Origin of the sequence: Psychrobium sp. 1_MG-2023, from assembly GCF_030689115.1 — a bacterium.
Taxonomy (GTDB): domain Bacteria; phylum Pseudomonadota; class Gammaproteobacteria; order Enterobacterales; family Psychrobiaceae; genus Psychrobium.
Genome location: NZ_JAUYVJ010000020.1, coordinates 1 through 57,671, shown reverse-complemented (window position 1 = coordinate 57,671; position 57,671 = coordinate 1). Strand labels below are relative to the sequence as shown.

The following is a 57,671-nucleotide window of genomic DNA, read 5'->3' as shown; positions in this document are numbered from 1 at the left end:
TGTGGAACGTGCGCTCGAGGCGGGAGCAAGAGGGTATGTTAGTAAAAATAGTGCCGCTGAGGTTTTAGCAACTGCGGTAGCTGAAATTGCCAGTGGTAAGCGTTATATTGAGCAAGGTTTATTACCTGAACAAGAAGGGATGGCTGGCGCAGATGAGCAGCAGTCAACACACAACCTTAGCTCACTTTCTCCCCGCGAGTTTGATGTGTTTTGTCTTCTCTCTAAAGGCTTAACTGCCCATGACATTGCAAGTGAGCTGAGCCTGAGTTATAAAACCATTTGTAATTACAATACGCAAGTGAAGAGTAAGCTTAAAGCGAGTACCGCAGCTGATTTAGCGAATATAGCAACGGCACATAATATTCGCTAACTGGATTTTTTGCTGCTAAACCAGTGAAAAGTGATCTAGTGCATTAATAACAACGTCATGATATCAATGACACTTTATCTGTGGTAAGTCAGTCCAGCGCGAGGTGTAGCTCGGTGACAAATATTGACGCTTCATTGTCCACGGTTGTTGGAAGCCTTGGGCAACATGCTTTACCGTATCCCGACCAAAGCGCTGATTAATCGTATCTATACACTGCATTAGCGCAGGGTTATCCTTACTTGGTTGAAATAAATCCCCTTGGTTATATTGCTCGTCGATAAGTTCAAGGCAGCCAACCCCTACCTTATAAAAAGGCACACCAGGGCAGAACAGCTTAGGCAGTGCATGTTTGACCACCTGTAATAACACACTGGTATCATTTGTGGGTACGGTCATTTGGTGTAGCACCTTTTGATGGACTGGATGTTTGTCATAAGGGGAACTTGCGGCAAAGAGCATCACTCGGCTTGCTAAGCTGTGTTGTTGGCGTAACTTTCTGGCGACAGTTGCGGCATGTTGGCTTAAGGCTTCGCCTAAATGATGAATATCGGAAATACGTTGACCAAAGCTTCGAGTCGAATATATTTGTTGCTTAGGCTGGCGTATTTTATCCCAATGAATACAAGGCTCACCATTTAACTCTCTTATGGTTCGCTCTACCTCAATATTAAAACTATGCTGCGCGAGTTTAATCGGCATATTGGCTAAATCTAATGCACTATTAATCCGCTGATGACGCAAACGCTTACTGAGTTTTCTTCCGATCCCCCAAACATCTTCTATCGCGACTTGCTTGAGTACATCCTGCACTTGTCGATGACTTTCTAAAGCGCAAACACCGCGAAACTGAGGCAGCGTCTTCGCTGCATGGTTCGCGAGTTTGGCAAGTGTTGGAGTTGAAGCAATTCCCACAGAGACGGGCAGGCGAGTTTCACGATAGATGGCGCGACGTATTTTCCGGCCATGGTGGGTGAAATCACCAATTGCGTTTTGATAGCCTTTAAATTGTAAAAAACTTTCATCGATACTGTAAATGTGTTGTTCGCAAGCATAACGAGCTAGTATCTGCATCATTTTACTGGATAAGTCAGCATAGAGCTCGTAATTTGAACTTCTCACGATGACATTATGGCGTTGACATAAGTGCTTAACTTTAAAATAAGCAGCGAATTTAGGGATCCCTAAGGCTTTTGCTCGTTTATTTAATGCGCAGATACAACCATCATTATTGGTTAATACGACAATAGGCTTGTCACGAATACTCGGGTCAAAAACAGCTTCACAGCTGGCATAAAATGAGTTCGCATCAACGAGTGCATACATGGCTAAATTGACTCGTACGATGACAACGAATAGAACGTGAAACCACTCCTTCGATCAAAAAACTATCGAGTCGCTCAATGGCAATAGGTGGGTATTGCTCTGAAGCTGAGAGTAATAAGCGACGGTGTTGATCAAATAACTTACAACTGAAATTACCATTGTATGTTGTCACTACTACATCCATATGCCGTGGTGTCAGCGCGCGATCAACAATGAGGATATCACCATCATAAATGCCGACCTGGTTCATCGAGTCACCATTAGCAAGACCTAAAAATGTTGCCTGAGGGTGCTCAATAAGCAATTGATCTAAACTTAAACTTAGTTGAGTGTATTCTGCCGCGGGAGACTCAAATCCTGTGATGCCCGCCTCTATCAATATCGGTGTAATAACCATACTAAACATCTTTTACTGTATTTATATACAGTTGATTATAGGCTGGTAGCTTAAAAAGACAAGTTTAATCTTGCCGTCGTAGAAGGGGGAGTCATCTGGTTTGAATTGTTGTCAGGTTATTTTACAAAATGAATTAGAGAGATAATTATATAGCATCCCAATAACTCTAAATGATTGATATTTATTGTTATTGATTTTATGGCTTGCTTTGTGCTTATACAGTGTAGGGGTTTGTTATTGTGGTAGGCAAATCACTGTCACAACAAGATAGAATAGAAACTTTTTACCAATGCTAATGAGTGGCTCTAGTTTCTATTTGTAACTAGGCCAAGGTTTAGGTTGCACTAGGCTTGCATATAGATCAAACGTAAGGATTGTGTTATGAAAACTAATTTGATTAAAAAGTTAAGCATCGCAAGCGGTATGCTTGCCGCTTCAATGTTCTCTGTTAATACACTAGCAGGGGAAATGATTACACTGGATTTTGACTCAGGTTTTTTGAAAAGTGATGTAGTTGTAGGGCCTGATACATTTTTAGGCGTAGACAGTAACCCTATTTTTGGCAATACAACAGCAGGCAATACCATTGCTGGGCACGATACGTATACTTTCTTTGATTGGGATCGAAGTTTAACCCCAACACCTAGTGCATTTAGCTCACTGAAAGTCGAAAATTTTTCTGGCTTAATGCTTGATACCGATATCATCAATACACCAGTGACTTTACAGTTATTTACGCAAGTGAATAACGTTATTCCGCGCGCACTAGAATGGGATGTGGGCATTATTAACCAACTCAAGATTAACACTGTGATTGCAGATACTGCATTTAACAATATTCACTTTAAAGAGACGATCAATTCATCTCCTTGTGCAGATGGCAGTCCAAGTGGTTTAGTGTGTGATGATATTTATACGGTCAATGATATTTCTGCTGTGATCCCTGTTTATGTCAATGGTACTCACGCTAAAATTCGCATTTGGGTAGATCCTGTAGACCCTGTGGTATGTAATGATAATGGAGCAACACTCGACTGTTTCACTCCTGAGGAAGTGCCAGGAACAACACAAATAGCAGTAAAAGCAGAGTTAATTGCGATTCCAGAGCCTGGTGTGTTAGCACTGATTGGTTTAGGTCTTGTTGGCTTAGGCTTTGGCCGACGTAAACGCAGCTAAGCTGACATCTATCTAAGCCCCGATAAAAATTGCGCATTATTTAATGCGCAATTTTTTATTATCTAATCAAAGATTAATAATCATCAACTAATTAATAATTCTCTCGATAAATCAATAGTTACTGTTACAATTAGCTTTTTATGATGTTGAGAAAGAAAATGGCCGTTTTAGAAATATTAACAGCACCCAATGAAAAACTAAAAGTGAAAGCAAAGCGTGTGACCGATGTCAGCATCGTACAATCGTTGATTGATGACATGCTAGAGACGATGTACAGCACTGATGATGGTATTGGCTTAGCGGCCACACAGGTGGGCAGTGATCAGGCGGTGATTATTATTGATATTTCTGACAACCGTGATGACCCTTTGATCCTAATTAATCCTAAAGTTGTCGCGGGAGAAAATAGAGCGAAAGGGCAAGAAGGTTGTCTATCAGTACCGGGTTATTATGCTAATGTTGAACGTTTTACCAAGGTGACGGTGACTGGGCTTGATCGTGAAGGCCAAGAACAAGTTATCGAAAGTGATGACTTTTTAGCGATTGTATTACAGCATGAGATTGATCATTTAGCAGGTCAGCTGTTTATCGACTACCTCTCACCATTAAAGAAAGGCATGGCAATGCGCAAGGTGAAGAAAACATTACAAGCAGCCAATTAACAATGATAGCGCCTTGCCTCAACATGTTACTCTATACTCAATAAGTAACAGCCAATAGCAAATCACCGATAAATAATAGTCGAGGTTAGTATGAATCTTTTGATAACTGGTGGAACGGGGTTTATTGGTAGTGCGTTAATTAGTTCACTGATGAAAGATAATCACCGTGTTGTTGTGCTAACACGTACTGCACCTGTTTCAACAGCATTTGTCAGCCTTGAAGATTTGGGTTTAATCGAAATTCATTCGTTATCACAGCTATCTGCGTTAGAGCGTTTTGACGCGGTGATCAACCTTGCTGGTGAACCCATCGCTAACAAGCGCTGGAGTAGAGCCCAACGCGATAAAATAGTTGCGAGTCGGATTAACACCACACAACAACTCATCGATTTTTTTTCAACATTAGAGCATAAGCCTTTAACTTTTATTAGTGGCTCGGCGGTAGGTGTTTATGGACTAGGGGTTGAGAGTAACCCGATCAATGAACAATGTGCTGGTGATGACAGCTTCGCCAGCCAATTATGCCAGCAGTGGGAGCAGACAGCTTTACAAGCGAAAGCGTTATCTATTCGTACCTGCTTGTTGAGAACGGGTATCGTATTAGGACAGCAAGGAGCGCTAGCTAAAATGTTGTTGCCGTTTAAGTTAGGCCTGGGTGGTGTTATTGGCCACGGAGCGCAATGGATGCCTTGGGTGCATATTGACGATATGGTCGGCATCATTAGATGCCTTATCGAGCATCAGGAAATTGAAGGGGCGGTTAATGCGACTGCGCCAACGCCAGCGACGAATCGAGAGTTTACTCAATCTTTGGGCCGTGCTGTCAATAGACCAACGTGGTTTACCATGCCAGCGTTTATGATTAAGTTGCTTATGGGACAAATGGGGGAAGAGTTATTATTATCAGGAAAACGAGTTATTCCAGAAAAGTTAATCAATGCGGGTTATCAGTTTAAGTATCAACAACTCGATAATGCTTTAGGTAGCATCATTGAGCGATGACAGTCTAAGTACTTTGCTTTAAAGCGCAGATTCGAAGAAAAGCTAACTAGAGAAACAGGTGATCCTCTAGTTAGCGACCCCGAAGAGGTTTATTCGGGGCCCCAGTTTTGCCACAACATGGAAAAATATGACAAAAGATAGTCTAAGACGCGTTAGGCTTAACTTGTTTATTGGATCCGACCACCATCATTTCACACTTAACACAGTCAAATACTAATTTAAGTGTATCACTGCCAATTTCAATCAACATTGGATCGGCTTTAATCCCCGGAACTTCTTTTGGACATAGATTAAAGTTAAAGCGAAGACAATGACGAGTGACCATCAGCGGGGCATCATCAACCACTTTATTGTGTTCATAAGCATCTTCAATATGGATCACACCGTGTTGCTGATAAAACTCTTTAGCTTTGTCATTGGCAACATTATCAAGAAAACTAAGACTATTATTAGGGTAAACGGCATCATCATTACGTTGCCACGGTTTAGGGCGTTGATAACCTTCAATACGGGCGATATCTAATGCCGCAATCGCGTCTCGGCGCAATCCGTTAAGAGCCGATGCAGGTAAAAATAGTTGCTCAACACCATTAGTCACTAAAGAGTCTAGCTTATAGTCGGTACTACCGAGCTTAGCGAGTTGCTTATTCAATGTTTTTAATGAGCGCTCTGAATCTTGCGCAGCTTGCTTTTCAGCATCGATTGTAACAGTTGCTTGGTGACCAAATTTATCACTAACCGTTAAAGAAAAACCGCTGCTAGTTTGGGTAATGTTCATATCAACATCGAGTACTCGTTTCGACGACTCTTTCGCTAAAGTCGTTTCAAAAGCTTGATCGTGGTTACGATATAATTCCATCCCCACTTTTAGGTTTTTTGGTATTTGCGTGACATAGAGACGGTTACCGTCGGCGCGATTGACACGCAAACCGACAGTTTTATGGTCAGACATAATGGCTTTTGTATGGTTTGAGGTAAAGTAACCTAAGCCATCCCCATTGTTAAAGGTGTGTTGTGAGTTAACTTCGAAAAAGTCTTTGCCGATGCGACTGACTGTTCCTACTTCTTCACCGAGATATTTCGGAGTACGGAAATCACTGACGCCATCGGTACGGTCGTTAACAAAATAGTCGGTACTACCGCGATTGAAACTTTTTTCTGGATCCGGTGTAAAGTTATGCTCGCAGCGACCTTGGGACGCACTAACCAAATCAGGGCGTTTCGCTAGGATAGCATCGAGCTGTTGACGATAGTGTGCTGTAACATTTTTAACGTAACTTAAATCCTTGAGACGTCCTTCAATTTTAAATGAACGAACACCAGCATTAATGAGGGCGTCAAGGTTATCCGTTTGGTTATTATCTTTGAGGGATAATAAATGCTCGTTCTCTACAACAGTTTCACCTTGACGGGTCTTAAGATTACAAGGCAGGCGACACATTTGAGAACATTCACCGCGATTAGCACTACGTCCAGAGTATGAATGGCTTAAATTACATAAACCGCTGTAGCTCACACACAACGCGCCATGAATGAAAAACTCTAATTGCATCTTAGTGCTTTTAGCAACATCGCGAATTTGTGGTAAGGTTAATTCACGAGCAAGTACTACTTGAGTGAAGCCTACTTGTTCTAAAAAAGCGGTCTTTTCTGGCGTACGGTTATCCATCTGAGTGCTGGCATGTAATGCAATGGGTGGTAGGTCAAGCTGTAATACCCCCATATCTTGAATAATTAATGCGTCTGCACCAGCTTCATAAATTTGCCAAATGAGCTTTTCTGCTTGCTTAAGCTCATCGTTGGTCATCGTGGTATTTAACGCAACAAAGACTTGCGCGTGGTACTGATGCGCAAATTCCGCTAATTCTTTAATATCTTCAATGCTATTACCCGCAGATGCGCGAGCACCAAAGGCCGGACCACCGATATAAACGGCGTCAGCACCATGTAAAATCGCTTGTTTACCGTATTCCGCATTTTTTGCTGGGGCAAGTAATTCTAGGCGATTAGACTCAACGTCAATAGGGGTTAAGACTCGAGCATCATCGGCTACAGGCAGAGCTTGCGGCGCTTTAGGGTCGAATATCATTGGCTGATTCATGTTATTGCTACACTTTAATTATGGATACTTTTTTTATGGTGCGAATTATAGCCTGTAATGAGTGAAAGAACAGTTTTTGATAGTACAATTGAGCGAACATCATAAAAATAATGTAGAGAACGAAAACGCTGATGTGATTACTGTCTAAATCGAGCCTTAACTGTTTACTTATTAAGGTAGGGTGTTTAGACTGCGCCGCTGTGATAATCAAGAGTGCTCAACCATGACTTCATTTGCTTCTTTGCCACTGTCAACGTCAATTGTTGACGCATTACCAACGGAATTTGTCACCCCCACAGTTATTCAACAGCAAGCAATTCCACCGATCATATTAGGTCAGGATGTTATTGCGCTAGCGCAAACCGGAACAGGTAAAACTTTAGCTTATGGCCTGCCTGTGTTGGATAAAATAGAGCCTAAAAATAGTGCTATTCAGGCGCTGATAGTGGTGCCTACTCGAGAGCTGGCCAGTCAAATCACTGCGGTATTAAACGCGATTGCTAAACCATTGGCGATCAACGTGGTTAAGTTGTGTGGCGGTGTAGCGCAAGTAAAACAAATCGCATCCCTATCGGAGCATCCACAGCTTGTTATTGCAACACCCGGACGACTGATAGACTTATTAGATCAAGGTGAACTTGATTTAAGTACTGTCAATCAGTTAGTTTTTGATGAAGCGGATCGCTTACTTGAAATGGGCTTTCTCCCTGCAATAAAAACATTACTGACCTACCTACCTAAGAAACGTCAATCATTGCTGTTTTCTGCAACTTTTCCGATGGCTTTAGAAGATGAGGCAAAGACTTTATTAATAAACCCGCTTAAGGTGGAAGCGCAAATAGCAAACAGTGTCGCGGGGAATATTAATGAGCAGTTATATCTGGTGAATAAAGGTAGTAAAGCGCAGGCCTTGATTGCTCTGATTAAAGATAATGAAGCAAGCCAAGTGTTAGTTTTTGCTGGTGCACGCGATAATGTTAACTCCCTGAGCAAAAAAATTGCCAAAGCGGGGATCAGTGTTGCGGCATTGCATGGTGAGCGACAACAGCATCAACGTGAACAAAGTTTAAATGAATTTAAACACAAAGCAGTGAGAGTCTTGGTGGCAACAGATGTATTGGCAAGAGGTATACATATTGATGCATTACCATTAGTGATCAATGTTGATTTGCCAGAAAATGCGCCTATTTATGTGCATCGTGTTGGACGAACCGCGCGAGCAGAGCTTAGCGGCCGTGCAATTTCGTTAGTGTGTCACGGAGAAATCAAAGCGCTGAAAGCGATACGTCAATTAACTGGACGTGAACTGCCATTATTGAGTTTGGCTGGCTTTCCAGTAACAGATAAGCCCGCGTCAGGTGAAAGCAAACGGCCGCCGAAAGATAAAAAAGCTAATCGCCGCACCAATCAAAAACGCACTATTAAACAGTTTAGAAAAGGTCATACACAATAAGCCTTCTGTTGTTTCGGCACGTTTCTAGCCGGAATCTCGCGCTTGACTAACAACGAGCTTGAGAATAAAACAATGCCAGTACGGCGGTCCTTCTGTCATCCCGGCAGTGTGTTAGCCGGGATCTTTGTTTACTACGTGTACTATGATTGTGACTTTTGGTACTCAAGGTCAGCAGCAATGAGATCGCTAATTGCTGTACCGACAGATTAGAATAAGGTAGCTTCGTGCCCATCAATGCTAGGTGGGCGTGGTTAGTTATAACTCAATAAGTGTTTTTGGCGCTTTTGTTAATACTTTTAAGCCCTTATCAGTAAGGACTACATCATCTTCAATACGTACACCGCCCCAGTTAGGAATATAAATACCTGGTTCAATGGTGATAACAGCTCCTTTTTCAATAGTTGATTGGCAGCCCGGCCCAATGAATGGAGGTTCATGTAATTCAAGCCCAATACCATGGCCTAAACCTTCTCCGGCAAAGTCTTTATATTCACTGTTAGATAACACATAAGCGGACTGTTGATATAAATAATCGCCAGTGACGCCTTCGGTGACGGCATCAAGGGCTTGTTGCTGCGCTTGACTGACTAGTTGGTAAACGCGTTTTTGCTGCTGTGTCGCTTTACCAAAAACAAAAGTACGTGTCATGTCAGAGCGGTAACCATTAACTACAGCACCGAAATCTATTAGGATAAAATCCCCTTCGGTTAACCGCCTATCGCTTGGTATACCATGGGGTAGGGCACTGCGCTCGCCAAATAATAAAATGGTTGGAAAGGATAATCCCTCAGAGCCGAGTTTGGCCATGTGATATTCCAGTTCATTACATAGTTCGCGCTCAGTGATACCCGCTTGAACGAGTGGGAGTATATTCGCTAGCGCTGTGTCAGCAATATGCGCTGCGCGTTCAATCGATTGGATTTGTTGCGCACTTTTTATGTAGCGTAGCTCTTCAATGGCACCGCATAATGGTGAATACATTTCAGCCGATAAAGAGATATCAGCACTGATCTTATGCCATTGCCCAACACTGATGTGCTCTGCTTCAAAAGCTAAGGTGGAGCAATTATCCTGTCGCAATAATTGCTCCAAAAGTGACCCAAGGCTTTGCTGATCACGGTCGCGACAAATAACGTTGTATTGCGTTGCTTGTTCCTTAGCTTGTTCAAAATAACGATAATCAGTTAATAGATAATTGGTTGTTCCTGTCAGTAATACCGTAGCTGCATGCCCAGTGAATCCAGAAATATGATTAATATTAATATCGCTAAAAATGACTAACGCGTGATTTTCACCATGAGGACTAAGGTGTTGTTGACGTAATCGCGTCAGTATCGATTGAGTGGTCATGGAGCTTCCTGATATTTTAAAAGTAGTACGAAATAATCTGTATACAATATATCTTTTTGTGTGGTGGGATCAAGAGAAAAACCTCTGTAGAAGCAACTTGAAGGAGTCGAACGATAAATCAGGATTTAAATCTAGCTTGTGTTTAAGATGCTCAAAAGATTAATGAGTATATTTTTGATTTTACCGCCGTTCATGGCATCATACCTTCACATGATTTGATCAATATTTAGAGTAACAATGAAAAAAATTGCAATTGTCACTGGTGGCTCCAAAGGCATCGGTTTAGCTATCGTCAATAAGTTTATTAGCCAAGGCTATGAAGTGTTTAACCTTGATCTGATTGCAGGGGATAAAGGACACTTTATTCAGTGTGATGTTAGTAAAGTGGCAGAGGTAGAGGTCGCCATACATGATATTGCAAAAATCCATGGGCGTATTGATAGTTTGATCTGTAATGCCGGAGTACATTTGTCAGCTAATATTGAGCAAACCTCAGAGCAAGAACTTGATCGGATCTTTGCCATTAATGTTAAAGGCGCTTATGCGGCGATTAAAGCGTCATTACCGACGATGAAAAGCCAACAATGCGGTAGCATAGTGATCATTGCCTCAGATCAGGCCATCGTGGCTAAAACAGGTTCGTTTGCTTATAACTTAAGTAAACATGCATTGGCATCGTTGGCTAAGACTACAGCGTTGGACTACGCCCAGTATAATATTCGCGCTAACGCGGTATGTCCGGGTACAATTGAGACTCCTCTCTATCACAATGCCATCGATAGCTATTGTGCAAAGTCTGGCAGTGATAAAGCAATCATTCATCAGGAAGAAGCAGCATTACAACCGCTAGGTCGCTTAGGCCAACCCCATGAGGTCGCTGAATATGCTTATTTCCTGGCAAGTGATAATGCAGCATTTGTCACAGGCAGCTTGCAAGTGATTGATGGTGGCTACACAACGGGTTAGCTGATGGACATTATTGACCCACATATACATCTATTTGACTTAACTCAAGGCCACTATGATTGGTTAAAGCCATCACACCCTCCATTTTGGTCAGATAAAGCACTCATTAACCGATCGTTCGATTGCTCCGAATTAACGTTAAAAGACGACTTCAATCTTACTGGTTTTGTTCATATTGAAGCTGGTTTTGATAACGAACAACCCTGGCGTGAAATAGAATGGTTAGCGCAAAATGCGACTTTACCCTTTAAAGGTATTGCGGCAATTGATATTACTCAGCCGCCGCACCTCTTTAAACAAGCTATCGATAAGCTCATGAGCTATTCGTCAGTCGTTGGTGGACGTCATATCTTAGATGAACAGGCATATGAGCTATTATCAATGCAATCTGTCAGGGAGAATTTAACGTACTTAGCGCAATATCAATTTATTTTTGAAACACAACTTAATGGTACTGATAGTGCAGGAGTTGAAGCCTTGGTTAACCATTTAGCTGAGCTTGATGACTTAGTGGTTGTTTTAAATCATGCCGGGTTTTGTCCAGAAGAGGATAAACGAGTATGGCAGCAGAGTATGGTCGCCTTAGCTCAATATTCTAATGTGTTTATTAAGGCGTCAGGATGGGAAATGGTTAATCGCCACTATGATACAGACTATGTATCGCAGGTCGTCTTAGCGTTAATTACACTCTTTGGCGAACAAAGGGTGATGTTAGCGAGTAATTTTCCACTGTGTTTGTTTAGTAAACAATACAATCAATTGTGGCATCAATATTTATCGCTTGGGCTGACTGAGCAACAACAGCAATGGCTGTTACACGATAATGCGGCGAGGGTATACCAATTACAGTGCAATTGAAGCAGTTGTCATGTCAACAACGAGATCCTGAATAAAGCGTTTCAAGCCGACAAATTTCTTGTCGTTCCGGCATGTTGTTAGCTGGAATCTCGCTTTTAATAGCAGCGTCGTCCACAACCAAACACTTTCAGGACGACGCTAATTGGAACCATGGTTATTTTATGACTAAGCGCGGTGAACGCATAACAATGTCATCGTTTAACTCAATACCTAACCCCGGCTCTTCAGAGACCTTGAACTTTCCATTGACCGGTTGTGGATCTTGTAAACACAGTTCACGATTCCACGATTTTATTGCATAGGTATGATGCTCATGAATCAAAAAGTTTGGAATAGCTGTTTCTAAGTGTAAAGAGGCTGCGGTTGCAACCGGGCCACCACAAACGTGCGCTTGAATGCGTACATCGAAAATATCAGCATAATCACACACTTTCTTTGTTTCAGTAAAACCACCGCATAAACCAATATCTGGTTGTAACACATCGACACTCTGATCTTCAAAGTATGGACGCACAGCCCATCGGTTATATAAACGTTCGCCACCAGCAATAGGGACACTGACTTTATCAGCGACTTTGGCATGTAAAGAGTGATTTAAGTAATTCACTGGCTCTTCATAATACATACAGTCGAACTCTTGTGCGATTTCGCCAAGCTGAATTGCAGTGGTTGCACCGGGCAAACTATGACACTCAAAAATAATGTCTACTTCATCACCAACAGCTTCTCGAATGGCTTGCATCCGAGCACGGTAAAGTTTCATTTCAGCGCGAGAAATAATCTTAGTGCGTTCATAGTAGGTATTACCATCTTTATCGTACATGATAGGATCAACTTTGACCGCATCATAACCCTCAGCTATTGCTTTGTGTGCAGCTTCTGCATATTGTTCTGGTTGTGAAAGCGCTTTAAACTCACTATCCCAGTCAAACTGAAGCTGTGATGCGTAAGTGCGTAATTCACTGTTTACTTTGCCGCCTAGCAATTGATAAACAGGTACATTTAGGGCTTTGCCCTTAATATCCCACAATGCAGTGTCGATTGCGCTCATTGCTGAATAGATAACAGGACCGCCGCCTAAGCCCCAAAAGCTTTCACGTAACATGCGTGCCCACAACATCTCTGTTTGAAATGGGTCATGGCCAATGAGAAAAGCCTCAGCCATCTCTTTAATCATATGTGCCGCTGCACTGTGACCTAAATCATAAGCAAGGCCCGCTTCACCGACACCACTGATGCCTTCATCGGTGTGAATACGAACAAATACAGGATTCCAGCCTTGGCGATCAGGGCAGTGGATATCAAAAACTTCTACCGATGTAACTTTCATCGAAAACTCTCCATATTTCTCTGGTTGAGAAACTGTTTTAATTTATAAAATTAGGATTAATGCGATACGCCTTACGTAACATTGCTGGCCAGCTTATTTGACCACCTGTTGAACCACTATGGACTACATTTGCTTGGGCAAAAATATTGTCAAGAATAGGTTGGGGGACCAACTGATTTTCTTGACCGGATGACTGCATCAGTAGCTGAATTTCACAAGCACGTTGTAGATCATACATTCGCATAAAAGCATCACCAACTGTCGGGCCAACTGTTAATCCACCGTGATTAACTAATAATAAATGGTTTTTATCACCTAAGTCTTGTTGTAAGCGTACTCGTTCATCATCATTAACGGCAAGACCTTCATAAGCATGATAACCAAGCGATGAAAGTGAAAACATAGAGTATTGACTATAAGGTAACAGCCCATTCTTTTGAGTCGCCACAGCAATGGTCGCATTAGTATGTAAGTGAATGACACAATGAGCGTCTTCGCGTACCTGATGTATTGCACTATGTATTGTGAAGCCCGCTGGGTTAATCGTAAATGGAGTATCATCGATGATTTCACCAGCAAGATTAACTTTCACTAAATTGGAGGCGGTAACCTCATCAAATGTCAGTCCAAAGGCATTGACCAAATAATGATCGGTGCCGGGAAGTCTCGCTGAAAGGTGTGTGTAAATTAAATCATCCCAACCGAAGTGGCTAACCAGTTGGTAACAAGCGGCTAAATCAACCCGAGTTTGCCACTCTTGTTCACTGACTTTATCTTTTAAATTTAATTCGGGAAGCTGATGCACGGTTTTTTCCTTCAACGTAACAGTTATATTTTGACTCGCAATAGATGCCAGCAAGAATAAACGGCATCCGTATAATTGGCAAGTGTAATAGGCGCGGAAGCCAAGGTGTGATGAGGCTTTTTTGTTATATTAAATGCTGACTTATCTAAAGTGTATTGTTTTTACGGGCTCATGTTTGATATAGACATCAATATACCTAATACCATCAAGGGGGATTTCCAAATGTCCTTTAGTTGTTTCAATTAAAACACATTCTTGACGGTGCTTATTTAGCAGAGTGTCAATGGCTGTACCTTGATGAACTGTCCGAGTCAAGGTAACAATTTTGACGCGGAATTTATACATACAAATAATCTCAACATAGTCATGTTGGTCGCACGTAATCATGCTAAAGCCCTCGCTCATGCTAATGTAATACCGTCTGTAAAACATCAACCATAGTCTAAAAATAACAACGTGGAGTAAAAAGCCCCCACTTTCCTGATTATCTGGGTATTTTGTTGCGATGCATGTGATCTATATCGCTAACAAGCGATTATTTAATGTAGCGTAAAATAGGTTTGAAGTCATCGGAGTGGGCATCAACGATCATCTCATATAAGCACATTTCAACACTGGTTAATTTAGCACCTAAGCGCTGTAGTTTATTTAAAGCGAGTGTTTTGTTATCTGGGTGGCGAGAACTAATACAATCAGAGACCAATTCAACATGAAAGCGGTGCTTGATTAAGTCTAAGGCTGTTTGATAAACACAAATATGAGATTCAATTCCGCACAGTAGCCAGTGATCCACACTAGCCTCATCAAGAGCGTCAATGAACGCGGGTTCCCCATAGCCACTAAATGTATGTTTGTGTATTGGTTGGAGTGGATGAAGCAGTTGAGCTAATTCGGGTGATGTTTCCCCAAGCTTATCAGGCAATTGTTCTAACCAAATGATTGGTAATTCGAGCTGCTGAGCACCTTGAATCAGCGCGGTGGTATTACGGAGAAGTCCGCTGCTATCACTGACTATTTGTGCTAGCTTTCCTTGAATATCAATAACAATCAAACCAGTATTATGCTTTGATAACATATCTATTTCTCGTCAAATGATTAATGACAATAAACATACCAGCGTCAACGGCTAATTAATAGCCGCTTTACACGATAAATTGAAACCTTTACAGTCAATGGCTAAAGTTTTAGAGAGCCTGAAAATTATGGAACAAATTAATTATGTAGAATTTCCTGCGACTAATCTAGCAGCAACTAAAGCATTTTTTAGTCGTATTTTTGCATGGGAGTTTGAGGACTATGGACCGGAATATAGCGCATTTTCTAATGCTGGCTTAGCTGGAGGATTTTATTTATCAAGCCAAAAGTCAACGACTGGGCAGGGAGCTGCACTGATTGTTTTGATTACTGATAACCTTGAAGATAGCTATGAGAAAGTGGTTGCGGGTGGAGGACATATTAGTAAAGAAATTTTCTCATTCCCAGGGGGTCGGCGGTTTCATTTTATCGAGCCAAGCGGCAATGAGTTCGCGATTTGGTCACATGGTGAAAGTGGTTAATATTAATAGAATTGTCATACAGAGTTCATACAATAATTTGATGAAAAAAAATTAGTTTTAGGCTAAGTCAATTTTAGATCATAAAAAGCTTTACACTTGGCTAAAACTAATTAAAATCGCGCTTTTTTAAACGCCTGTCTACAATAGTTGTAAGATGTCGTTCGTTATAGCTATTTGGCCGTAACAACATTAGTTGTGGCAAGCAGGTTCGTAATATTTTTGCATTACCTTGGTCGTGCACTCGTTTAGGATTCATAGTGACTTCAACCCCATTTGCGCTGCGCCGAAAATTTATTATTAATTTAGGCAAAGCATTACATAAATTTGGTACCCCAGCTTATCGTTTAGAAGCGCATTTATTGAACGTGGCTGAAATCTTAGGGTTGGGTGGCTCGTTTATCGTGACGCCAACAGCGTTAACCTTTGTGTTATGGCAAAAGGGTGAACATGAGAGTCAACAAACTTATGCCTATCGAGTGAAACCAGGCGACCTTGATCTCGGGTCACTTGCCCGTACTGATGAGTTAGTGGAAGAACTCGCTTCAGGTCAACGCTCATTAGCCGAAGCAATAGACCGCTTAGAAGATATTGAGAATAAGCCGAATCCCTATTCACATTTTGTGACATTCCTTGCTTTTGGCACCTCTGGCGGGGCATTTGCAATGCTGATGGCGACTAGTTGGAATGACGTATTGTGGTCGATGCTGCTGAGCCTTATCATCTATACTTTTGTCTTTTGGGCTGAGAAATCCCGTGGCGTTGCTAAAATGTTAGAGCCATTAGTGTCACTTATTTCAGGCTTTTTAGTCACGGCTATTATGCATATTGATCCCCACATTAATATGCCCCTAGTCGTATTATCGAGTATTATCGCTTTCATTCCGGGTTTAGCATTAACCTTGGGGTTGCGTGAACTTGCGGCTCGCGATTTGATGTCAGGCACTGCTCGGATCATGGATGCGATTATGTTGTTGTTTAAGCTGTATTTTGGTGCGGTCTTAGGAATGGCAATAGGTCAATTAACTTGGGGTAGTGTCGAGTTTGTTCAACCAGAAACCGTTGCACCATGGACGGCATGGCTTGCGGTTCTATTATTAGGTTCAAGCTTAGTAGTCATGTTTAAAATTCGTCTAAAAGACTCACCATGGGGCATTATGTCAGGCTTTATTGCATTTGGTATGAGTCTGGTTGCCGCTGAATATTTTGGCATCGCTTTAGGTGCATTCTTTGGCGCATTTTGTGTCGGATTATTTAGTAACCTTTATGCACGCGTGTTTAATGCACCTGCTATCTTGGTATCTCTACAAGGTTTAGTTATTTTAGTGCCGGGGAGTAAGGTCTATATTGGTTTAAATACCGTTGTCTCTGGTGAGAGCATTATTGCCGTTGAGCATATTGGTACTCAGTCATTCTTAATCTTTATGTCACTGGTGGCGGGCTTAATTTTTTCAAGTGTTGTGTTACCGCCAAAGCGTTCACTTTAATTGTTATTTAGTCTCGTCACTGTCATTTTTCGTTGAGAAAGAGCTAGGCAGTAAGTCGACCCCCACTAAATCCGCTACTTTTACCAGTAGCGGTATAGTGATTGGCGCAAAGGGTAATACCGCAAATACGCCAAGGCCTATTCCTTTTAACACGTCAAAAAATTGTGCGTGAGCAATAGACATTTCCTGCTTGCTTGCCTTACCTTGTGTTGCTTTTCCATAGATAGCGAGCATCTCTTTAGTTTCATCTTTTTCTTGCGCAAGCGCGACTTTTAGCACGACCATGGTGCGGCGAAGGTTTATTTTCGCCCGAGTACGATTTATTTTGATCACGCGAATTGGCGCTTTGTGGAACTTTGTTAGATGCTTCATTATCACCAATAACTTGAGAGTAAACACCATAGTACGATTTCGATTTTCTGAAATCGTTCAATGAGTATATTTGTAGCGTATTATAACGTTTTTATAAGGATCTTTGAATTACGTTGGAAGTTATATAGTGCCTGTTTTTCCATAGGGAGTTGCTCAATACTCATAGGCACAAAACCACGCTCCCTAAACCAATGGATAGAGCTTGTAGTTAACACAAATAATTTACTGATGCCTAAATCTCGTGCTCGACGGCTAATTTCATTAACTAGCGCGTCACCGCGTGACGCTTTACGATACTCAGGGTGAGTCGCTACACAGGCCATTTCAGCTGAAATGCCATCTTGTGCTGGATAAAGTGCAGCACAGCCAATCACCAACCCGTCACGCTCAACCACCGTAAATTTATCAATTTCCATCTCGAGTTGTTCACGTGAACGGCGAACCAGTAACCGTTGCTCTTCGAGCGGGCGAATGAGGTCGACAATACCGCCAATATCTTCAATGCTGGCTGAGCGCAATTGCTCAGCACGTTCCATTACAATTTGAGTACCAATACCATCGCGAGAAAAAAGCTCTTGAATTAATGAGCCATCTTGCTGATAACTCACTAAATGGCTGCGAGGTACCCCTGCTTTACAAGAGGCAATGGCCGCACGCAGGTAGATGGCGGTGCCAGTCATGATCTCGCCTGCCGATTCAAGTTCATTGAGACGACGCTGAGCTTGTGATGGTAACATTTCAGAAATGACATTACCGTCTTGATTGAGTACACCGTTTTCTGAGCAAAAACCGATCATCTTGTCAGCTTTTAAACGTATCGCTAGTTGAGTGGCGACTTCTTCTGCACTTAAGTTGAAGCTTTCACCGGTAACAGAGTAACCAACGATACTGATAAGGACGATTGAGTTTTGCGCTAATTGATCCTTGATCCCTTGGGTGTCAATACGTCGAACTTTACCAGTATAATGAAAGTCTATGCCATCGCGAACCCCAATGGGTTGTGCGGTAACAAAATTACCACTGATAACATTAATACTCGCACCTTGCATTGGTGTATTGACAAGGCCCTGTGATAACTGAGCATTGATTTCAAATTGTAAACGACCAACTACTTGTTTAATGAGTTCAAAGGTCTCATCAGTAGTAATGCGTTGCTGTTGATGAAATTGGCTCTGAATCCCTTGTGCTTTTAGTGCGCTTTCAATTTGTGGCCTTGCACCATAAACCAAGACAATTTTTATGCCTAGCGTTTTTAAGAGTGCGATGTCATTGACGATGTTAAAAAAGTTAGGGTGAGCAATGCACTCGCCGCCCAGCATAATAATGAATGTTTTACCACGGTGAGCATTAACATAAGGGGCAGATTGTCTAAACGAGCTGACTAATCGAGTATTTCGTGCTTGCAAGTGCGTACCATTTATCGAGAAAATATTTTGGTTAAGTATATTTGTAGGGCATTTTAATTCAAGCGCTTATTGCAATTCGTGGCTGCTCTTTTGTCTAAGATTCCGGTTCTTTAGCAAAGCGTAATAAAAAGGGAGCTAGTAACTCCTCACTTTGCAACGTGTAATGTTGGTGGCTCTGGTAAATGTTAATAAACTGATGACCGGGTATATTATTGTTTTGTTCTTTGTCATCAATATGCTGCAACGTTAATGCGCATACTTTAGCGGTCCCACCGACTAAGGTGACGAAATCGGTTCGATTGGACAGTTGTAGTTGGTTTTCCTTCGCTAATGCGTTGATTTTATCAACAGTATGTATGGGGACTAATAGGTATATTTTTCCTTGTGTAGCACACAGCATTTTGCACATTTTTATTAAACTGGCAAAGGAGAGCGTATCGGTGTGCCGGGCTGTATTGCGCAATGGGTCATCATTTTTTAAGTGATGTTCAAAAAATGGTGGATTACATATAACTAGGTCATAACGGGCAGAATGCTCAAACAGTAAAATGTCTTGATTAATGACTGTGATATCTTGTGGCCAAGGACTTTGACTAACGTTTAACGCGGCTTCGCAAGCGGCTTCAGGTGTTAATTCAACAGCAGTCACCTTACTTGCGCCTAACTGTTTACACATTAGTGATAAAAGCCCTGTGCCAGCGCCAATATCGAGTACGGTATCATTAAAGTCAATAGGAGCCATTGCACCAAACATTAAGCTGTCGGTACATACTTTCATCGCACTTTGGGATTGGCTAATTGAAAATTGCTGTAACTTGAACACTGACATTAACGGCTTTCCTCTCCCATGAGCGATTTACCTTGTTTGAGTTGTTTTATCCAATAACGATTAGGGTTGAGTTGATCGACTAAGCGTTGGGATAGTGGCAGAGGCTCATGGCAGAGTTGACTGGTTAATATTTCTGCCAGTAGTGGGCTAGAGCATAATCCACGAGATCCTAATCCACCAAGCATAAATAAGTTAGGGTAGTGTGGTGCTAAAGGGTATTGATGTGACGGCCTTCCACGGTCTAAGTCATTATAGAGTGATTGGGTTAGCTGGGCTTGAGGTATTGTACCAACCATTGGTAAATGATCTTTAACACTCATTCGAACCCCACTTTTACCAGCCAATGGTGCGCCTTTTATTGATTGACTCCATGATTGGCCGTTAAAATCACCCACTAGTTTGTCAATATTTTGCTGATGTTCGTGTGGATTGATTTGATGGTTGGATACATCTCGGTTAAAGCTTGCGCCGATACAGTGCTCACCATTAAATGCAGGTGTCATATAGCCTTGATAACACAGAACTGTGTTTAATGCTTGAGTCAGTGGCGTTTGTTTTATATGACTCACTTGACCTGCTGTAGCGTACAAGGGCAGTTGGTTGGTCTGTTCAAAGTCAGTAAGGTGATGGCCATTAGCTAAAATCACTATGTCACTAGCGATGGTTCGCTGCTCATTATTCTTATCTATTAGGGAAAGTTGCCATTGTTGATCTTGCTGCTCTATTTTAAGTAACTGGTGCTCAAAAACTACATCGACTGTTGCCAACTTCTGAGCCTTTTCAACTAAAGCTTGCGTGAGAAAACGCGGATTTAACCAACCACCCTCAGGGTAAAATAATCCACTGTCGGTAATATTGACTGAGGCGATTTTACTGGCTTGCTCAGCTACCACCCCGTGAACTAAAGATTCGGGAAACTGTTCTGTTTTTAATAAGCGATGTTGACGTTTTTTTTCTTTATCTGTGGTTGCGACCTGTAAAACACCACAGAATCGACCTGCTTGTTGAAAAGATTGACACAGCGGGCGGTATATCTGCTGGGCAAATAAAAAACTTTGGCTATAGAATTGGCTTAATGGATCGTGGTTGGCATTAATCAATGGGTAGAAGCCGCCTTGTTTATTGCCTGATGCACCCGCTGCTAGGTGTTCATCTTTACAAATAATAGTAGAGCTGACTCCACGCTCAGCCAGCGATAGTGCTTGCATGGCACTGGCAATACCACCACCAATGATGTGTATTTTAGGCTGATTATAAAGCGGTATTGTTGATGTTGGTCGGTGATACCAATGCTGAGTAGAGCTTGATTGTGTTGTTCGCTTGAATAAGCCGCAGAGCATCTCACGTTTTTTACCAAATCCTTTGGCTTTGGTCATTACAAAGCCTGCTTCGATTAACCCTCGCCGTACAAAACCAGCTGCGGTAAACGTTGCTAAAGAACCGAGGTCTTTGGTTACTCTCGCCATGTTGTCAAATAACTGCTGACTCCACATATCAGGGTTTTTACTCGGAGCAAAACCATCAAGAAACCAGCTGTCGACAAGACCTTGTCTTGGGTAACTTAACTGAGGCAGGGTGTCTTTAATATCGCCAAACCATAAATCAAGTATAACAGCATCCGTGCAACTGTTTGTAAGGTCTTGGGAGAGTGAAAACCTTTGACGATGGCAACCCGCAACTGCAATAGGGTAGTGTTGCTGTAATTGCTTGGTATAGCGGGCGAGTTGCGGCCAGCGTTGATGTGCGCTGTTTAAATCTTGCTTAGAGAGCGGGTATTTTTCAAAACTTATAAAAAAAAGTCGCTTTAGAATGTGTAATGGGTGTTGCTGGCGAAACTTTTCAAAAGCTAACCAGGTTGCAAGAAAGTTTAAACCGCTTCCAAAGCCTGTTTCGGCAATGACATAATGACTGTCTTGGCAATTGAGCCAACGTTGCTGAAGATTGTTTTGCTCGATAAAGACATACTGGGTTTCAGCTAGACCATCGGTAGTTGAAAAATATAAATCATCAAAAAGAGTTGATGAAGGTTCACCTTGGTCGTTCCAACTTAGTTGGGCATATTCAATGGGCTGTGACAACGCTTAATTACTCATGGCAGAAAACCAAGAGATTATAACGCTTGGGTTCATTGAAATGAAACCTTAGCCGTTTAAAATCATTTTAATTTGTCGTACCATGATTAAAACAGCGTACAGATGTAAGCTTAAATGGCCATAAAATGACGTTTTATTATTGCTTTTTATGTTATTTAATTGTTTTATATCAATTGTATAGTAATAATGATGATGAAAGCTGACCACTACGATGTAATAAAGTTATTACAATGCTGGCAGTTTAGATAGGACAGGAATTAACATGAAACGTGCAGTAATCACGGGTTTAGGCGTAGTATCAAGTATTGGTAATAACGCGGAAGAAGTCACCAAATCATTACGCGAAGGCCGTAGTGGTATTACATATTCAGAGCAATTTGAGCAATATGGTTTACGTAGCCGTGTGTGGGGCGATATCGATTTAGAGCCTAGCGAGCACGTGGACCGTAAAGCAATGCGCTTTATGGGTAAAGCATCAGCTTATACCTATGTAGCAATGCAACAAGCGATTGAAGACTCAAAATTAACACCAGAAATGGTATCGAACTTCCGTACGGGTATTGTTGCTGGTACGGGCGGTGCGTCGTCTTCTGATCAAGTAGAAGCGGCCGATAAATTACGTGAAAAAGGCGTTAAGCGTGTTGGTCCATACGTAGTTCCTCGCATTATGTCGAGCACAGCTTCTGCGACATTAGCAACACCATTTAAAATTAAAGGCATTAACTATTCAATTAGTTCAGCTTGCGCAACATCGGCACATTGTATTGGTCATGCGTTAGAGCAAATCCAATTAGGCAAGCAAGATATTGTTTTCGCTGGTGGCGGCGAAGAAGTTGATTGGACACTTGCAATGGGTTTTGATGCAATGGGCGCATTATCAACGAAATATAATGATGCTCCAGCAACAGCATCACGTACTTATGATGCTAACCGTGATGGCTTTGTTATCTCTGGCGGTGGCGGTATGGTTGTTGTTGAAGAACTAGAACACGCATTAGCCCGTGGCGCACACATCTACGCAGAAATCGTAGGTTACGGTGCAACATCTGATGGTTACGATATGGTAGCACCATCAGGCGAAGGCGCGATTCGTTGTATGCAACAAGCAATGGCAACAACTGATAGCCCGATCGAATACATCAACACACATGGTACATCAACGCCTGTAGGTGACGTTAAAGAACTTGGAGCAATCAAAGAGTTATTCGCTGATAACATTCCAGCCTTTGGTTCAACTAAGTCGTTAACTGGTCATGCACTAGGTGCAGCTGGTGTTCATGAAGCAATTTATTCTCTATTAATGATGGAGAATGGCTTTGTTGCTCCATCAATTAATGTTGAGACACTTGATGAAGAAGCTGAAGGTTTGCCGCTAGTGACTGAACTAAAAGAGCAGCAGCTAACGACATTAATGTCTAACAGCTTTGGTTTTGGTGGCACAAACGCGACACTAATTTTCAAAAAATTTGAAAAATAGTCTGTGACAATGCTTTAAAAATAAGCACTCTGCACACTAAATAAAAACCGGGTGGTATTTCATCCGGTTTTTTTATTTTTACAGGCAATAAGTTAAAAACACCGCTATAATCTCGCTCATTATTTTAGGTAGACCTACCCCCTGGTTGCAATAAGGACACTTTTAGATGCTCACCATTCTCGCTGATGAGAACATGCCATATGTCGATGAATTATTTTCTGATATTGGTCAGATAAAAAAAATGGCAGGGCGTGCCATTACCCCAGATGATTTAATTAATGTCGATGTCTTATTAGTTCGTTCCATTACTCAAGTTAATGCATCGTTATTAGCTAAAGCAAATCGCTTAACCTTCGTAGGCTCAGCAACCATTGGTACCGATCATTTAGATATTGCTTACCTTGAGCAGCAAGGGATCTTTTGGACTAACGCACCGGGTTGCAATGCTACAGCCGTTGCTGAATATGTTTTAAGTGCCTTGTCTGTACTCGCTCAACGTTTTGAGCTGTCATTAGCTGATAAGACGGTAGCCATTGTTGGCGCTGGAAATATTGGTCAGCGTTTAGCTAGAAAGCTCACGGCGCTGGGCGTGGATCATTTCTTTTGTGATCCGCCATTAGCACGTGCTGGTACCCAAGGTGATTATCGGGACATGAATGAAGTCGTTAAGGCTGACATTATTTCATTACACGTACCGATCAATCGCCAAGGTGACGATATAACACAGCACCTCGTTAACAAAGACTTTTTGTCACAACTTAAGCCGGGGACTATTTTGCTAAATAGTTGCCGTGGTGATGTGGTTGACAACAAGGCGTTACTTGAGCACTTACAACAAGGTAATAAGCTTTATACTGTGATTGATGTATGGCAAAACGAACCAACGATTAATTTAGAATTACTAGATTTAGTGGATATTGCCACACCACATATTGCGGGTTACAGCCTAGAAGGGAAAGCGCGCGGTACTTATATGTTGTATCAACAGTGGTGTCACAACAATAATGTGGCAATTAATAAGTCATTAACCCAGTTATTACCTGCGGTGAGTGTTGGTCAGTTAAACATTCAAAGTAAGCTATCGCCTTCTGAGTTGGGTAAGCTTATTCAATTTGTTTATGATATTAGAGACGATGACGAGTTGTGCCGACTTCGCGGTGTTGATGCAAAAGGCTTTGATAATTTGAGAAAACAGTATAAAGTGCGCCGCGAATTCAGTGCACATTCAATCGCTGCAACCGAACAATGGCTGCAGCAACAACAAATGTTGCAACAACTTGGCTTTTCAAAAAGCGAAAAGCAAGAGAGTAGTCAATAACACAAGGGTGGAAGACAAATGTCAGAAAAATTTAATGTAGGCGTTGTTGGCGCCACAACTGCAATTGGTAAGGCGCTGGTTGAATTATTAGAACAACGTGAATTCCCTCTAGATACATTTCGTGCTATTGAGCAAGAGGCCGATGAAGATGTATCTGTACTGTTTAAAGGTAAAAATGTTGCCATCAATGCTGCTAAAGATTTTGATTGGTCAACATTACATATTGTGTTCTTTTGCAGCACAGATGAAGTGTCACTTAAATACGCACCGTTAGCAGCAGACGCTGGTGTAGCGGTGATTGATAATTCAAGTGCCTTTAATGCTCGCCCTGAAATCCCGATGGTGATTCCGCATATAAATCAATCTGCTATTGGTGATTTTAGAAATGCCAATATTATTATTAGCCCAGCAGCGAGTGTAGTACAGCTGTGGACTGTGCTTAAACCGATTTATGACCAAGTGGGGATTTCTCGTATCAATGTTACCTGTCATCATTCAGTATCAAGTGCAGGTGATTTAGGTATTAACGAGCTTGCTCGACAGTGTGGGAAATTATTGAATGGCTTAACTGTTGAAGATAATCCATTTTCAGCTCAGCTTGCTTTTAACGTTCTGCCACAAGTTGGCACCTTACAAGATAATGGCCTAACTGATATTGAGCAGCAAGTAATTGATCAAAGTGTTAAATTATTGGCTGATAGCTCAGTGATGATTAATTCAACTAGTGTGATGACTCCAGTATTTTTTGGCTTAGCACAATCTGTGAATATCGAAACATGTAACCCCGTTGACCCAGAACAGCTCACGCAGTGGTTTGATGAAGTTGAAGTGATTGAGCTTGATTCAACATACCAGCCAACTCAGGTTGAAGATGCCAATGGCAGTGAGTTTATTCATGTTGGACGCCTACGTGTTGATCCATCACATCCTTTAGGAGTGAACTTATGGTCAGTTGCCGACAATATTCGTACAACATCGGCATTAAACAGTTTAAAAATTGCCGAAACGTTAATTCGTGATTTCTATTAATCAATAAACTACAAAATGAAAAGCCCTATTAATCGATGATCAATAGGGCTTTTTTTTATATATTCTATTTGCCGTCTTTGATGGAACATATTTTGCTTTTCATAAATTAACTTGTGATAGACTATCTCTTAAATAAAAACGAGGTATGCTATTTATTATAATTTTATTATTGATATTATAAGGCACTAATATCTCGATAAAAAACAGGTATGCTGCACAGTTCACTAATGTGCATTACTGAATCGTTGGCGATTATATTAAATGTGGCCACTTTGAATCAGTTATAAGTATTAAATATTATTGCTATTTCAATAGCTTATTGTCAAGGGACAATGATTGATGGATTTTTTTAAGCGTATATTTATCAATAGCACTTTATTAGGTTGCTTTTTGCTATTGCTAATCGGCCACGCCGGAGACGCATCTGCGATAGAGCTAGTTGGGCCAAAAGACAAGAAAAAGCCCATTATTAAACGTTCTGCGCTCACTCAAACAAAAATGTATGGTCCAATAAAGCGCTCCGATACGTTATGGCGGATAGCTTTTAATAATCGTCCAGATCCTAGCCTGTCCATTGACCAAGTCATGATCGCCATTTTTTTGGCGAATCCTCACGCCTTTACTGACAACAATATCAACTTATTGACCGATGGCTCAGTATTAACTATCCCTTCTGCAGTGGATATGGCCGGAGTGACTGATAGTCAAGCCAAACTTAAGAAGCTACAAGATAGCCAAACTTTAGCGGGTGCTAAATCCAAAATTGAAACGGCCCAACCTGCGGTAAAACAGGCCATACCAAAGGCTCCAGTCGCCAATACAACGAAACCAAAACCACGGATTGAAACTAACGTACCTGTAGCCACAGACGCTGTGCTAGATACTGAAGTAGTTAATGAATCTGAGGTAAAAGCTGAAGAGTCACCAGGTGCAGCACAACAATTAAAGCTTGCTATGACAGATATGCAGCTATTGATTGATGAAAATAAAGCGTTACGAGCACAAATTGATGAGTTAAATGGCAAACTCGATACAATGCGTGTTCAAGAAGCACTTGATCTTCAAGCGCATAAAGAACTTGATGTATTAAAGCAGCAACTAGCTGATATCGAAGCAGAACAAGATAGTAAGCATGAATCAATTTTCAATAATGGTTGGTTCATTGCTGCAATCTCTAGCATTCCAGCCGTTGGTGGGTTGGCTGGTTTATTTTTTTGGTTATTAAGAAAGAAAAAGGTTGAAGCTGAACAACAACCAGCTAAAGAAATTACGCCGGTTCCTGAAGATGATTTGCCTGAACTTAGTTTAGACGATGAGTCTTTAGAAGAAGAGTTGTCTGATGATGATTTGTTGATCAGTGATGAGTTAGATGATTCGCTAGATGATGATCTGTTAGAAATCGATCCGCTTGATGAGTTAGACGATACACTTGATGATGAGTTACTAGCACCAGAAGATGACGATGAATTACTAGTGCCTGGCGATCTAGCCGACGAAGTTGCCCTTGATGATAGCTCGGAACCTGCTGAAGATGAAGATATTCTGGCACAGGATGAACTTGAAGCTCTTCTTGCCGAGGATGATGGGGTAGAGCTAGATGAAATTGTCAGCGCAGATGACATTGATGCATTATTGGCAGAAGCCGACTCATTGCCGGATTCTGATGCTGACGATGAAGTGCTTACAGACTCAGATGACATTGATAGTTTATTAGAACAAGCAAATAGCGCAGCTAGTAATGCTGAACAAGAAAATAAAGAAGTCGCAGCCGAAGATATCGACGCCTTGCTCGCAGAGTCAAACGAGGAAGTCGCAGCCGATGATATCGACGCCTTGCTTGCTGAGACTAATGAGGAAGTCGCAGCCGATGATATCGACGCCTTACTCGCAGAGTCAAATGAGGAAGTCGCAGCTGATGACATCGATGCTTTGCTTGCCGAGACTAACGAGGAAGTCGCAGCTGATGACATCGATGCCTTGCTTGCCGAGACTAATGAGGAAGTTGCTGCTGATGATATCGATGCTTTACTGGCAGAAACGGAAGAAGAACTTGCTGCTGATGATATTGATTCATTAATTGTTGAAGCTCAAGATGAGGTTGCTGCTGACGATATCGATGCTTTACTGGCAGAAACGGAAGAAGAACTAGCTGCTGATGATATTGATTCATTAATTGCTGAAGCTCAAGATGAGGTTGCTGCTGACGATATCGATGCTTTACTGGCGGAAACGGAAGAGGAACTAGCTGTTGATGATATCGATTCATTAGTTGCCGAAGCTCAAGAAACAGTTGCCGCTGATGATATTGATTCGCTACTGGCGGAAACTGAAGCGTTAGCGGAAACTGATGGCATTGTTGAAGAGCCGTCCGCTGATGTGTCAGTGGATGATATTGATGCGTTACTAAGTGAAACTGATGCACTGGTTGATGATGACCTTGATGAAGTAATAGACAATGTAGACGTCGATGAAGAAGATATTGATTCAATATTAGCAGAAACGGATGCATTAATAGACTCAGAAGAGTCACCAGAAGACGGTACTCTAGATATTGCTGAAGATGATATTGACGCATTACTCGATGACACGGCTCTTGAAGAGACCGAGCTTGAGATTCCTGAACTTGAAGAGCCTACACAAGCACAGGACGGATTAGATGAACTTACCGCTGAATCGTTGCCAGATGACTCCCTGACATTGCCTGATGATGAAGTAAAGAGTGCGAGTGAAGCGCTAACAGCAGATAACATTGATGATTTATTAGAGCAAGGTGAACTGGAATCAGAAGCAGAATTAGAGAGTGAGGGAGAGTTTGCTAATACCGCTGAACAGTTGGCACAAATATCTGAACTAGAACGCTTATCGCAAAGTGATGTGGTTGATCAGCCATATTTAATCACACAAGATGCAACAGAAGAGCTTGCACCGAGTGAAGAAGCACAGCATTTAGTTGATGCGCTAGATGGTATGCTTGATACTAATAATGAAGCTCAAGAGACAGACGATAGCAATATTAATGAACTTGACCAGTTATTAGCTGAAACCGATAATGCCATTTCACTAAACGATGTTGATTTAACTGAGTCAATGTCGGAGTTTGATGAATCAAACATTATTGGTGAAAACGCTGATATTGGTGAGGTTGACGATGCTGTCAGCTCAAGCACCGATAAACCTGTTTTCTCAGACATAGACAGTACCGCTAATGATAGTTTATCTGATAGTGAACCAACTGAAGTTGTTGATGAGGCCGAAATCGAGTTAGAGCAGCAATTAGATAAATTTGCGAAAGAAAACAGTTTTATCGATATCGATAAACTACTCGATGAATCAGCGACATCAGAAATTGAAGACGAGCCATATAAAGATATTGATCTAGATATTGGATTGGATGAATTTCCTGAAATGTTGCCTGACGGTGAAGGTGTGGATGTAGACAATGATCCAAACAATTCATCTAAAAAATTAGATTTAGCGCGTGCTTACTTAGAGATCGAAGATGAAGATAGCGCGCTAGAAATTTTAGAGCAAGTCACCCAAACAGGTGATGAGTCTCAAAAAAAGGAAGCTGAAAAGCTATTATCGAAGATAAAAAGTTAAACTGTGATGTTTTGCTTTGCTAAAGCGCATTATTTCGCGATAATGCGTTTTTTTTATTAGGGTGGTTAAAAAAGATATGCGCATTGCTTTAGGTGTTGAATATAACGGTTCGGCATATTATGGATGGCAACGTCAAAAAGATGTTATTTCTGTTCAAAGTGTTGTTGAAAAAGCACTGACAACCATTGCAAATGAACCGATTACAGTACAATGCGCAGGCCGCACCGATTGTGGTGTTCACGCCACCGGTCAGGTAGTTCATTTTGATACTACAGCAGAACGAAGCGAGCGCGGTTGGACCTTAGGGGTAAATGCCAAGCTTCCTAGTGATGTCGCCATTCGTTGGGCAAAAATAGTGGACGATGAGTTTCATGCAAGATTTAGTGCAACAGGGCGACGTTATCGCTACATTATCTGTAACACAGCCCTAAGACCGGCTATTTTGTCCGAAGGCCTTAGTCATTATTATCAACCCCTTGATGAAACGTTAATGCATGAAGCGAGTCGTTGCCTTGTTGGTACCCATGACTTCACTGCTTATCGTGCATTACACTGCCAAGCGCACTCAGCTGTTCGTGAAGTTAAGCATCTAGAAATCACACGCCAAGGTCAGTTTATTGTCATTGACATCAAAGCCAATGGTTTTTTACATCATATGGTACGTAACATTGTTGGTATGTTAATTAAGGTTGGTGAAGGTAGTTTACCGCCTAAAGTAGCTCAAGAGATCCTTGATGGCAAAGATAGGGCTAAGGCACCTGCAATGGCTAAAGCTGGTGGTTTATACCTTGTAGAAGTTGATTATCCTGAATCATTTGGTCTCCCACGCCCACCTTGCGGCCCTTTATTTTTAACTGATTGATAAATAATTGTTAACAAAATGAGACGGTTCAAGGGTATGACCAGTTTTTTATGTCTTTTGACTATCGGTCTGTGCTTTAATGTCGTCTCATTTTAGTCTGATGTTGCTCCTGCATAAAATGAGCTAATTTAATTATATTAAATTAGTGAAAACTAACGAAAGGGAAATCCTTTTAATATGCGAGATGCTTGTGCTGATAAATCATCATAAAAAATTCACTCATCATTGTGACATCACTAATAAAAGTTTTAGCTTAATTGGTAATAATTCATAGCGAGCTATTGAATTATATCGATTGAGTGCCCATTTTTATAATTACAATATTACTTAATGTCATTTTTGACTGAAGTATTAACTCTCATGGACCCTTTTTTATGAGCTGGATAGAAAAAATTGAAAAGATACTGCCTACCGGTATCACGAGTCAACGTCGTCACAACATCCCTGAAGGTGTGTGGAGCAAATGTGGAAAATGTGATCAAATCATTTACCGTGTTGAGCTAGAGCGTAGCCTTGAAGTTTGTCCTAAGTGTGATCATCACATGCGCATCAGTGCACGTAAACGCTTAGAAGCTTTCTTAGATGAAGGCTCAACTACTGAACTAGCTGCGGATCTTCAACCACAAGACTTGTTAAAGTTTAAAGATACTAAAAAGTATAAAGAACGCATTGCTTCAGCACAAAAATCAAGTCAAGAAAACGATGCGATGGTTGCAATGAAAGGTACCTTAAAAGGTATGCCTATTGCTGCATGTTCATTTGAATTTGGTTTTATGGGCGGTTCAATGGCCTCTGTGGTAGGAGCTCGTTTCGTAGCGGCTGCTGAAGTTGCTTTAGAAAACAACGTTCCACTTGTTTGTTTTTCAGCCAGTGGCGGTGCACGTATGCAAGAAGCGCTGATGTCTTTAATGCAAATGGCAAAAACAAGTGCAATCCTTCACAAGCTAAGTGAACGTGGGATTCCATACGTATCAGTATTAACGGATCCAACAATGGGTGGTGTTTCAGCTAGTCTTGCGATGCTTGGTGATGTTAATATTGCAGAACCAAAAGCATTAATTGGTTTCGCAGGTCCTCGCGTTATCGAACAAACAGTTCGTGAAACGTTACCAGAAGGATTCCAACGCAGCGAATTCTTGCTTGAAAAAGGTGCAATCGATATGATTGTTGACCGTCGAGAAATGAGAAACACAATTGCTCGATTATTGGCTAAGATGACCAATCAACCACAAATAGCTGAAGAAGTTAGCTAATTAAAGTTGTTGAGTCTTCCAGTCGATGATCAGCTGGAAGATTATAATAAATGAACAACTTTTCCCTTAATAGCCAATCATTAACTGATTGGCTATCTTATTTAGAATCAATTCACCCAAGTGAAATTGAACTTGGTTTAACCCGTGTTAAAGCTGTTGCTTTGAAATTGGGATTATTAGACGACTTAGGTAAGGTTATTCTTGTTGGTGGAACCAACGGGAAAGGCTCAACCTCTGCCATCCTAGAACAATTAATTTTAGCGACCGGTGCGTCCACCGGTGTTTTTAGTTCTCCTCACTTACTTCGTTACAATGAACGCTTACGCATCAATGGACAAGAATTAGCCGATGATTTCCATATCGAAGCGCTAAGAACAATTGAGGTGGGTCGCGAAGCCACAGAGCTTACTTATTTTGAGTTCAATACCTTAGCAGCGTTATATTTAATGAAACAAGCAAAGGTAGATTACTTTATTCTAGAAGTCGGTTTAGGCGGGCGTTTAGACTCAACCAATATTGTTGATGCAGATTTAGCTGTTATCACCACCATCGACCTAGACCATCAAGCCTGGCTGGGGACGACACGTGAGGCTGTCGCGTTTGAAAAGTCAGGTATCTTTAGACAAAATCAGCTAGTTATCTGCGGCGAACCTAACCCACCGCAGCCATTACTCGATCGTGCTCTGGAACTTAACTGTAATATTGCTTACAAAGGAAAAGATTTCACTTTTGAGCACACAGGTGATTTATGGCAGTGGAAAACTGATGATAAAGAACTATCCGATCTACCATTAACGCGTCTACCAATGACAAATGCAGCAACGGCACTAGCAGCGTTTGACAAACTTGAGTTAAACCTAAGCCATGACACGATTAAACGTGTAATGGGTGAAACGAGCTTGCTAGGTCGCCTGCAGACTATCGCAAATGCACCTGATATCGTGCTAGACGTTGCTCATAACCCAGAAGCGGGTCGATACCTTGCTCAGTGGTTAAAACAACACCCTGCGCAATCTATCCATTGTGTGTGTGCCATGCTTGCTGATAAAGATAGTGCCTCGACACTTGATGTCGTCGCTCCCTATATTAATCATTGGTATCTAGCGTCGTTAGATTGTCCAAGAGGGGCTGATGCAAGTCAGTTGGAGAAAAACCTTCAATCTGAATCTGTACAAGGGCTATATAACAATGTTAGTGATGCATTAGATGCAGCCAAGCAACAGGCGACTGAACAAGACCTGATCATTGTCTTTGGTTCTTTCTTTACGGTTGCTGAAGTTTTAGAGCAACAAAAATAACATCATACTCGATTGACTGGTGAGATCAGCTGAATGGGCTTTAACCAGCTCATTTAACTGGTATAACTGGAAATTACAAATGGTTTCAATTATAGTTTTGCGCAAGCTATTGCAAGGAATAACCTGTGACAGATCAGATCAAAAACCGGATTGTTGGTGCTATTGTATTATTTGCACTAGCAATCATTTTTCTACCTGACATTTTTGATGGTAAAAAACAAAGTAAAACCGATGCCTTTGCAACAATCCCCGCAAAACCGATTTATCAAACGCCTCAACTTGATAAAGTTGAGATTGATATTGCACAAGGCTACGCGCGTGATAACACTCTTTCGAGCAATGAAAAGAACAGTGAGCCTGCGGTTAAGCCCGAAGAGGTCATTTCTCAGGTTCATGAGAAATCAAAGAGTGCAGTTGAAACCGTAGTGACAAGCTCAATCAAAGCTACAGCGCCACCTGAAGAACGTAAAGTTTCTGCGGTCGTTAAGCCGGAGACTAAACAGCCTACATTCAAGCGCAGTGGTTGGGTTATTACAATGGGCACATTTAATGACCCTGGTAATGTCAAACGCCTGTTAGCAAAATTACGTAGTAAAGGGTTTACAGCATTTAGTGTGCCTAACAACCCGATCCGAAATAAGCCAACCAAGGTCTTTGTTGGCCCAGAGCTTAATAAACAGTCGATAGAGAAAGTGCATAAAAAATTAAAAGGCAGTTTCAAAGACTCAGGTATTATCACGCGGTTTAATCCGCTAGAAAAATAATCAGAAAAGCGAATCACTAACGAAACGTTTACTCCATAGTTAATAATGTTTGAGCAATTATTAAATTGCTCGAACTTATTACTATGAATTTTTGTAAACTTTGGTAGAATTCGCGGAAATTTGCAAGGGGTGTCACAATTATGGATATGGTTTGGATCGATTATGCGATTTTGATCATCATTGGTTTATCAACATTAATCAGTCTAACACGAGGTTTTATCAAAGAAGCCTTATCGTTAGTTGTCTGGGTTGTTGCATTTTTCGTTGCAAGTAGCTTTCATGCAGATCTCGCAGTGTATTTTACTCAAATCAACGATGAAATACTCAGAAACGCCGTCGCCGTAGTAACACTATTCGTATGCTGCTTGATTTTAGGTGCTATAACTAACTATATCGTTGGTCAATTAGTAGTTAAAACAGGGTTGTCAGGTACAGATCGCGTACTTGGTTTATGCTTTGGCGCGTTACGCGGGGTACTTATTGTATCTGCAATACTTTTTGCAATCGACTCATTTACGACACTTTCAAACTCACAATGGTGGAAGCAATCTACGCTGATTCCAGAGTTTGGCGCTGTCATCGAATGGTTTTTTGATTACTTGAAACAAAACTCGAGCTTTTTACCAAAGCAGGCTTAATTAACTCAATATAATATTGAGATGAGGATTTTTTTATGTGTGGTGTAGCTGGCATTGTAGCCTATTCATCGGTTAACCAAGCGTTGTATGACGCGCTAACAGTGTTACAACATCGAGGTCAAGATGCTGCAGGTATCTGTACCGTTGATAATGGCAATTTTCGTTTACGTAAAGCCAATGGCCTAGTACGTGATGTATTTGAAGCTAAGCATATGCAACGTCTACAAGGCACTGTAGGTATTGGTCACATTCGCTACCCAACTGCTGGTACGTCGACTTCTGCTGAAGCGCAGCCGTTCTATGTTAACTCGCCGTTTGGTATTAGCTTGGCGCATAATGGTAATTTAACTAACTCTAAGCAGTTACAAGATTACTTATTCAATGTTGCTCGCCGTCATATTAATACTAATTCAGATTCTGAAATTCTATTAAACGTATTAGCGCACGAGCTATCAATTACTCCTGAGATGGCATTACAACCGCAACAAATATTTGATGCTGTTGCTCGCACCATTGAACTAGTGCAGGGCGCTTATGCCGCTGTTGCTCTAGTGATTAGCCATGGCATGATCGCCTTTAGAGACCCGTTTGGTATTCGCCCACTAGTTCTAGGTAAGCGTGAAGAAGAAGGCCGTACAGAATACATGGTGGCTTCTGAAAATGTTGCTTTAGATGCTGTAGGTTTTAAATTTATGCGTGATGTTGCGCCGGGTGAAGCTGTTTACATCGACAATGATGGTAATCTACACACGCAAGTGTGTGCGAAAAACCCTGTTTACGCTCCTTGTATCTTTGAATACGTTTACTTCGCTCGTCCGGACTCGTTCATTGATAAGATTTCGGTTTACCAAGCCCGCTTAAACATGGGTAAGAAACTGGGTCAAAAGATTGCAAAAGATTGGGAAGACTTAGACATTGATGTGGTTATTCCAATCCCTGAAACCTCTTGTGATATCGCATTAGAGATTGCTAGTGAGTTAAATCTACCTTACCGCCAAGGTTTCGTTAAAAACCGCTACATTGGCCGTACATTTATCATGCCGGGTCAAACGTTGCGTCGTAAGTCGGTTCGCCGCAAGCTAAACGCTATCACCAGTGAGTTTAAAGGTAAGAACGTGTTACTGGTTGATGACTCTATCGTACGCGGAACTACATCTGAACAGATTATTGATATGGCGCGTGAGTCTGGCGCAGCGAAAGTATACTTTGCTTCTGCGGCACCAGAGATTCGTTTCCCTAACGTTTATGGTATCGATATGCCAACCGTTAATGAATTAATCGCACATGGTCGTGAAGTAGAAGAAGTGGCTGAGCTTATTGGTGCAGATGCGTTAATCTACCAAGGTATTGACGACTTAATTGATGCTGTTCGTGAAGGTAACCCTTCAATTGAACAGTTTGAAACCGCCGTATTTAACGGTAATTACGTCACTGGTGACATCAGTCAAGACTACCTTGATGAAATCACGGGTTTACGTAATGACTCAGCTAAAAAGTCTGCTGAAAGCAAAGCTGAAATTTCAAACATCGATTTACACAACGAAGCGAACTAGTTCGTTTTAGTCGAGTAGTTCACATAAAAACGGGATGGTGATTAATTACCATCCCGTTTTTTATGTGCTCAACTTTGTTGTGAGTGTGGTGAATCGTCGCCCTGACATACCCCCACTTGTCATTCGACATGCGTCCACTCGTCATCCTGACATGCGTCAACTCGTCATCCTGACATGCTGTTAGTCAGGATCTCCTAAAGCCTGTTAATCAGTGAACTAAGACCACTCAGCTTTTGCGCACATAAAAAAATCACCCCACCTTGCACAACAACGCGCCGTAAACCCATCCGTGGGCGCTCGAAAAAACATCCCTGTTTTTAATGGTTGTTTTAGCAAAGTGTGATGATTTACCGGGGAGTATGTCAGTATGTTCCTCTATGCCGTCCTGACATGCGCTAACTCGTCATCCTGACATGCTGTTAGTCAGGATCTTCTGATGCCTGTTAATCAGTGAACTAAGACCACTCAGCTTTTGTGCACATAAAAAAATCACCCCACCTTGCACAACAACACGCCGTGAACCCATCCATGGGGGCTCGAAAAAACATCCCTGTTTTATATGGTTGTTTTAGCAAAGTGTGATGAGTTATTGGGCATGGTTTGAAGCAATTCAATTAACTTTTTTTGATATAAATATTTCACAATAGTGAGACGCAATAACTCCACTTTGACACCCTGACTACTCTAATATTGTTGCTCAGTTGTCTTGCCGTTTAACCTACTGTAGTATCGATAAAAAGATTATGGGTATCTTTTTATTTTTTTGCATGGACGAACGCTTCACTGGAGTAACCTCCGTTTAAAATAAAACTATAAGTAGCTGTATTTATTGGATATTTATTAAAGAGTCAATATCGGAAAGGTAATTTAATAAATTGTTGTCACACTAGTTTTCGAAAGCAAGAGGTTACTAAAAACTTTTCTAAAGGATATAAATAATCGCGAAAAAGCTCAGGGATATAGCGAAAATTTGAAAGACCTCCTATTTCATAGTTTGAATTAATTCGCACTAGAAAGATTTCGATTTAAATATGTAAAATGAAAGTGCTAAATCTCACAAATAGTTCCATCTTCTATTTTCAAACTTAACTCTTCAAAACCGTCAGGCAATTCAAACGCCAAAGCACCTTTTTTAGCTATTTTGGGCTTTAGGTCTGTGTGATAGAGTTTATTCAAGCCAGAAGTTTTTGCGTAGTCAGAATAACCGCACAAATGTGAGTCCTCGACAATATCAAATTCAAACTCTTCTTCATCAACTAATTTAACTAAGTCTTTTATTTGGTCAGCTGAAATTTTCTTTTTATTTAAGTTAACAACGGTAATATCCATAATCCAGATATTTGCACCTATATCAATATCTTCAACCTCATTAACCCCATCAATATCTTCCCAATTTAGTTTATATAAGTTCTCTACTTTAATTCTTGCGTATTTTGCATCACCATACGGGTCTTCTGCATTAACAGAAAAAAAGTCACCAGACTCAACTAGCTCTCGGATATCAATCATAATATTTCCTTAATAGATTTAACTTTACTGTTGTAAGTATCACATACCCATGAGGTAACTTTAACTCTTTTCTCAAAAGACAGGTTTTGGATTGGGTTTTGAATGAGCCTTACATCAAATTCGCTTTCTGTTTCGATCACTAACCCAATAAAATAGCTATCTCCTAAATCGCTAGCCACAGCAAACTCATTATTGGTAATTTCAAAGTCACTCTGCAAGCTTTTCACGGACTTAACTTCTATGTGCAGTATTTTACCTGATTTGAGCTGCACTTTAAGGTCATATCCAACATGGGCTTTGCTTACGTCAGTTACTTTAAAAACAGAATCAAATTGAGCCAAATACTCTTTTAAATTCAACTCAGCAGATCTCCATTTTTTTACATTCACAGATTTTAAAGTAGGTCCATTAGCACTCTTAGGCTCGGCTCTCTTTTGAAAGTCAAACTTAGAGGTATTAGTTTTACTTAATATCCCCAAAGATTTGTATAAGCTTTTTATATCACTTTCAAACTCAAACTGCTTAATTAAATCCAATGTCGATTGTGGAAGTTCTATTTCGCTCTGAATCATTGATTTAGCGGTAACTAACTCGCCATCTATCGGTATAATTTTTAAGTTGGACAGTTCACGTAATTGTACTTTCTCAAGGGTAAATCTGTTTTTCTTGGCATAGTTGCCAACTACACTCATAACTCCGTAAAGGCTTAAACTTTCAAAATTACAATCTAAAAGCACCTCAGATGAAGTAAAGGTTTTAACACCAATCCAATTACAGAAATTACTTAGTTCAGGAAATGTTTCTATCACTTCTTGTGAAATAAGTGTTTTCTTTGTTTTTAAATTATAATAATCCGTATAACTCAGCCATTCAGGACAAGTTCTAATGTTATCAATCTGGCTGGAAGAGCCACTAAAATACAATCGATGATCCAATGCATCAATAAGAGTATCTCTTAACTTTTTTCTATTTTCAAAACCATTACAATCAAATACCCTAAATATACCGATATGAGAACGATTAATAATGGCTGATTTAATAGAAAAAGCTAATATTCTACAGCACGAAATAAATGAATCTTCACTTCTCTTATCAAAGTCAACAAACTTTCTTGAAGGGTCAGTACTGAAGTCACCATTAAACTTTAACGCAGCCCCGGGAGATTCCCTAGTAGGTAGGAATGCATGTATCAAGGCCTCATCTTTGCGAGCCGCCTCAATTTCGTATCCATTCATCTTCATTGCAATCTTACATGAACTTTCATGTTTTTGGTCATCTAACACTGTCCAATGCTCTTGAGCACCTTCTGATATAACTGTTTTTTTTGAATCAGAAGATTTAATATGAATCTTTTTGTCAAAAGAATCAGTTATTAGTGTTATGCTATTGATATTTTTAAGAAATATACAAGAGCTACTTTCTAATTTACTTATTTCTTCATTCACAACCCGAAAGTTAGTATCTTTGAAAATAAATCTTGTTTTAAAGTCCAAAAATTCAGGCGGAAACGAATAACATTGAGTAACTCGATGAGGCACTCTAATCAATGGTACATCTTCCATTGTATCGATAGCTTTTTTTGTCAATTCTCGAGAAAATAAGAAAGCATAACCACCTGAATAGACTTCAATCTCTTGACATATACCTACTGTGGACTTAAATCCTATGCCACGGTAGCCTATTGTACCGCCGCCTCTTTGCTTTGTTGAAGAGCCACTCCTGCATAGAGCTAATATATCATTCTCATCAAAATCTCTTCCATTATTTGCAACAATTATATCCTTACCAGATTGAACAGCTATAAAATTAGTAGCCCCACAATCATCAGCATTTTGAATTAGTTCTATTAACGCTCTAGTACGGTAGCTTTCAGAAATGTATAGCTCCACTTTAGCTAAATCTACGAATAACGAAGGCGCAGATAAAGCTTCATTTATAAAACTATCAATTAACAGTTCCATCTTAAAATGCCTCTTTAGCAAAAGTATTTACAGAACATGAAGAACACACTGCCCATGTTCAAAAAGGCTCAACTCAGAAAAGTCATGAGCTTCAGCAAGAGTTTGACTATCTGGAACTCTATTTCTTTCGCCTACGCGAGCTCTGCTTTTAATTTCATAAACTATATTCACATTTTTAGATTCAAGCTTGGAGCAAACTATTTCAATCAAGTCTTCTGCTAACATACTGCCGAGAGAGTTTATTTGCCTTTCTTCAAAATCAGACATACTTAAACTTAAAGAGCCACTTTTACCTTTATATACAAATTTTGCAATGTTCATGAATAACTTCCCTATTAAATAAAGTTATTATCTATTGTAAAAAGTTTTTTGTATATACACTGTTTTGCTACTTGCTACTTGCTACTTGCTACTTGCTACTTGCTACTTGCTACTTGCTACTTGCTACTTGCTACTTGCTACTAATTGGTACATATCTTTGACTAATCGAGAGCTATTTTGACAAACGATGTATTTTGGATATAGCATGCTTTTACCACCCTCTGTTTTAGTCTTTGTTTGGCAGTGTGTTCGGTATTGTGAATGACTCACTTATAAAATTGCTACAAATAAATACTAAATAAGTTACAGTCACAGATCAAATAATTTGATAAAGTCAAAAAATAACATTTCTGTTACAACGACTTATGACTAATAAAACTTAACTTCGAACTGATAAATAAAAGCCCTGAACAATTCAGGGCTTCTTAGTGTTTGTGTGTTGGAAAGTGACATTACAGCTTTTGGCTAAACGCCTCAAATTGCTGTTTGACGTTATCACAGCTACCGCCAGTGGCTTTACTGACACCAACGCCTGCGATAGCCGCTAGGATAAAGCCTGGGATGATTTCATAAAGCGCGAACAGACCGCCAAGTTCTTTTAGCTCAGGCCAGATGATAACGACTAATGTACCTGTCACTATGGATGCGATAGCACCGAATTTATTGTAATCCTTCCAGTATAGGGAGAGGATAACTAACGGGCCAAATGCTGCGCCAAAGCCTGCCCATGCATAGCCGACTAAGCCTAGGACACTTGATTTCGGGTCTTGTGCAATAATTAATGCTAACGCGGCGATAGAGACAACTGCAATACGCCCAACCATCATTAATTCTTTGTCGGTCGCTTTTGGGCGAATAAATTGGCGATACAAATCTTCACTGATCACACTTGAGCTAACAAGTAATTGCGAATCGACCGTACTCATCACCGCTGATAAGATTGCAGCAATCAATAAACCGGCAATCCATGGATTAAAGGCGACTTTCGAGAGGAAAATAAACACGGTTTCTGGGTTGTTGAGCGGCTCTGCAGCAAAATACGCTGCGCCGATTAAGCCCGTGGCTAATGCACCACATAATGAAAGTGTCATCCAGCTCATCGCGATATTTCTTGATGTTGCTACATCATCAGCGCTACGAATCGCCATAAAGCGTACTAAGATGTGTGGTTGACCGAAATAGCCTAAGCCCCAAGCCAATGATGAGACTAATGCAATAATACCGGCCGTTGGCGCAAAGCTTAAAAGCTCGGGTGGTATTGTTTGGCTGATAGCGTCACTGCCACCGAGTTCAAAATAAATCGTACATGGCACTAGGAGTAGGGCGATCAGCATCAGAATGCCTTGGAAAAAATCGGTCCAGCTCACTGCGAAAAAACCACCGACAAAGGTGTATGATACGATAATCAAGGTGCCGATCAGCAGTGCCATGGTGTAATCAAAACCAAACACTTCTTCAAACAAGAATGCGCCAGCAACGAGGCCAGATGCGGTATAGAAGGTAAAGAACACCAATATTGCAATGGCAGATACCGTCTTTAAGTAGCCTGCTTGATCATTGAAGCGGTTAGATAAAAATTCTGGCAAGGTTTGTGAATTGTTGGCTAATTCGGTGTAAATACGTAAACGCTTAGCGGCGATGACCCAATTAATGGCTGCACCGACCACGAGGCCAACCCCTATCCACACTTCACTGGCGCCACTGGTATAGATTGCACCGGGCAAGCCAAGTAATAGCCAGCCAGACATATCAGACGCACCGACACTTAATGCGGCAACACTCGGACTTAAACTACGCCCACCTAAAATATAGTCACTATGATTGTTTGTGGCCTTATAAGCATAAAGCCCTAATAGAATCATTAGGGCTAAGTAGGCAATAAAGGTCACAAGAATTGGGGTTTCGACAGCCATTGCTGATCACCTTCTTGTTGTTTTTATGGAGGTGAGGCGCTGTGCCTCACTTTTTAGATTGAGCTCTAGCGCGTGATTATGCCTGCCAAATGAGCTGTTGTTCAAGCTTTTGTTTAAAAGGTTCAATAGGTTGTTGCTTAGGTGCAACAATAATCATGTAACCTTGTGGGAATTCTTTGATTTCACCCTGATGTTTGTCATTGGCAAACTGCGCTTGGAATGAGTCGAAATTCTCACCTTTAGGCACCATGAAAACGTTAATTCGTTCACCGTTATGGCGATAAACAAGGTGTGCACTGATCACACCTTCAAAGTCGCACTCTTTGGCCCACACCATGCCGCTGATATTAGTGAGTGATGCACCATAGCTTTCAAGTTTCGCATTGACATAACTAAGCTGTGGCTTGGTATCACGGACACCAGCAAAGGGAAGTCCGTGCTCGGTGTGACTCAAGGCGTGGTTGGCTAAACTTGGGTTATGCTCGGGTGTAACGCCAATGTATTTAACACTGAACAATACCAGTAATAACGAGGCGGCGAGGGCAAAGTAACTTGGCTTAATTGTTTTACTTGAACTCACTTTTACTACTTCTTTACTGTTCTCTTGACGCGGCTGTTCGGCAATTGCGTTGAGTTTAGCTAAGAACTCATCGCTTGGTGCTGGGGCCTCTTTGGTGAAAAAGTCACATAACGCTTGATCTTTTTGTTGAGCTTCTTCGACGACACGTGCAAGCTCTTGATCTTTTGCAATAGCTGCTAAAAACTCAGGTTGCTGATTATAGGGGTCAACAACAGCGGTTTGATATAGTTCTTCACGGTTCATATTACTGTCCTGCATTTTTTGGCATCAATAAATTTGCTAACTGCTTTTTGGCTCTAAATAATCGAGTCATAACAGTATTTTTATTTAACCCTAACTGTTTTGATATTTCATCACCGCTAAAGCCAAGTAGTGCCTGTAGTACTAAGGGCTCTTTATATTCTGGCGCTAGCATCTCGATAGCTTGGCGCAACTCATCATTTTCAATCTCGGTACTTGTTGTATCTTGTTCATCAGCAATTTCACAATCGTCGATGTCAACTAAAGATAATTGTTTACGCTCAAAACGTCGCGCATTCTCTCTGCGCAAGATTGTTATTAACCACGACTTTGCGGCATTAATATCAGCTAATTGATCAATTGCGCGCCAAGCACGTAAAAACGTTTCTTGGACAAGATCTTCGGTGACCTGCTTATCGTTGGTTAACCAATAGCCATAGCGGTATAGATCGCCATGGTATTGTTTCACTAACAACTGATACTGTTGTTTTAATTCTTTCTCTTTATTCAAGACCGTGCTACCTCTTAAAAACTTTCACTAATTGAAAGTGGTGTTCCTTGGCACTGCTAAAATGTTGAGTGACCTAATGGTATAAGCCACCTAATTCATTCTTATTTTTTTTATGTTGATCACTAACAAACTGCTTTATTAATTGAGTTAAGCCGGAGAAGTTGATGTTAGCAGAATGCGAACTATAGCAGCTTTGCGCTAATGATTGATACTGCGCCAATAGCTCGGGTGCAATATCAGCTAGCTGAACAGTATTAAGGTTGTAATCACGCTTGAGCCACAACGGAAATAAACGAGCGACTTCACTCGCTTGCTGCTGTTTAATCGCTTGCAATAATAAGCTTAGCAGCTGATTAGATTGAATATGGTTGTTGGCTTGGACTGGGGCAGCAGGTAATGTCTGAGTTTGTTTTAGACGATAAATAATATACCCAGTAACGATTAAGCCTATGAGGAGGATAGCACAGCCAATCTGCCAATAAATTAATGACGCGGATGGCTTAATAATCACTTGCGGTTTCATGGCGACAGATTGAGCCGGCATTGGGCTTGATGGGGCAGTCACCTCGGGTGTTACTGAAGGGGCTACACTCTTATTTTCATCAGCGACTATTTGCAACTGCTTTGCCGGAATAGTTGCCCATTCGATTTCTCGTGTTTGACTGTTTAACCAAGGGATTTTTATTTCAGGCAGCTTAATTACACCGCTTTGAGTTGGAATTAAAGCGACTTTCTGCTGCATTTGAGCGATCAAAGTACTGCCTTGTATAGTCTGTTTGGTTTGAGCTTGGTCAGGGTAAGCTTGCACTTGGTTTCCATATTGATGCAATAACTCGGGCAATTGCTCAGGAGTGGCATTTGCGACTGATAACGTTAATGTACGTGTAATAGGTTCACCAACTTTATAGGTTTTGGTTGTATCTACCGCATCCTCTAAAACCACAAAATCTGAAACGAGCCATTGACCGGGAAAGTCATCTGGAATAGGTGAAACTTCAAGCATGACATTATCGGTTAGTAAGGTCACGGGCTTTGAGCGACCTGTTGAAAAAAACGAATGTCGTTGGGTTAAACTAATGTCACCTTGGAAAATTGCACCTTGTAGCTCTAATGAACCAGGTAGCGTTGGTCGAATCGAATATTGGCGAGTAATGACACGATAGCGAACACCATCAACAATTTCGGAGCTTTCTTTATCTTCACTTAATTGAGCTATATCAGCTCCTTCAAGCTGAGGTGACTGTAATTGAGCCCGTTGTAAATTGACACCAATGTAGAGCTTTACCGTGTAAAGCAATTGCTGACCGACATAGGCTTGTTCGCTGGCAATATCAGCTTCTAGCTTAATCTGCTGAGGCTGTGCTGCATTACTATTATGCTTGGTGATCTCAATTGTGATTGGATCGCTTGCAACGTTACCAATAACAAAGCTAGGGATAGTATATGTGCCCGCAGTGCGCGCAACTAGTCGAATGGCCCAACTCGTTTGGCGACTTATCTTATTATTCACAATTCTTGTGCTATCACTGAAGGATGTTTGTCCGACAATAAACTGTTTCAATAAAGCTGAAGAGTCTAAATCCCCTTGTTCAACTTCACCATTGGCTGTCAATGTCAGGGTAAAGGTCTCTCCGACCATTGCTGGATTACGATCAAGCGAGGCAGACAATGATGTAATTGCCTGACTTATCGGTGATATAGCTAAGAGTAATAGGGTGATTAAAATTCGCGTTACCACTTTTGATTATTCCTTGTAGTCGTTCGTTGTAATTGACGCTTACGAGCTTCGACAGCCATTTTAGTTTTAAGCAGCAATGACGGGTTGTCCGGTATTTTTTTCACCAGCTGGTTGAGGTGCTGGAGCTGCTCTTTAGTTAAATTTTCTTGATCGAAGGTTTGCTGCAATGCTTGTGCTTGTTGCTGCTGCTTGGCAAGTGCTTCTTTCTCTTCAGGTGACATTTCAGTTTTCGCCTGATCTTCTTTTTCGTTGTTCTGAGCTTGTTGGCTTTGTTGCGATTGTTGTCCACCTTGCTCGTCTTGAGTCTCATCACTTGGTGATTGTTGTTGGTGCTGCTCATCAGATTTTTGATTAGCGTTTGGGTTTTCTTGACCTTTCTTAGATTGCTCAGAGTCACTGTCACGACCTTGTTGATCGTTGCTGTCATTGTTCTCTTGATCTTGCTGGTCTTGATTTTTTTGATCTTTGTTCTGTTGTTGCTCTTTTTCCTGTTGCTGCTGTTTTTGTTTCAACAAGGCTTTAGCTATCTCTAAGTTTTTTTGTGCTTGTTCAAAATCCGGCTGTTGTTTTAATGATTGTTGATAACGATTAATTGCTTGTTCATATTGCTCAAGTTTGCTTAAGGCATTCCCTTGGTTATATAAAGCCTTAGCGTCATTGCGTTGCTCAAAAGCACTTAATGCCTGTTCATATTCCCCTTGATTATAATAGCTAACACCGCGCCAGTCAGTGTTTTCAAACTGTTGAGCTGCTTGACTTAACTTTTGTTCTTTAAAAGACTGGTATGCTTGTTGGTCGGCAGTTTTCCACAAATTGTGCCACCATTGGTTTTGGGCACTCACATGCTGTTCTGCTTCGGGGGTAGGCGAGGGGGCAGCTTGGGTTATTGCCGATTTTTCATCAGCATAGCTTGGTTGCGGTGTTGACACGAAAACCGTTAATAGGGCGATAGCCAATACACCTCGTCTAAAAATCATCGCCGCCAGTGGGATTAAAATAAGTAATAGGTAAGGGCCTACTTCGTGCCAGCTATCACCCATTTGATTATCACTCTTATTACTATCGAAAATACTAGTAGATAAGTGGCTCGTTAAAGTGGCTAAATCTTGGTTGCTTGAACCTAGCACACTAAAGTTGCCTGACAAGTCATTGGCCAATCGCTTCAACAGGCTAAAGTTAACCTTAGGCACTACAATATTGCCATTATCATCTTTAAGTAATTGTCCACTCGGTAATGTGACTGGAGCCCCAGCCTGAGTACCAACGGCAAGGATATTGAGTTGGTGTTGGGTGTGCTTAAGCTGTTGCTTAATTAAACGTGCATCTTCGGGAGTTAATCCATCAGTGATTAAGTAAAGCTGGCTTTGTTGATGTTTAGTTTGATCGAGTAGAGCTAACGCTTTCTCTATGGCCAAACTTGGTTGTGAACCAAAAACAGGCATGATCTCAGGATTAAGCGCAGGCAACAAATTCAATAGGTTAACATTATCTTCTGTCATTGGGCTGATGATAAACGCATCACCAGCGTAGGCCACTAAGCCAGTCTCGCCTTCACCAAGTTGCTTAATTAAGTCGGTTACTTTGTATTTGGCACGAGTGAGACGATTAGGAACTAAATCTGTCGCGTACATTGACAATGACATATCAGTAATAATAACTTGAGCTTTATTTGCGACATACATTGGACGTTCAATTTTCTGCCATGTCGGCCCTGCTAAAGCGATTATTGCAAAAAGCCAACCAATAACTAATGCAAATAGCCATCGCTTAGACTGAGATGTTTGCGCTCCATCAATAAGTAAGCTGGACAAATGGGGCGGTAAATAACTGTGCCACTGACCTTGATTCTGGTGTTGTCGATAAACCAGCCACACAATGACCAATGCTGGCAATATTGCCAGTAGCCACCATGGGCGTAAAAAATGAAACTGCTCGATGATGACATCCATTAGTGTTTCTCCCTGAAGCTATGTAAAGCAAGTGCCAGCATACTCAGTAGTAATGCAGCACTTAATGGCCAAAAGAATAATGCCGTTTGTGGCCTCATGGTTTGTTCATTCGCTTCAATTTTTTCAAGCTGATCTAATTGCTGATAAATTTGTTCTAACTCGTTGGTGTCGGTTGCTCTGAAATATTGACCCTTAGTTGCGAGGGCGATTTGTGTTAATGCGTCCTCATCAATGCCACTTCCGCGATTGAAAAAGCCCAGTTGTCTCCCTTTATCCGAACCAACACCGATAGTGTAAATTGTTACCTCTTTCGCAATCGCCAGTTCTAATGCTTGTTGTGGACTTATATTGCCAGCAGTATTTTCTCCATCAGTTAACAGAACTAACACGCGATTACTGTCTTTTTTATTGTCAAAGCGTTTAACTGCTAATCCAATGGCTTCACCAATTGCAGTACGTTGCCCAACAAGGCCTAAAAATGACTCATCTAGTAAGGTTTCGACTGTCTCTAAGTCGAAAGTTAGGGGGGCTTGAACATAGGCATTATCAGCAAATAAAATTAAACCAATGCGATCGCCTTGGCGTTTTTTTATAAATTCACTCAGGACTGCCTTTACCATAGTGAGGCGGTCAACCCAGCGTCCGTTGATTTTCATGTCTTCTTCTTGCATCGATGCAGACAAGTCAACGGCTAAAATTAACTCACGAGCTTCTGTCGGTGCAGGAATCGGCTCACCAACCCATTGCGGTCTGGCAGCTGCTGTCAGTAACAAAAACCACACAATAATCGCGATAACTAACGGCAACTTTTTAGCTGACGCTTGCCCGATTGAACTCGTGGGAAATAGCGCACTATTTGTGATTTTTAATGCTGCAATCTGTTGATTTGGTTTTGCTGGCATTAAAAAGTAACAAAGCAAGGGCAGGGGTAGACAGAAAAATACCCAACTCCACGAAAACTCAAGCATGTTTCGCCTCTCTAAACGCTTTCTTATCAAGTTGCTTCAACCAAGTTGAGGCAATATGTTTAAACTGCTCCAAGTAATGGTTATTGTCTCGGTGGTATAAGTGCTGGTTGATCTGGTTGTTTAAAGTTTTTAAATCGTTGTTTAGCCCTTGATTAATAAAATCTGTCCAAGATTGACCTTGCAATGCAGCAACACGATTAGCACCATAATAATGGATGGCAACTTGCTTTAATAATTGATTAATTTCACCAACCTGCTCAGTTGCTTGTACTTTGGTCAGGGCTAAATGCTTGATGCGCCAAAATTGTCGTTGTTTAATCACCATAAGACTCATAGTCACAATTAAAGCAAGCACAAGCACAATGAGAAGCCACCACCCGGGTGCAAGTGGCCACAAGCCCGGAGCTTCGGGTAATACAATTGGTGCTAAGTCTGAAATAGTCACTGTGCTCATGATTGCTCACCGTGAGTGGCAAAAGCAGCAGACTTTAACTGCTCAAGTAATGGTAAATGACTAGAAAATTGCATAAGTTTGATATTAAGTTTGTTGAGACGAGCAAACAACGCTTGTTGCTGTGTTTTATTCGCTTGCTTGTATTGCTCACGGCGCTTATTATTTAGCATAAATTCGCTACGTTTCTCACCATCAGTGACGGCAAGTGCACCTTGAAGTTGTGTTGGTAGTGTTTGCTCTAATGGGTCAGTGATTTGGCAGCCAATAATTTCATTATGTCTTGAAAGGAGCTGTAATTGTTTAGTCGCTCGTTCACTAATATGGTTAAAATCAGAAAGGAGAAAGACTAAACTTCCGGGCTTTACCACACGACGCAACCTAATGCAGGCTTGTTCAAAACTGTTATCTTGACGTTGCTCTTGTTTGAAATAATCAAGCCCTTGATTATGAATTTTCACTAAGTATTCAACAATCGCAAGTGCACCATGGTGTCTGTTACGAGGCTTAAGCTCCCGATGTTCAAAGTCATTAAACAGTAACGCACCCACCCGATCGCCATTGGCGATCGCTGACCAAGCTAATAATGATGCAAGGTGGGAAATCTGCACAGATTTTAGTAAAAGTTGAGAACCGAAATATTGACTATGGGATAAATCCACCAACAGAACAACGGGGCGTTCACGCTCTTCACGGTAGATTTTGGTATGTACTTTTCCTGTACGTGCAGTCACTCGCCAATCAATTGCACGAATATCATCACCCATTTGATAATGTCGTGCTTCATCAAATTCCATGCCTCGGCCTTTAGTCTTGGCAACTAGTGTACCAGCCATGTGAGACTTGATTTGGCTATTACTGGATAAGTCAATTAACGCACTGCGTCCACGATACTCGAGCAACTCTTTATTAGTTAAACTGACACCGTTACAAAATGGGGGCAACTGAATCGTCATGATTATGGAACCGGTACCGCAGCCAGAATTTTGTCAATAACGGTATCTGGTGTGATGCCTTCAGATTCAGCTTCATAGCTTAATAGTAAACGATGACGTAACACATTAGGTGTCACACTAATGATGTCTTCGGGGCTGACGAAATCACGACCGTGTAACCATGCGCGTGCTCGAGCACAGCGCTCTAGTGCGATGGTCGCTCGAGGGCTTGCACCAAAGGTCAACCAATTAGCTAACGCGCTATCATATTGCCCTGGATTTCGCGTGGCGATGATCAGTTGCACAATATATTCCTCAAGCTGCGGCGCTAGGTATATTTCCAAGCAGTCTTTTCTTGCTTGTTGAATCTCTTGTTGGCTGAGTGACGGTGCGGTAACGGCCTCAACATCCAATGCTTCATTACGGTTAAGGGCTAATATTTCTCGTTCCGTAGCAGCGTCAGGATAATCAATGCTTATGTGCATTAGAAAACGATCTAATTGAGCTTCAGGAAGCGGGTAGGTGCCTTCTTGCTCGATTGGGTTTTGTGTCGCCATGACTAAAAACAATTCTGGTAATTGATAGGTGGTGCGGCCAACGGTTATTTGACGCTCGGCCATGGCTTCTAATAACGCTGATTGTACTTTTGCCGGTGCACGGTTGATTTCATCAGCTAAAATTAGATTGTGGAACAATGGACCCTTTTGAAATTCAAATTCATGGGTTTCAGGTCGGTAGATATCTGTACCCGTTAGGTCGGCTGGTAGTAAGTCCGGGGTAAACTGTACACGGTGAAAATTACCATCAATACCATCAGAAAGAGCTTTAATTGCACGTGTTTTTGCCAGACCTGGGGGACCCTCAACTAGGATATGCCCATCTGCAAGAAGACTGACCAACATAGATTGGGTTAATTCGCTTTGTCCTAAAATTTGAGAGTCTAAATAGGTCTTTAATTGATTAAATTTTTCGATTGCCATAATGATGATAGTTACCTAGTTGCTTCGTGCGCTTAACTCAAGGTTAAGTAAATGAAAAATTAGAGGCTTATATTTACCCAAAATTGAGTTATTCGTCCAGCGTTGTCATGAAATTTATCGTATTTATAGTAGTTTTTAGCTTGTTTTTAATACAATCTAAAAGTTAATTAACCAAACGCTAGTTTAAATTGAGGGTTGTCGTGGTCAGACCTGTAGGTTATGATTATCACAATAATAAATACCTCAACGTATTAATACTAAGAGAAATCCTTAATTATTGATGTGATTACCTTAGATTAAACAAAGGAAAGAGCAATGAACTCGACTCAGGACTTGACCACTAAGGGTGGTCATCGTATTGCAATAATAGATGGCTTACGAACCCCGTTTGCTAAACAAGCCACTGCCTATCATGGCGTACCAGCGGTAGATTTAGGCAAAACGGTCGTTAATGAACTAATGGCACGTAGTGATTTAGACCCTGCGTTGGTTGATCTACTGGTTTATGGTCAAGTAGTGCAAATGCCTGAAGCCCCGAATATCGCTAGAGAAATCGTTTTAGGGACAGGAATGAATGTCGCTACTGACGCTTATAGTGTTTCTCGCGCTTGTGCCACAAGCTTCCAGTCGACAGCCAATGTTGCTGAGTCTATTTTATCCGGAACTAGTGAAATTGGTATCGCTGGCGGAGCTGATAGTTCGTCTGTGGTCCCTATTGGTGTAAGTAAAAAACTCGCTCGTTCATTAGTTGACCTCAATAAAGCGCGTACGTTTGGCCAGCGTTGGCAAATTATAAAAAAACTAGGCCTTAAAGACTTATTGCCGGTGCCCCCAGCTGTTGCTGAGTATTCAACGGGTTTATCGATGGGACAAACCGCAGAACAAATGGCTAAGACACATCACATTAGCCGTGCGGATCAAGACGCTTTAGCACATCGCTCACATACCCTAGCAACTGAGTGTTGGAATAAAGGGATGTTAGATGATGAGGTGATGACAGCGCATGTTGAGCCTTATAAAAATATCATCAGCCAAGACAATACCATCCGTACCAATTCTGAATTAGCGGGTTACGCTAAACTACGACCTGTTTTTGACCGTAAGCACGGCACAGTCACCGCTGCAAACTCCACGGCATTAACCGATGGTGCATCGGCCATTATTATGATGCGAGAAGATAAAGCGAAAGCATTAGGTTATCAGCCGATGGGTTATATTCGTAGTTATGCCTTCGCGGCGATTGACGTGTGGGAAGACATGCTAATGGGCCCTTCATTTGCGACGCCATTGGCATTGGCACGTGCGGGTATTGAATTGTCTGATTTAACATTGATAGAAATGCATGAAGCCTTTGCCGCCCAAGCTCTGGCCAATATGAAAATGTTTGAGTCAGATTTATTCGCTCAACAACACTTAGGCCGAAACAAAGCTATTGGGCAAATTGATATGGAAAAATTTAATGTAATGGGTGGTTCACTTGCTTATGGTCATCCATTTGCCGCGACGGGTACTCGTTTAATCGCACAGGTATTGAATGAATTAAAACGCCGTGGTGGCGGCCTAGGATTAACCACGGCCTGTGCCGCAGGTGGCCTTGGCGCGGCGATGGTTTTGGAGGTTGAATAATGAGTACGTTTAGCATAAAGGTAACAGATACAAATATTGCCATCATCACCATTGATGTCGTGGGCGAGAAAATGAATACGCTACGTGCTGAGTTCGCTGATGAAATCAGCCAAGTATTAACAGAGTTAGAAGGCAATAAAAGCTTGAAAGGGGTGGTGATTACTTCGGGTAAAGCGGATAACTTTATTGCGGGTGCCGATATATCGATGCTTGACGCCTGTCAAAGCAAAGGCGATGTCATGGCTATTTCGATAATGGGTCAGCAGATGTTTGATCGCATTAGTGACTTTTCTATTCCTGTTGTTGCAGCGATTCATGGGCCTTGTTTAGGTGGTGGCTTAGAATTGGCATTAGCTTGTCATGCTCGAGTTTGTAGCAACAATGGTAAAACGGTTCTTGGTTTACCGGAAGTGCAGCTTGGCTTATTACCGGGCAGTGGTGGTACTCAGCGTTTACCCAAGTTAGTCGGTATTGCCAAAGCGTTAGATATGATGTTAACGGGTAAGCAATTAAGAGCTAAACAGGCGCTTAAAGCGGGTCTTGTTGATGATATGGTACCAGAGTCTATTTTACTTGATACTGCCGTTGAGTTGGCCTCTCAAGGGATGCCTAAAACCAAGAACGTTAAGCTTGATGCAGCTGGCAAAGCACTTGAGGGTAATCCGCTGGGTCGTAAGGTATTATTTGCGCAAGCGACCCAAACAGTATTAAAGCAAACTAAGGGACATTACCCGGCGCCACTCAAAATAATTGATTGTGTTAAAACGGGTATTAGTCAAGGCAATGAAAAAGGTCTAGCAAAAGAAGCTGCACACTTTGCTGATTTAGTCATGAGCAGTGAGTCTGCGGCTCTGCGTCGATTGTTTTTTGCCACCACTGAAATGAAAAAAGAGTGTGGTACCACACAAGCAACACCTAATGAGGTAAAACAAGCTGTTGTGCTTGGTGGCGGCCTCATGGGTGGTGGTATTGCCAATGTGACAGCAATTAAGGGACAGATCCCGGTTCGAATTAAAGATATTTCAGACCAAGGGATCAACCAAGCCCTGAAATATAGCTATGATCTATTAAATAAGAAGTTTAAACGCCGTTTTATTACCAAAGCAGCGTTACAGTCTGACATGATGAATATCACTGGAACAACATCTTATGATGGAATGAAAAATGCTGATATCGTGGTTGAGGCGGTGTTTGAAGATTTAGCGCTAAAGCATCAAATGGTTAGCGATATTGAGCAGCACTGTAGCGAAGACACCATTTTTGCGTCAAATACTTCATCGTTGCCAATTGGGAAAATTGCCAGTGTGGCCAAGCGTCCAGAAAATGTCATTGGCTTACATTATTTCTCACCAGTGGACAAAATGCCATTGGTTGAGGTCATTGCCCATGAGAAAACCTCAGCACAAACCATTGCTACAACGGTTGCTTTTGCTAAGAAGCAGGGCAAAACTCCTATCGTAGTTAAAGATGGTGCGGGTTTTTATGTTAATCGAATTTTAGCGTTGTACATGAATGAAGCGGCAGCGCAGGTGATTGAAGGTAACTCAATTGAGGCCGTTGACAGAGCGTTAACACAATTTGGTTTGCCCGTTGGGCCAATTGCATTACTTGATGAGGTTGGCATTGATGTCGGCGCAAAGATTTCCCCTATTTTGTTTAATGAATTAGGTGAACGCTTTGAAGCGCCAAGTGCTTTTGATGCTTTATTGGCTGACGGACGTAAAGGCAAGAAAAACCAAAAAGGGTTTTATCTATATGGTAAAGACGTTAAAGGTAAGAAGTTAGTCGATAAGTCGGTTTATAAAGTGTTAGGTGTAACTAACAAGGTCAATGTGGCTGATGAAGAGATCGCACAACGTTGTATGGTGCAAATGCTTAACGAGGCTGTGCGGTGTTTAGAAGAAGGGATTATATCGAGTGCGCGTGATGGTGATATTGGTGCTATCTTTGGCATTGGCTTCCCACCATTTTTAGCTGGCCCGTTTAGTTATATAGACAGCATGGGGGCGGAAAAGTTAGTGAACTTACTTAATCAATACAGTGCAAAGCACGGAAATCGATTCGAGCCTTGTCAATTACTACAGACGATGGCAAAAGAAAATCATCGTTTCTATTAAGATAAATCAATTTGAAAGCGCTTCAATCCCTTGAAGCGCTTGATAAAGTACTATTTTAACGACTTATTCGCTTTTAATAGTATTTCGCCCAGCACTTTTTGCTTGATATAACAGCTCATCTGCACGCTTGAGTAGCGATTCTGCATCATCATTATCATTAAACTCCGTTAAACCAATACTGGTCGTCACAGAAAACTCCTCTCCTTCATTACATACGAGAAGGTGATTAGGAATGGCATCTGCGATCCGTTTAGCGATCGGTTTGGCATGAGCTAATGAAGTGTTAGGCAGAACGACGACAAATTCTTCACCGCCAAAACGCGCGGCAATGTCATTTCGTCTCACCTGTTGTTTTAGTGTGTTAGAGACGTACTTTAAAACCGTATCACCCATTTGATGGCCATAGTTATCATTAATACGTTTAAAGCGATCTAAATCTAAAATCATTACAGAGAATGTATTCGGGGTTCCGATGCACCTTGATGTAAGGGTATTAATCTGGCGCATAAGCACGCGGCGGTTAATCAAACCTGTTAAAGGGTCAATGGTCGATTCTCGATACATCTTCATTAACATGGATAATTGACCTAGTTGCAGCCATATTGCGATACCACCAAATAAACTTATTAACCACAGCTGGTGGGCCAGAGTGACGGTTTCTTTATTAAGAAACAACCAATGATAGCTAGCTACAGGGGTGGAAATCACAAAAAGCAACCCTAAGCCTGCACGTAGAGTGAGTGGGAATAATCCAAGCATTGAGACAATCAAGTAGGGCATCATAGTGATTGTCAGAGGTAGAGATGTATTGGTTTGGACGAACTGATGTTCTATTCCAATAAAAAATAACGAGGGCATTAAAAAGGAGCAGCACAATAGCATTTTAGTAAAAAGCGATTTACAGTTCTTACTGGCGAGCCAATAGATCAAAAATAAACACCCTGATAGGGCAAATCTAAGTGGTAATAAGTGAGTTGCAACTGCTTGTTCAAATAATAGAAAATCGAATACGGTAGAGACCGGTACTGCGATAGCAAATAATAAACACATAAATCGTAGGCGATCATTAATAAATGCATTTCTTGTTTGCACAAAGTCGTTTGAATGGTATTTGCTTGACACCAAATCGGCGAAGTTATTATGGATCTGCTTAATCGTAAGTAGATCATTCGATGCGGCTTGGCGCCTCTCAGTTATATTCATATTACTCTTAGATTTCTTGTAATTAGCATAGCGCTTCAAGGTTAGCAGCAGTACATATAGCTTACTATTAAAAGTGAGAGTGATACTTTAGTTTTTTAAATACTATTGATCTAAAACAAATTAATAATCAGTGTTCGACTTGAGCTGTGTCTTGTTACTAAATAGATAGCTTTATATTTATCACAGGTTTGAGGGGCGGTCGTGCCGCCCCGTCGATAGAAAGGACTAGGGTATGTTTGTTAAAGAATTAATGCAGCGATGGTTCCAAAAATAATCAAAGGAATATTAAAGTGAATAAAAGTCGGAACTACAGAATCCCAAATGTGGTCGTGTTGGCCGTCACTGTTTAGGCCCGATGTTGGCCCTAACGTTGAGTCTGAGGCTGGGGAGCCCGCATCACCTAAAGCCGCAGCTGTTCCCACTAGTGCTGCGGTCGCTAACACCGAAAAATCAAAACTTTGGCATAGAGGGACGTAAATTGAAGCGATAATAGGAATGGTGGAGAAAGAGGAGCCAATCCCCATGGTAATTAGTAAGCCGATGGTGAGCATTAATACCGCAGCGACTAGCTTGTTATCACCAACGGCGCTAGAAACTCCACTCACTAAATCGTTTATGGCTCCTGTGGCTTTCATTACTTCGGCAAAACCTGCTGCAGAGATCATAATGAAGCCTATCGTGCCCATCATTTGAACGCCTTTAGTAAATATATCTTGTGATTCATTGGGCTTAAAAACACCGCCGAGAACGAAAACAGTCAATCCACATATGGCACCAACGACAATTGAGTTGGTATAGAGTTGAGCGACTAGTGCGAAGATGATCGCGATTAGCGCAATAATAAGGTAACGGGTTTGAACAGTCTCTGAGATGCAATTTTGCTCAAAATGAAAGGTTTTATCTTCATAAGAGCGAGACTTTCGGTAACTAAAAAAGATAGCGACTAGCAAGCCCAAGAACATACCAAGTACGGGAATGGCCATCACAAAAGGTAGCTGATCTCCTTCGATGGCTAATTGGTTGTTTTGTAAATTGGTCAATAATAATTCATTCAAAAATACTTGACCAAACCCAACAGGCAATAGCATATAAGTTCCCGTCAGACCGAATGTTAAGACACAGGCTACCATTCGTCGATCGAGCTTAAGCTGATTGATAACCCCAAGTAATGGCGGAATCAGGATGGGAATAAAGGCAATGTGAACAGGGATCAGGTTTTGTGAACTAATTGCAGCCAATAGTATTATGCTAAGTAACGAGGCTTTAACCATGACAACTGGAGTTGCAACGCCTTGATCATTATGGGCATGACCAGCGGTTTGCTGTTGACTGATTGTTGAAATGATTTTATTAGCTAAAACATCGGTAATACCTGAGCGTGAAATTGCAACAGCGAAGGCGCCTAACATTGCATAGTTTAATGCGATGGGTGCCCCCCCGCCTAATCCGTCTTTAAAGACTGTAACAGTGTTAAGTAAGGTTAGATCACCAATAACCCCTCCAATTAATGCACTGATAATTAGTGCAAAAACAACATTCACTCGCAATAGCGATAGAATTAACATTAATAAAACGGCAACAACAACAGCGTTCATTACATAACCTACATCGATAAAGAAGGCGTTGATATTACAGTGCAATAAATATTATTCCACCCTTTTATTCATACTTTACTATCGATTTTTGCTATTTAGCTTAAGTTAAGCTTTTGAAAAGTAGAACAAAGAATTATAGTGTTGCTTGACTTATCTTCGTATCAATTAAACACTAAGAGATAGCCCCCATGAAAACCCGCTTTTACGAAATTGACTTACTACGATTCATATCGGCTTTTTTAGTTGTTATTTTTCACTATACCTATACCGGTTATATGGAGAAGTTTGCTGTCGCTGCAGATTTTGAGCAACTACGTGAGGTAACACGATATGCCTATGTTGGCATAAATTATTTTTTTATAATCAGTGGCTTTGTTATTTTTATGAGTGTGGCTGACAATAGTGCACGACATTTTGTGTTTTCAAGATTTACACGCTTGTTTCCAGCGTATTGGGCAGCGTTATTAGTGACGACATTGGTGACGCTATTGTGGGGCGGTGAGGTGTTTACGGTAGGGTTCGCTCAGTTTGTAGCAAACCTGACTATGCTTAATCAGGTGATAGGTTATAAGCCAATTGATAGCGCGTATTGGACGTTATTTATTGAACTTAAATTTTATGCGGTGATACTGGTTGTACTATTACTGGGCTGGATGAGACACTTTCAGCATATCATTGCCATTAGTTTATTAGCATCAACGGCAGCACTGTTCCACCCTTGGGCGCAACAAGTGGATATGTTTGTGGCCATTTTTCCCCACTGGAGTGGTTATTTTGCCGCTGGTGGCGTGTTTTACCTAATCAAACGAGACGGTGCTTCCTATTACCGCATTGCTTTGTTGCTATTGTCGTATGTGTTTGTCATCAAACAGTCAACGTTATTTGGTGCCTTAATGAGTCGTTGGTTCAATATTGAGTTCGACGCACTGGTTATTACGACGATTAATTCACTGTTCTTTGCAATCTTTTGTGTTATTGCATTTTGTAAGACAAACCCTTTACGTCAATCTTGGTGCTATTACTTGGGAGTGTTGACATATCCGCTTTACCTAATTCATCAGCATATAGGCTATATGCTAATAAACACGTTTAATGAAGAGGTTAATCTCACGCTACTTGTGCTACTCATTACTGTTATTGCTGTCATGCTCTCAATAATGATTCACTTTTTCGTTGAAAAGCCTGCGGCGCGTTGGCTGAAAGCACGTTACTCTCAACAAGTTAATCAAAAGAGCGAGACACCGTGCAAACCAGCCGTGGAGTAGTTGACTCCACGACTGGTCTTATATGGCTTGCTGGCAGGGGACTCTAGGCTGGAACGCTGGAGCCCTGTATGTCTGGGCTGGCTGCTTGAGTTATCGAACGTTTGATGAGTAAACAGATAACAGCACTGGTGATACAAATGATTTGGACAATTAACATATGATAACGACCATAATTGACCATCTCGATAATACTAGTGCTCAGTAAAGCCCAATCTAATACCGGAATAACGAGAAAAGTGAGCGCCGTTACTGTTAGTACATTAGCTATCACTGTGATTTGATTGCTTGATAGTTTGCTATAAATGAAACAAAGCAACAGCGTAAAATAAAAAACGCTACATAACACGGTAATGCCGTTCACTTAAGGTGAGCGGCATTTTTATTTCTAGCATAACGTTGAGGTCTGCGCTTTACCGTTCGGGGGAATGTCCTTCCTCTTCGTGGTTCTAATATCAAGCTCCCCGCCATAGTATAAAAATGCTTC

Annotated in this window: 49 protein-coding genes (1 of these 49 running past the window's edge); 22 read left to right on the top strand and 27 right to left on the bottom strand. The window is 41.3% G+C overall.

Translation table 11 applies throughout. From position 1 onward, the window contains the following. Positions 1-370: the 3' portion of a response regulator transcription factor gene (locus Q8W26_RS11515; RefSeq protein WP_101212459.1), read on the top strand. The gene continues 278 nt to the left of window position 1, outside the view; 370 of the gene's 648 nt are visible here — the last part of the coding sequence; its start codon lies off the left edge, out of view; its stop codon occupies positions 368-370. A 63-nt stretch (positions 371-433) separates the two neighbouring features. On the opposite strand, the gene Q8W26_RS11510 is transcribed toward Q8W26_RS11515, so the two are convergent. Then, positions 434-1,693 carry a Y-family DNA polymerase gene (locus tag Q8W26_RS11510; RefSeq protein ID WP_101212461.1) on the bottom strand — a complete coding sequence of 420 codons (1,260 nt, stop codon included), beginning with the start codon at positions 1,691-1,693 and terminating at the stop codon, positions 434-436. Further along, on the bottom strand, positions 1,677-2,090 hold the full coding sequence (locus Q8W26_RS11505) for a LexA family transcriptional regulator (RefSeq protein ID WP_101212463.1): 414 nt from the start codon (positions 2,088-2,090) through the stop codon (positions 1,677-1,679). The genes Q8W26_RS11510 and Q8W26_RS11505 overlap by 17 nt, the downstream gene beginning before the upstream one ends. Before the next feature lie 381 nt (positions 2,091-2,471). Here Q8W26_RS11505 and Q8W26_RS11500 point away from each other — a divergent pair, with 381 nt between their 5' ends. From Q8W26_RS11500 to Q8W26_RS11490, 3 genes are all read left to right on the top strand, one after another. Further along, positions 2,472-3,266, top strand: coding sequence for a PEP-CTERM sorting domain-containing protein (locus tag Q8W26_RS11500; protein WP_101212465.1), 795 nt, complete (start codon positions 2,472-2,474; stop codon positions 3,264-3,266). Positions 3,267-3,424: 158 nt separating this feature from the next. Continuing rightward, positions 3,425-3,928 (top strand): peptide deformylase, encoded by a 504-nt coding sequence (gene def / locus Q8W26_RS11495; RefSeq protein ID WP_101212467.1) that lies wholly within the window; start codon positions 3,425-3,427, stop codon positions 3,926-3,928. Positions 3,929-4,018: 90 nt separating this feature from the next. Next, the gene (locus Q8W26_RS11490; RefSeq protein ID WP_101212469.1) at positions 4,019-4,930 is read left to right on the top strand and encodes a TIGR01777 family oxidoreductase; all 912 of its coding nucleotides are present in this window, start codon (positions 4,019-4,021) and stop codon (positions 4,928-4,930) included. 142 nt (positions 4,931-5,072) lie between these two features. On the opposite strand, the gene Q8W26_RS11485 is transcribed toward Q8W26_RS11490, so the two are convergent. Next, complete coding sequence (locus Q8W26_RS11485; protein WP_305473416.1) at positions 5,073-7,031, bottom strand: U32 family peptidase; 1,959 nt, start codon at positions 7,029-7,031, stop codon at positions 5,073-5,075. 223 nt (positions 7,032-7,254) lie between these two features. Between Q8W26_RS11485 and Q8W26_RS11480 the strand changes: the two genes are divergently transcribed. Beyond that, a complete protein-coding gene (locus Q8W26_RS11480) occupies positions 7,255-8,484 on the top strand; it encodes a DEAD/DEAH box helicase (RefSeq protein WP_101212471.1) in 1,230 nt (409 codons plus the stop codon). 255 nt (positions 8,485-8,739) lie between these two features. Here the strand turns inward: Q8W26_RS11480 and Q8W26_RS11475 are convergent, their stop codons facing one another. Continuing rightward, complete coding sequence (locus Q8W26_RS11475; RefSeq protein WP_101212472.1) at positions 8,740-9,834, bottom strand: aminopeptidase P family protein; 1,095 nt, start codon at positions 9,832-9,834, stop codon at positions 8,740-8,742. 237 nt (positions 9,835-10,071) lie between these two features. On the opposite strand from Q8W26_RS11475, the gene Q8W26_RS11470 reads away from it, so the two are divergent. Further along, entirely contained in the window at positions 10,072-10,800 is a 729-nt protein-coding gene (locus tag Q8W26_RS11470; RefSeq protein ID WP_101212474.1) for an SDR family NAD(P)-dependent oxidoreductase, read from the top strand. Positions 10,801-10,803: 3 nt separating this feature from the next. Continuing rightward, positions 10,804-11,658, top strand: a complete 855-nt coding sequence (locus tag Q8W26_RS11465; protein WP_101212476.1) for an amidohydrolase — start codon at positions 10,804-10,806, stop codon at positions 11,656-11,658. Positions 11,659-11,812: 154 nt separating this feature from the next. Here the strand turns inward: Q8W26_RS11465 and Q8W26_RS11460 are convergent, their stop codons facing one another. The 4 genes from Q8W26_RS11460 to Q8W26_RS11445 all read right to left on the bottom strand — a co-directional run bounded on the left by Q8W26_RS11460 (position 11,813) and on the right by Q8W26_RS11445 (position 14,868). After that, positions 11,813-12,988 (bottom strand): mandelate racemase/muconate lactonizing enzyme family protein, encoded by a 1,176-nt coding sequence (locus Q8W26_RS11460; RefSeq protein WP_101212478.1) that lies wholly within the window; start codon positions 12,986-12,988, stop codon positions 11,813-11,815. Positions 12,989-13,025: 37 nt separating this feature from the next. Further along, positions 13,026-13,793 carry a class II aldolase/adducin family protein gene (locus tag Q8W26_RS11455; RefSeq protein ID WP_101212479.1) on the bottom strand — a complete coding sequence of 256 codons (768 nt, stop codon included), beginning with the start codon at positions 13,791-13,793 and terminating at the stop codon, positions 13,026-13,028. Between the two features lie 141 nt (positions 13,794-13,934). Further along, positions 13,935-14,180: a Rho-binding antiterminator gene (locus Q8W26_RS11450; protein ID WP_305473411.1), complete on the bottom strand. Its 246-nt coding sequence runs from the start codon at positions 14,178-14,180 to the stop codon at positions 13,935-13,937. A 148-nt stretch (positions 14,181-14,328) separates the two neighbouring features. Further along, positions 14,329-14,868 carry a hydrolase gene (locus Q8W26_RS11445; RefSeq protein ID WP_101212483.1) on the bottom strand — a complete coding sequence of 180 codons (540 nt, stop codon included), beginning with the start codon at positions 14,866-14,868 and terminating at the stop codon, positions 14,329-14,331. Between the two features lie 127 nt (positions 14,869-14,995). On the opposite strand from Q8W26_RS11445, the gene Q8W26_RS11440 reads away from it, so the two are divergent. Next, a complete protein-coding gene (locus Q8W26_RS11440) occupies positions 14,996-15,349 on the top strand; it encodes a VOC family protein (RefSeq protein WP_305473410.1) in 354 nt (117 codons plus the stop codon). 257 nt (positions 15,350-15,606) lie between these two features. After that, positions 15,607-16,833 carry a threonine/serine exporter ThrE family protein gene (locus Q8W26_RS11435; RefSeq protein ID WP_101212485.1) on the top strand — a complete coding sequence of 409 codons (1,227 nt, stop codon included), beginning with the start codon at positions 15,607-15,609 and terminating at the stop codon, positions 16,831-16,833. Positions 16,834-16,836: 3 nt separating this feature from the next. Here the strand turns inward: Q8W26_RS11435 and Q8W26_RS11430 are convergent, their stop codons facing one another. The 4 genes from Q8W26_RS11430 to mnmC form a co-directional block, all read right to left on the bottom strand. Further along, complete coding sequence (locus Q8W26_RS11430) at positions 16,837-17,205, bottom strand: hypothetical protein (protein WP_101212560.1); 369 nt, start codon at positions 17,203-17,205, stop codon at positions 16,837-16,839. Positions 17,206-17,285: 80 nt separating this feature from the next. Next, positions 17,286-18,611: an amino-acid N-acetyltransferase gene (argA, locus tag Q8W26_RS11425; RefSeq protein WP_101212487.1), complete on the bottom strand. Its 1,326-nt coding sequence runs from the start codon at positions 18,609-18,611 to the stop codon at positions 17,286-17,288. A gap of 94 nt (positions 18,612-18,705) precedes the next feature. Beyond that, a complete protein-coding gene (locus Q8W26_RS11420) occupies positions 18,706-19,440 on the bottom strand; it encodes a tRNA1(Val) (adenine(37)-N6)-methyltransferase (RefSeq protein ID WP_101212489.1) in 735 nt (244 codons plus the stop codon). Continuing rightward, positions 19,440-21,518, bottom strand: a complete 2,079-nt coding sequence (gene mnmC / locus Q8W26_RS11415) for a bifunctional tRNA (5-methylaminomethyl-2-thiouridine)(34)-methyltransferase MnmD/FAD-dependent 5-carboxymethylaminomethyl-2-thiouridine(34) oxidoreductase MnmC (RefSeq protein WP_101212491.1) — start codon at positions 21,516-21,518, stop codon at positions 19,440-19,442. The genes Q8W26_RS11420 and mnmC overlap by 1 nt, the downstream gene beginning before the upstream one ends. Positions 21,519-21,795: 277 nt before the next feature. Here mnmC and fabB point away from each other — a divergent pair, with 277 nt between their 5' ends. The 10 genes from fabB to purF all read left to right on the top strand — a co-directional run bounded on the left by fabB (position 21,796) and on the right by purF (position 35,325). Then, positions 21,796-23,010: a beta-ketoacyl-ACP synthase I gene (gene fabB, locus Q8W26_RS11410; protein ID WP_101212493.1), complete on the top strand. Its 1,215-nt coding sequence runs from the start codon at positions 21,796-21,798 to the stop codon at positions 23,008-23,010. 166 nt (positions 23,011-23,176) lie between these two features. Beyond that, complete coding sequence (locus Q8W26_RS11405) at positions 23,177-24,328, top strand: 4-phosphoerythronate dehydrogenase (protein WP_101212495.1); 1,152 nt, start codon at positions 23,177-23,179, stop codon at positions 24,326-24,328. 18 nt (positions 24,329-24,346) lie between these two features. After that, the gene (locus tag Q8W26_RS11400; protein WP_101212497.1) at positions 24,347-25,357 is read left to right on the top strand and encodes an aspartate-semialdehyde dehydrogenase; all 1,011 of its coding nucleotides are present in this window, start codon (positions 24,347-24,349) and stop codon (positions 25,355-25,357) included. Positions 25,358-25,696: 339 nt separating this feature from the next. Next, complete coding sequence (locus tag Q8W26_RS11395; RefSeq protein ID WP_101212499.1) at positions 25,697-28,957, top strand: FimV/HubP family polar landmark protein; 3,261 nt, start codon at positions 25,697-25,699, stop codon at positions 28,955-28,957. A 76-nt stretch (positions 28,958-29,033) separates the two neighbouring features. Further along, the gene (truA, locus tag Q8W26_RS11390; RefSeq protein ID WP_101212562.1) at positions 29,034-29,819 is read left to right on the top strand and encodes a tRNA pseudouridine(38-40) synthase TruA; all 786 of its coding nucleotides are present in this window, start codon (positions 29,034-29,036) and stop codon (positions 29,817-29,819) included. A 374-nt stretch (positions 29,820-30,193) separates the two neighbouring features. Beyond that, positions 30,194-31,072 (top strand): acetyl-CoA carboxylase, carboxyltransferase subunit beta, encoded by an 879-nt coding sequence (accD, locus tag Q8W26_RS11385; RefSeq protein WP_101212501.1) that lies wholly within the window; start codon positions 30,194-30,196, stop codon positions 31,070-31,072. Between the two features lie 50 nt (positions 31,073-31,122). Continuing rightward, complete coding sequence (gene folC / locus Q8W26_RS11380; protein ID WP_101212503.1) at positions 31,123-32,370, top strand: bifunctional tetrahydrofolate synthase/dihydrofolate synthase; 1,248 nt, start codon at positions 31,123-31,125, stop codon at positions 32,368-32,370. Positions 32,371-32,495: 125 nt separating this feature from the next. After that, the gene (locus tag Q8W26_RS11375; protein ID WP_101212505.1) at positions 32,496-33,134 is read left to right on the top strand and encodes an SPOR domain-containing protein; all 639 of its coding nucleotides are present in this window, start codon (positions 32,496-32,498) and stop codon (positions 33,132-33,134) included. Positions 33,135-33,280: 146 nt separating this feature from the next. Beyond that, positions 33,281-33,772 (top strand): CvpA family protein, encoded by a 492-nt coding sequence (locus Q8W26_RS11370; protein WP_101212564.1) that lies wholly within the window; start codon positions 33,281-33,283, stop codon positions 33,770-33,772. Between the two features lie 35 nt (positions 33,773-33,807). Then, a complete protein-coding gene (purF, locus tag Q8W26_RS11365; RefSeq protein WP_101212507.1) occupies positions 33,808-35,325 on the top strand; it encodes an amidophosphoribosyltransferase in 1,518 nt (505 codons plus the stop codon). Between the two features lie 1,047 nt (positions 35,326-36,372). On the opposite strand, the gene Q8W26_RS11360 is transcribed toward purF, so the two are convergent. The 12 genes from Q8W26_RS11360 to Q8W26_RS11305 all read right to left on the bottom strand — a co-directional run bounded on the left by Q8W26_RS11360 (position 36,373) and on the right by Q8W26_RS11305 (position 49,381). Continuing rightward, positions 36,373-36,834: a hypothetical protein gene (locus Q8W26_RS11360; RefSeq protein ID WP_101212509.1), complete on the bottom strand. Its 462-nt coding sequence runs from the start codon at positions 36,832-36,834 to the stop codon at positions 36,373-36,375. Beyond that, entirely contained in the window at positions 36,831-38,795 is a 1,965-nt protein-coding gene (locus tag Q8W26_RS11355; RefSeq protein WP_101212511.1) for a DUF3883 domain-containing protein, read from the bottom strand. Before Q8W26_RS11355 ends, Q8W26_RS11360 begins: the two co-directional genes overlap by 4 nt. Before the next feature lie 27 nt (positions 38,796-38,822). Further along, positions 38,823-39,116 carry a hypothetical protein gene (locus Q8W26_RS11350; RefSeq protein WP_101212513.1) on the bottom strand — a complete coding sequence of 98 codons (294 nt, stop codon included), beginning with the start codon at positions 39,114-39,116 and terminating at the stop codon, positions 38,823-38,825. 452 nt (positions 39,117-39,568) lie between these two features. Then, positions 39,569-41,029, bottom strand: a complete 1,461-nt coding sequence (putP, locus tag Q8W26_RS11345) for a sodium/proline symporter PutP (protein WP_101212515.1) — start codon at positions 41,027-41,029, stop codon at positions 39,569-39,571. A gap of 76 nt (positions 41,030-41,105) precedes the next feature. Next, positions 41,106-41,852: a DUF3379 family protein gene (locus tag Q8W26_RS11340; RefSeq protein WP_305473405.1), complete on the bottom strand. Its 747-nt coding sequence runs from the start codon at positions 41,850-41,852 to the stop codon at positions 41,106-41,108. A gap of 1 nt (position 41,853) precedes the next feature. After that, entirely contained in the window at positions 41,854-42,360 is a 507-nt protein-coding gene (locus Q8W26_RS11335; RefSeq protein WP_101212519.1) for a sigma-70 family RNA polymerase sigma factor, read from the bottom strand. Between the two features lie 73 nt (positions 42,361-42,433). After that, positions 42,434-44,098, bottom strand: coding sequence for a BatD family protein (locus Q8W26_RS11330; protein ID WP_101212521.1), 1,665 nt, complete (start codon positions 44,096-44,098; stop codon positions 42,434-42,436). Next, on the bottom strand, positions 44,092-46,047 hold the full coding sequence (locus Q8W26_RS11325) for a VWA domain-containing protein (RefSeq protein WP_101212522.1): 1,956 nt from the start codon (positions 46,045-46,047) through the stop codon (positions 44,092-44,094). Before Q8W26_RS11325 ends, Q8W26_RS11330 begins: the two co-directional genes overlap by 7 nt. After that, positions 46,047-47,015 (bottom strand): VWA domain-containing protein, encoded by a 969-nt coding sequence (locus Q8W26_RS11320; protein WP_101212524.1) that lies wholly within the window; start codon positions 47,013-47,015, stop codon positions 46,047-46,049. The genes Q8W26_RS11325 and Q8W26_RS11320 overlap by 1 nt, the downstream gene beginning before the upstream one ends. Continuing rightward, positions 47,008-47,469: a DUF4381 domain-containing protein gene (locus tag Q8W26_RS11315; protein WP_101212526.1), complete on the bottom strand. Its 462-nt coding sequence runs from the start codon at positions 47,467-47,469 to the stop codon at positions 47,008-47,010. The genes Q8W26_RS11320 and Q8W26_RS11315 overlap by 8 nt, the downstream gene beginning before the upstream one ends. Further along, positions 47,466-48,422 (bottom strand): DUF58 domain-containing protein, encoded by a 957-nt coding sequence (locus Q8W26_RS11310; RefSeq protein ID WP_101212528.1) that lies wholly within the window; start codon positions 48,420-48,422, stop codon positions 47,466-47,468. Before Q8W26_RS11310 ends, Q8W26_RS11315 begins: the two co-directional genes overlap by 4 nt. 2 nt (positions 48,423-48,424) lie before the next feature. Then, positions 48,425-49,381 carry a MoxR family ATPase gene (locus Q8W26_RS11305; protein ID WP_101212529.1) on the bottom strand — a complete coding sequence of 319 codons (957 nt, stop codon included), beginning with the start codon at positions 49,379-49,381 and terminating at the stop codon, positions 48,425-48,427. A gap of 315 nt (positions 49,382-49,696) precedes the next feature. On the opposite strand from Q8W26_RS11305, the gene fadI reads away from it, so the two are divergent. Then, a complete protein-coding gene (gene fadI, locus Q8W26_RS11300; protein ID WP_101212531.1) occupies positions 49,697-51,007 on the top strand; it encodes an acetyl-CoA C-acyltransferase FadI in 1,311 nt (436 codons plus the stop codon). Continuing rightward, entirely contained in the window at positions 51,004-53,124 is a 2,121-nt protein-coding gene (fadJ, locus tag Q8W26_RS11295; RefSeq protein ID WP_305473429.1) for a fatty acid oxidation complex subunit alpha FadJ, read from the top strand. Before fadI ends, fadJ begins: the two co-directional genes overlap by 4 nt. A 63-nt stretch (positions 53,125-53,187) precedes the next feature. Here the strand turns inward: fadJ and Q8W26_RS11290 are convergent, their stop codons facing one another. Next, positions 53,188-54,327, bottom strand: coding sequence for a GGDEF domain-containing protein (locus tag Q8W26_RS11290; RefSeq protein ID WP_101212535.1), 1,140 nt, complete (start codon positions 54,325-54,327; stop codon positions 53,188-53,190). A 239-nt stretch (positions 54,328-54,566) separates the two neighbouring features. Further along, entirely contained in the window at positions 54,567-55,922 is a 1,356-nt protein-coding gene (locus tag Q8W26_RS11285; RefSeq protein ID WP_101212536.1) for a Na+/H+ antiporter family protein, read from the bottom strand. Between the two features lie 188 nt (positions 55,923-56,110). On the opposite strand from Q8W26_RS11285, the gene Q8W26_RS11280 reads away from it, so the two are divergent. Then, positions 56,111-57,187 (top strand): acyltransferase, encoded by a 1,077-nt coding sequence (locus tag Q8W26_RS11280; RefSeq protein ID WP_101212538.1) that lies wholly within the window; start codon positions 56,111-56,113, stop codon positions 57,185-57,187. Between the two features lie 43 nt (positions 57,188-57,230). Here the strand turns inward: Q8W26_RS11280 and Q8W26_RS11275 are convergent, their stop codons facing one another. Next, positions 57,231-57,458, bottom strand: a complete 228-nt coding sequence (locus Q8W26_RS11275; RefSeq protein WP_153071452.1) for a hypothetical protein — start codon at positions 57,456-57,458, stop codon at positions 57,231-57,233. Positions 57,459-57,671 lie beyond the last annotated feature (213 nt).

Coding starts and splice junctions, on each gene's coding strand:
- Q8W26_RS11510 (WP_101212461.1), bottom strand. CDS start 1,693: ATGTATGCACTCGTTGATGCGAACTCATTTTATGCCAGCTGTGAAGCT.
- Q8W26_RS11505 (WP_101212463.1), bottom strand. CDS start 2,090: ATGGTTATTACACCGATATTGATAGAGGCGGGCATCACAGGATTTGAG.
- Q8W26_RS11500 (WP_101212465.1), top strand. CDS start 2,472: ATGAAAACTAATTTGATTAAAAAGTTAAGCATCGCAAGCGGTATGCTT.
- def (WP_101212467.1), top strand. CDS start 3,425: ATGGCCGTTTTAGAAATATTAACAGCACCCAATGAAAAACTAAAAGTG.
- Q8W26_RS11490 (WP_101212469.1), top strand. CDS start 4,019: ATGAATCTTTTGATAACTGGTGGAACGGGGTTTATTGGTAGTGCGTTA.
- Q8W26_RS11485 (WP_305473416.1), bottom strand. CDS start 7,031: ATGAATCAGCCAATGATATTCGACCCTAAAGCGCCGCAAGCTCTGCCT.
- Q8W26_RS11480 (WP_101212471.1), top strand. CDS start 7,255: ATGACTTCATTTGCTTCTTTGCCACTGTCAACGTCAATTGTTGACGCA.
- Q8W26_RS11475 (WP_101212472.1), bottom strand. CDS start 9,834: ATGACCACTCAATCGATACTGACGCGATTACGTCAACAACACCTTAGT.
- Q8W26_RS11470 (WP_101212474.1), top strand. CDS start 10,072: ATGAAAAAAATTGCAATTGTCACTGGTGGCTCCAAAGGCATCGGTTTA.
- Q8W26_RS11465 (WP_101212476.1), top strand. CDS start 10,804: ATGGACATTATTGACCCACATATACATCTATTTGACTTAACTCAAGGC.
- Q8W26_RS11460 (WP_101212478.1), bottom strand. CDS start 12,988: ATGAAAGTTACATCGGTAGAAGTTTTTGATATCCACTGCCCTGATCGC.
- Q8W26_RS11450 (WP_305473411.1), bottom strand. CDS start 14,180: ATGATTACGTGCGACCAACATGACTATGTTGAGATTATTTGTATGTAT.
- Q8W26_RS11445 (WP_101212483.1), bottom strand. CDS start 14,868: ATGTTATCAAAGCATAATACTGGTTTGATTGTTATTGATATTCAAGGA.
- Q8W26_RS11440 (WP_305473410.1), top strand. CDS start 14,996: ATGGAACAAATTAATTATGTAGAATTTCCTGCGACTAATCTAGCAGCA.
- Q8W26_RS11430 (WP_101212560.1), bottom strand. CDS start 17,205: ATGAAGCATCTAACAAAGTTCCACAAAGCGCCAATTCGCGTGATCAAA.
- Q8W26_RS11420 (WP_101212489.1), bottom strand. CDS start 19,440: ATGTCAGTGTTCAAGTTACAGCAATTTTCAATTAGCCAATCCCAAAGT.
- fabB (WP_101212493.1), top strand. CDS start 21,796: ATGAAACGTGCAGTAATCACGGGTTTAGGCGTAGTATCAAGTATTGGT.
- Q8W26_RS11405 (WP_101212495.1), top strand. CDS start 23,177: ATGCTCACCATTCTCGCTGATGAGAACATGCCATATGTCGATGAATTA.
- Q8W26_RS11400 (WP_101212497.1), top strand. CDS start 24,347: ATGTCAGAAAAATTTAATGTAGGCGTTGTTGGCGCCACAACTGCAATT.
- Q8W26_RS11395 (WP_101212499.1), top strand. CDS start 25,697: ATGGATTTTTTTAAGCGTATATTTATCAATAGCACTTTATTAGGTTGC.
- truA (WP_101212562.1), top strand. CDS start 29,034: ATGCGCATTGCTTTAGGTGTTGAATATAACGGTTCGGCATATTATGGA.
- accD (WP_101212501.1), top strand. CDS start 30,194: ATGAGCTGGATAGAAAAAATTGAAAAGATACTGCCTACCGGTATCACG.
- folC (WP_101212503.1), top strand. CDS start 31,123: ATGAACAACTTTTCCCTTAATAGCCAATCATTAACTGATTGGCTATCT.
- Q8W26_RS11370 (WP_101212564.1), top strand. CDS start 33,281: ATGGTTTGGATCGATTATGCGATTTTGATCATCATTGGTTTATCAACA.
- purF (WP_101212507.1), top strand. CDS start 33,808: ATGTGTGGTGTAGCTGGCATTGTAGCCTATTCATCGGTTAACCAAGCG.
- Q8W26_RS11360 (WP_101212509.1), bottom strand. CDS start 36,834: ATGATTGATATCCGAGAGCTAGTTGAGTCTGGTGACTTTTTTTCTGTT.
- Q8W26_RS11355 (WP_101212511.1), bottom strand. CDS start 38,795: ATGGAACTGTTAATTGATAGTTTTATAAATGAAGCTTTATCTGCGCCT.
- Q8W26_RS11350 (WP_101212513.1), bottom strand. CDS start 39,116: ATGAACATTGCAAAATTTGTATATAAAGGTAAAAGTGGCTCTTTAAGT.
- putP (WP_101212515.1), bottom strand. CDS start 41,029: ATGGCTGTCGAAACCCCAATTCTTGTGACCTTTATTGCCTACTTAGCC.
- Q8W26_RS11340 (WP_305473405.1), bottom strand. CDS start 41,852: ATGAACCGTGAAGAACTATATCAAACCGCTGTTGTTGACCCCTATAAT.
- Q8W26_RS11325 (WP_101212522.1), bottom strand. CDS start 46,047: ATGGATGTCATCATCGAGCAGTTTCATTTTTTACGCCCATGGTGGCTA.
- Q8W26_RS11320 (WP_101212524.1), bottom strand. CDS start 47,015: ATGCTTGAGTTTTCGTGGAGTTGGGTATTTTTCTGTCTACCCCTGCCC.
- Q8W26_RS11315 (WP_101212526.1), bottom strand. CDS start 47,469: ATGAGCACAGTGACTATTTCAGACTTAGCACCAATTGTATTACCCGAA.
- Q8W26_RS11310 (WP_101212528.1), bottom strand. CDS start 48,422: ATGACGATTCAGTTGCCCCCATTTTGTAACGGTGTCAGTTTAACTAAT.
- Q8W26_RS11305 (WP_101212529.1), bottom strand. CDS start 49,381: ATGGCAATCGAAAAATTTAATCAATTAAAGACCTATTTAGACTCTCAA.
- fadI (WP_101212531.1), top strand. CDS start 49,697: ATGAACTCGACTCAGGACTTGACCACTAAGGGTGGTCATCGTATTGCA.
- Q8W26_RS11290 (WP_101212535.1), bottom strand. CDS start 54,327: ATGAATATAACTGAGAGGCGCCAAGCCGCATCGAATGATCTACTTACG.
- Q8W26_RS11285 (WP_101212536.1), bottom strand. CDS start 55,922: ATGAACGCTGTTGTTGTTGCCGTTTTATTAATGTTAATTCTATCGCTA.
- Q8W26_RS11280 (WP_101212538.1), top strand. CDS start 56,111: ATGAAAACCCGCTTTTACGAAATTGACTTACTACGATTCATATCGGCT.